Below are 56,113 nucleotides of genomic sequence, written 5' to 3'. Positions count from 1 at the left end.
GGCGGGCGAAATCGCCGCCCAAGCGACCGCCGTTACGGCTGATGGCGGTTCGATATGGTTGATCCCCGATGGAGCTGAGGATGTGCCGGAACAGCGGTTTGCCGTCGGTGGTGCGGACGCCGGCGTATTCGGCCCGGAGTTTTTCGGCTGCTTGTTCGATCTGTCGGACGGCGGCTTCGACGACCTCGGGGGCTGCGCCTTCGGGCATGGTGACAAAGGCGGCGATGTCATCTCCTTCCACCGGGGGAAAGAACTGGAACCGGACAATGCCGCCTGCGACCAGTCCTGCGGCCAGCATCAATGTGCTGGCGGCAATGGCCGCGACCACGTACCGATGCTGCAGGCACCACTCGAGAAAGGGGGTGTATCGCGTCCGGACAAAACGTTCCAGGCCACGGGCGAAGGCCTGTTGCAGACGCCGGAACGGGTGCCAGCCGGTTTGTCCGTCCGGACCGGGCCGGAAATGGCTCAGGTGGTTGGGGACGCACAACATGCATTCCAGGAGGGAGAAGGTCAGCGTGGGAATGACGATCAACGGGATGTTCCGCATGATCTTGCCGGTGTTGCCCTCCACGGCCAGCAACGGCACGAAGGCGGCAATGGTGGTGAGCACGGCGAAGATGACCGGCCGGCTGATTTCGCTGGCACCTTCGATGGCGGCGCGCAGGCCGGATTTGCCCCGTTGGTAATGGGTATAGATGTTTTCGCCCACCACGATGGCGTCGTCGACCACAATGCCGAGCACCAGCAGGAAGGCGAACAAGGTGATCATGCTGATGGAGACGTCGAGGGCGGGCATGAGCCAGAGGGTACCCAGGAAGGAGATGGGGATGCCCACCGCCACCCAGAAGGCCAGGCGCAACCGAAGGAACAGGGCGAGCAGGAGGAACACAAGGATGAAACCGGTCCGGGCGTTTCGGAGCAGGAGGTCCAGGCGGCTCTGGAGGTACTGGGCATAGTCCATGTAGGGGGTCAGTTGTACGCCGGCGGGCATGCGGAGTTGGGCTTTGGCGACGTACTCCTTGACCTTTCGGCTGATTTCGAGGGCGTTTTCGTCGCCGGTGCGGAACACCATGACCACCACGGCCGGTTTGCCGTTGAAGCGGGCGTGGCGGGCGGTATCTTCGAATCCATCCACCACGCGGGCCACGTCGCCGAGGAGCAGGCGCGATCCATCGGGCAGGGTCCGGAGCGGGAGCTTTTCGAACTCGGGTCCGCGATAGGCCTGTCCTTTGACCCGGAGTTGGAACTCACCCGCATCGGTTTTCAGGGAGCCGCCGGGCAGGTCCAGTGAGGACCGGCGCACGGCCTGGGCCACTTCGTCAAAGGTGAGGCCATGGCGTTGCAGGGCCTCCTCCGAGACCTCGATGGAGATTTCGTAGGGTCGGGCGACGGCCAGCTGGACCTGGGAGATGCCCGGCACGACCGAAAGCTCGTCCCGGACCTGTTCGGCCACGCGCTTGAGGGTGCGTTCGTCGGCGTCACCGGACACGGCGACGTTGATCACCTGGGTTCGGAGGATCAACTCCTGCACCACGGGCTTCTCGGTTTCGGCGGGGAAGGTGTCAATGGCGTCCACGCGTGCCTTGATGTCGTTGAGAAGGCGGCGTGTGTCGGCGCCCGGCAGGAGTTCCACCACCACGGTCCCGAGATTCTCATTGGCCACGGACCGGATCCGCTTGATGCCGTCGAGCCCTTGGAGGGCTTCCTCGATTCGGATGCACACGGCTTCCTCAACCTCTTCGGGAGACGCGCCGCGGTAGGCCACCGACACGGTGATCATGTCGGAGGAGAACTCCGGGAAAATCTCCTTCCGGATTCGGCCCAGGGAGAGCAGGCCGCCCACCACCACCACCAACAGGAGGAGATTGGCGGCGACGCCGTTGCGGGCAAACCAGGCAATGACACCGTTCGGTTTCATGGGTGGGTTGTCTGCGGGGTTGCCCCGGACGTTGGTGGCGTGTGGTCGACGGCCTCGTCCAACACCCGGACCTGCATGCCGTCGGTGACTGCTTCGAGCGGCGTCACACACACGCGGTCTCCCGGTGCCAGTGCGGCCCGAAACACCATCTGGTCGGGTTCCCGCCGGAGGATTTCGACCTGGCGCAGGCGCAGTCGGTTCTCCCTGTCCACCACCATGAGGTCGCGGTCGTATCGGAAGGCCTTGCGCGGGGCCAGATAGACAGGCTCAACTTCCCGGCCGTGGATGGTGGCCCGGACGAACAGGCCGACGGCCAGCGGGGGTTGACCCGGTGAAACGTCGTAGGGTCGGTCCACACGCGCCACGGCGTGGAGCATGCGGGTGCGTGTGTCCACCTCGCCCTCGGTCCGGACGATTCGTCCCTGCCAGGTATGGGTTTGGCCGCCAATCCGGGCCGAGAGGGTGACGGCCGGTCCGGACACCCGGTCATCCGGCTCTGTCACGGCCAGCGGGAGGTCCAGGAAGGCCAGGTCATCGAGGGCGAGCGGCAGCCGAACCTCCACGGAGTCGACCGAGTAGATGCGGCCAAGGGTTTGGCCACGCGTGACGAACTGGCCGACGTCGACGTGCTGGGTGCGGACGCGGCCGTCGAACGGTGCGGTCAGGCGGCAACGCTCCAGGTCGCGCAGGGCGGCTTGGAGCCCGGCGCGGGCTGATTCCACGGCGGCCCGGGCCTGGGCCAACTGGGGTTCGCGGAGCACGAGAGGGTTGGGTGAGCCCCGCCCGTTCAGTTCCCATTCCTCACGGGCGACGCGGGCTTCTGCCTCTTCCCGGACCAGTGCGCTTTCTGCTTGTGCGAGGGTGGCCCTGGCGTGGGTGACGGCCAGTTCGTAGTCGATGGGATCGATGGCGACCAAAAGTTCGTTCTTTTGGAAGAGCCCGCCGGAACGGAAGGACGGTGCCAGGTGAACGATCCGGCCGGCCACTTCCGCGACCAGGTCAATTTCGGTTCGGGGCGTTACGGTGCCCTGGCTGTGGACCAGGAACCGGTGACGGACGGGCGTCAGCGGGATTGCGCGAACGAGGGGCAGGGGCACTTCGGGTGCTGCCAGTTCCGGTCGAGGTCGGGTCCGGATCATCAGCCCTGTCAGCAGAGCGCCGGCCGTCAGGATGGCCAGCGGCAATCCGATTTTGTGCAACGCGCTCATGTTACGGGCGGGTCATGACGTTGGCTGTGGACCCGGGCGGGTCGGGTTCGAACCCGCCGCCCAGGGCCAGGTACAGATCAATGCGGTTGGCCCATCGCTGCCGTTGGACTTCGATCAGATCACTTTCCGCCAGGTAAAGGGCGCGCTGGGATTCCAGCAGGGTGAGATAATCCACGAGGCCCGTTTGGTAGCGCGTTTCGGCCAGGCGGAGGGCGGCCCGGGCTTGTTGCAGGGACTCTTCCAGCGCGGCCTGGCGTTGTCGGAGGTGTTGTTCTGCGACAAGGGCCGTCTCCACCTCGGCGAAGGCGCGGAGCATGACGGAGGCATAGTTTTCCAGGGCCTCGCGCGCCCTGGCTTCCGCAAGCCGCACGTTGGCCCGCAACCTGCCGCCCTGGAGGATTGGCTGTGCGATGTTGCCGGCCAGTGACCAGACATCGAACCGGCTGTCCAAGAGGTCTTGCAGTTCGTTGCTGATGCGGCCGCCGGCGGCGGTCAGGCTGATTCGCGGCCACAAGGCGGCCCTGGCTTCCCGGACGCGGGCCAGCTGGGCGGCCAGTTGGCGTTCGGCCACCACCAGATCCGGCCGTCGTTGCAGTAATTCCGAGGGCAATCCGGCGGGCACGTCGGGGGTGATGGGCGGCAGGGAGCCGGTGTTGGTGAATGTGCCGGCGGGGTAACGGCCCAGCAGGATTTCCAGTTGTCGAAGAGCGGCGTCGCGTTCGCCTTCCCGGGCTGCCAGCATGGCTTCGGCCGAGGCGAGGTTTTGCCGGGCCATTCGATCTTCCAGGGCCGTTCGGGTGCCTTCGCGGTAGCGGGCGGCGATGCGGTCGGCGGTTCGGGCCAGCGAATCACGGTTCGCACGGGCCAGCTCGCATTGTTGTTGGGCCGCCACCAGGGCCAACCATGCGCGAGCGGTTTGGGCTGCCAGGGATTGTTGGGCCGCTCGGTACATGGCCTCAGCGGCTTGCAGTTCAGCCAGGGCGGCTGTTTGTCCGGCGCGGATACGCCCCCACAGGTCCAGTTCCCAACTGACGTTGAGGGATACCCCGTAGGAGGTGGAACGTGAGGAGAGTGGGGTGTTTTCGCGGCCCGGGATGGGCAGGCCGACGAACACCTGCTGGCGGCGGGTGGCGTCCCCGTTGAGGGTCAGTTGCGGGGGAAGGGACGCACCGGCGATCCGTGCCTGGGCCACTGCGGCATCCACGCGTGCGGCGGCCTGACGAAGGTCGCGATTGTGCTCCAGCGCCTCGCGGATCAGGGCGGTGAGGGTCGGTCCGCCGAGGGACTCCCAACAGCGCCCTTCCACAAATGGTTCGTTTGGGGCGGGAGCCGCCCAATGCTCCGGGACGGGCAGGTCAGGCACGTGCGTCTGCTTGGGCGGGCTCGCGCACGAGACCAGGAGAAGCAGGGCGGGATACCATGGGACGCACCGGTTCATGCTCGGGCACCTTGCCTGCGTTTTCGTGGTTGGGTCGGGGCCGGATCTGCGCGAATGCCGGCTGCGGCGTAGCGGATCAGGTCTTCCAGGGCCGTTTCGGTGTCGATGCCGGTGAGAGGCAGGATCGGGTGGGCGAGAGCAGGGGGTTTGAGCAGGCAATGGACGGCCGCGCCCAGGCTGAAGAAAAGACGCCGGGCAAGGACCGGTTCCGGGACTTCCGGCACGGCCCGGGCCAGGGCAGCCGTGAACCGGTGGAGCACCGGGCCAAACTGGCGGGCCAGCAGATCCCCCCACGATGCGTCGGCCTCACTGATCAGGCGCCCGTAGAGACGTCGGAGTTGATCGACCTGCTCGGTGTCCGCTCCGGCCTCGTGGACGGGGCGGAGAAACGCTTCCAGAACCGGTTCCAGGGGCAGGCGTCCGCGCGGATGCGCCCGCTCCAGCGAGTCCAATAATTGGAGGCGTCGTTCGTTGACGGGGGCCACCCTGCGTTGGATGACCGCCTCGATCAGGCCGGCCTTGGATCCGAAGTGGTAGTGGATGGCGGCCAGGTTGACTCCGGCCTGTCGCACGATGCGGCGGATGGAGGCCCGGGCAAAACCCACTTCGGCGAACACGGCCTCGGCGGCATTGAGGATGGCCGTGCGGGTATCGGGTGCGGGCGCGGGTTCGGCCATGTTCAAACGCATGATTGAAACGAACGTTTGTTTGAATCTTGGCCGGACCCGTCGAGGGACGTCAACCGTTTTCCGGTGATGGCCTCGTACCTGGTGGTCGGAGGCATGGGGAGGGGAGCGGGGAAAGGACGGCGTCGGGCGGTCGTGGGGTCGGGTGGGTGTGCTGTCAGGCCGGGGACATGCCGGGCCTGGCCTGGAGGGCTTGTGGGTTCATGGAAACGAGCCCAGGATGGAGTGCTGTGAAGCAGGATCGGAAAGGTTGGGTGCCATTGCTGGCGGTGGGTTTCGGGGTGGTGTTGCTGGTCCTTTTGTGGCTGGGGGCCGAGGGGCTGGCTGGACGGGTTGCTCTGAGACGTTACGAGGCGGCATTGGAGCGGGCACGGTCAGCCCGGACCGAAGCCCGGGAGGGGCTGGCTACATCACCCGAAGAAGATGGTGCACCTGCAGCCTGGGAGGCGCTGGCGCAGTTGGGGGCACCTCCCTGGTCCGTGCGGAGAGCAAACCAACGGGCGCACTCGGGAGGTGTCCTGGTGACGTGGCGACTTTCGGAGTGGTATCGGCGCCGACCAGACCCACCCGAGGGGTGGGAACGGGTGGAGGCGTCGGAGTATTGGAAGGAGGTGGCTGCCAGTCTTGCGGAAAGGCGGGCAGCTTTGGAGGCGCTGGTGGCGGCCCTGCAGAAGCGCCGGTTCAGTTCCGACGTGGATCCTAAAAAAACGACTGAAGCACGGCGGTATTTCCAGACAGGATGCGCATCTCGCTGGCTGCGCGCAGCCACGTTACTGGCCCTCCGCGAGGGACGTCGGGAAGACGCTTCGAGGTTTCTCGAGGCCCTCATTCGGACACCCCTGCTCCTTGTGGAGGATGCGGTGTTAGGTAGCGATATTGTCAGGAGGATTGCTGGGGTGATCGCGTGGGAGACCACATGGGAGGCGCTTCAGTTGGATGGATGGTCGGACGATGACCTCGCGCGGTGGCAGAGGGCCTGGGAGAGCAACTGCTGGCTGGGCCCCATGATCGCAGCCATGGAGAACGAGAAGTTTCAAATCTTCGCCGAGTGGGACCGGATGCGCCACTCTGGTCCTTCCGACGTGATAGGTGCTATGGAGCCCTTGGTCGAGGACCCACCCGACTGGTTGGACCCCGTGGTATATCATCCCGCGGTTAAAGGGTTGGATGCTACGCTCTGGCTGTACGTGTGGTCGTATGGGGAGCAGTCGCGGCTGCTGCGGTTTTTAGAGGATTGCACGGCCCTGCTGCGTGATGCGGAAAAGCATCGGAACGGCCTTCGTTTGCGATCTGAGCTGGAGGCTGTGAGTGAGCGGTTCAATCCCCGCAGTCTTTACGAGCGGCTCCACAACCGGTTTAGTGACTACCGGTCAGGCTACCAAAGGGAGGCATTGGAGGCGATGGAGTGGGAGACGGACCGATCTCTGGTGTTGGCCGCACTGGCGTTGGAACGGTATCGGCTGCGGTACGGTGTGTATCCCGGGCGGCTGGAGGAGCTGGTGCCGGAGTTTTTACGGGAGGTGCCCACTGATTTTATGGATGGCAAGCCGATCAGGTACCACAGGCGGCCCGACGGTTCGTTTGTGCTGTATTCGGTGGGGTGGGACGGATTGGATGGCGGGGGTGACCCTTCCATTCCGCCCGGTTCCAAGCTGCCGCTTCGTTGGGAGTGGCCCGACGTGGACTGGCCACGGCCCGCCACCGAGGCTGAAGTGGAGGCGTATTGGCGGGAACTGTTGAAGCGGCCGTGAAAATGTCTTTTCGGGCGGGCAATGCAGGGCACGGCAGTTGGGTGGGGTTACCACGGCAAGGCTGCGGCCCGTCGTGTTGAGGACGCTCGAGTCTGGCGACGAGCCTGCGACGGATCTGCAAAAACCTCGTTCCTGGAATTCGGGGGGCGTTGGAGCCAATGTGTGGAGGGCGGGTAAGCATACCTCGTACGTTGGGTGGGGCGGACCGATGGGGGAGCCGGGGCAAGTTGTGGAGCGTTTTTGAGGCCGGCGATTCGTGGCCGGCTTGTTGGGGTTGCCGGGTGGCGTGGGCCGGATCTCCGGAAAGTGGCGGGCTTGTGACGGTGCCGGGTTCGCAAATGCTTGTTGACGGGTTGCGGGATTTTGCTACCGTGTGGGGCCTGTTTAGCGGGAGTTTTTGCATGAAGACGTATTTGCCAAAGGTGGATCCGGATACGCGGAAGTGGTACGTGGTGGACGCGGCCGGGCAGGTGTTGGGTCGGCTGGCCGCGCAGGTGGCGAACCTGTTGCGGGGCAAGAACAAGCCCATTTTCACCCCGCATCTGGACACGGGTGACTTTGTCATCGTGATCAACGCGGAGAAGGTGGTTCTGACGGGGAAGAAGGAAACCCAGAAGACGTACATGAGCTACTCCGGTTGGAAGGGCGGTGAGAAGTACCGGACGGTGGCCGAAATGCGGGCGCGGCATCCGGAGTTTTTGATTGAGCATGCTGTGAAAGGCATGTTGCCGAAGAACCGGTTGGGCCGTGCGATGTTCAAAAAATTGAAAGTTTACCGGGGCAGTGAGCATCCGCATGCGGCGCAGAAGCCGGAGGTGATCACGCTGTCGAGGTGACGGTGGATCCGGAGGTGGGGTTGGTAGATTCGATCCAATGTTGAGGAGACTATGAGCGAGACGGTTCAGGCGAACCAGCAGACGGGGCAACCGGTGGTGTATTGGGGGACGGGCCGGCGCAAGACGGCGGTGGCTCGTGTCCGGCTGTTGCCGGGTACGGGTCGGATTGTGGTCAACGGTCGTCCCTTTGAGAACTATTTTCCACTGGAAGCGTTGCGGGTGCACGCGTTGCAGGCCCTGGTGACCACGGGGTTGAAGGACAAGTTTGACGTGCGGGTGAATGTACAGGGTGGCGGGGTATCCGGCCAGGCCGGCGCGATTCGGCTGGGGATTGCCCGTGCGCTGCTCAAGATGGACCCGAACTTGCGGCCGGTCTTGCGCGCCGAGGGTCTGCTGACGCGGGATTCCCGGGAGAAGGAACGTAAGAAGTACGGTCAACCGGGCGCGCGCAAACGGTTCCAGTTCTCGAAGCGTTGACCTTTGGGTTGCTGCGAGGGTTTTTGCAGGGCCGTCCTATCGGACGGCCTTTTTTGTTTGGGCGGAGAGGGTGCATGGGACAGGTCGGCAGATGCGCGGATCTTGGTGCTGAGCTTTCCGGGCCTGCCCAGGTCTGGCCTGCTGGCACCGTACAGGAGGTGGAGGCCACGTTTCGATCCGAAGGGGTCGTGCCCTCGTGCGTGAAGGTCTGGGGCGGGCTTGGGTGGCAGGAAAGTAGCTCAACGGCCCTTCGGTGGCTGCGTGGGACGGCTTGCGGGATCAGGTGTTGTGGGGATTTCTCATGCAGCTTGCCTGCGCAGCTGGGGGGAGCGCGGATCTCTCGGGGCAGGAGGTTGTGGGCCGTCCGTGTGGGGATTGTTGGCGGCTACTTTCCGTTCGGTGATGTCGCGGGGGTGGAGCGGACTACTGCGGGGATGAAGAGGAGACGGCCGTGGTGCGAACCCTGCTGGCTGCGGGGCCGGGTCGTCCGCGGTTTGGCCGGTTTGGTCGTTTGGGGGCTGAGGGGACCTGCGGGCGCACCGAGGCGTTGGTTGTCTCCGAGACCCGGCGGGTGTGTCAGTCCGGTCGGCCGGGTTTCCGGGTAGCGGCAGGTTTGGGAAGGTCGGCGGTTGGGACGACGTATTTGAAGGAAGTACCGGGCCGGCTGCCGTGGGTTGGTTGCGGTGGTTGGGGTTTGTGGGATGGAACTTAAGCTGTAGCGGGTGCTGGGCTGCCGAGTCCGGGCAGGGTGGGGCTGGCGGGTTTGGGTGGGATTTCGGGCACGGGCGTGCCGGCGGGCGCGCCCATGGGGGGCTCGCCCTTGGGCGTGGGTGGTCGGACTGTGAGCCGACCAGTCTTGACGATTTCCTCGACCTGGCTGCCGTCGAGGGTCTCGTATTCCAGCAGTGCGTTGGCGAGGATTTCGAGTTTGTCCCGGTGGGTTTCGAGGAGTTTTTTGGCCACCTGGTATTGCTCGTCAATGATGCGTTTGACCTCCTGGTCGATTTCCTCGGCGGTTCGTTCGCTGTAGGGGCGGTGGCTGGCGATTTCGCGGCCAAGGAAAACGTATTCCTCGTCGCGGCCGTAGTGGACCATGCCGATGCGCTCGCTCATACCCCATTGGGTGACCATGGCGCGGACGATGTTGGTGGCCTGTTGGATGTCACCGGCGGCACCGGTGGAGATGTCGCCGGAGACCATTTCCTCGGCGATGCGTCCTGCCATCATGACGGCGACGGTGTCGAGCATTTCCTTGCGGCGTCGGTTGAGGACGTCGCCGCGTGGGAGGGACATGGTGGCGCCCAGGGCCTGGCCGCGGGGGATGATGGTGACCTTGTGCAGGGGTTGGGCGTTGGGGAGCAGGACGTTGACCAGTGCATGGCCGGCTTCGTGCCAGGCGGTGCATCGTTTTTCCTCGGGCGTCATGGCGAGGCTGCGCCGTTCGCGGCCCCAGCGCACTTTGTCCCTGGCTTCTTCGAGTTCTTCCATGCCGACGGCCTTTTTCCCGGCGCGGGCGGCCAGGAGGGCGGCTTCGTTCAGCAGGTTGGCCAGTTCGGCTCCGGAGAATCCCGGGGTGCTGCGCGCGATGACAGAGAGGTCCACGTCGGGGGCGAGTTTGATGTTGCGGGCGTGGACCTTGAGGATGGCTTCACGTCCGCGGACATCGGGGAGGTTGACGACCACTTGACGATCGAACCGGCCGGGTCGGAGCAGGGCGGGGTCGAGCACGTCGGGCCGGTTGGTGGCGGCGATGATGATGATGCCCTCGGTGGTGTCGAACCCGTCCATTTCGACCAGGAGGGCGTTGAGGGTTTGTTCGCGCTCGTCGTTGCCGCCGCCGAGGCCGTGTCCGCGGCTGCGGCCCACGGCATCAATTTCGTCAATGAAGATCAGGCACGGGGTATGTTTTCGGGCTTGTTCGAACATGTCGCGGACGCGACTGGCACCGACGCCGACGAACATCTCGACGAAATCGGATCCGCTGATACTGAAGAAGGCCGCGTCGGCCTCGCCTGCGATGGCCTTGGCCAGCAGGGTCTTGCCGGTGCCGGGAGGCCCCACCATGAGGACGCCCTTGGGGATGCGCCCGCCCAGGCGCTGGAATTTCTTGGGGTCCCGCAGGAACTCGACCAGCTCGGCCACCTCCTCGATGGCCTCGTCAATGCCGGCGACGTCTTTGAAGGTGGTTTTGTTGCGTTCCTTGGTGAGGAGCCGTGCCTTGCTTTTGCCGAAGGAGAGCGCGCCTTTACCTGCCATTTTGATCTGGCGGATGAAGAAGAACCAGATGAGGGCGGCGATGAGCAGGATGGGCAGGATGCTGAGCAGGACGTTCATGAGCACGACGTTCTGCTCCTGGGGTTCGAAGTTGGGCAGGCGCAGGAGGCGATCTTCCATGGCCTCGGTGAGCCGGGCCCGGGCGCGGAAGGGCACTTCCTTGTCCTGACCGTTTTCCTGGATGCGACGGCCCGAGGGGTCGGTGGCGTAGTAGGTGCCGACGATCTCGGTCAGGAACGGAGACTGCGCACTGTAGATTATGCGTGCCTTGGCGATCAGGTTGGATTCGACCAGTTGGAGGAATCGCGCCTGGGAGATTTGGACCGCCTCCTGTTGAGTTCGATTGCGCAGGGACATCAGCACGATGACCCCGGCGACAATCATGACCCACACCATCCAGGTGCGGGGCTGCATGCGGAACTCCGGAGGGCGGTGCGAACCGCCGGAATTACTCCGATTTGGATTGGATTCTGCCATGTTTGAGATCGTTAATCCCGTGCGAAGCTAACACGGCTGTGGAGGCGCTGCAACCAGGGTTTGCCCGGCGGGTGTTGTCGGGTTGGTGTGTGCGGGGTTGATGCAGGGCCGAATCGATGGCGCGGCCGTGGCTTGCAGTGCAGGGGAGAACACTCCCCAAGGGAACGACGGGCATCGTCATGCATGGTGGTTGAATCCCAAGGGCCGCAGGCCGCCCGGGGGGCGGTTCCGAGTTTGTCATCAAGTCCCGGTTCAGGCCATCCCATTGGGGTTGAACGTCACTGCTGGCGCCGAGCGGTTGGCGTTGGGGGGTGCGGCGGTTTGGGCGTGGCATGTCCGGGGTTCGGATCCTTGGCGGTGGCAGGTCCGGCCTGTCGCGGCGAGTTGCGGTTGAGCTGTTGCCCCTTTGGCTGCGGAGGTGCCCGTGCGGCCCAGGGCGGGCGTTGGGTCGCCAGGTTTCGGTTTTTGGGCGTACGCAGGCGGGCTGGCCATGGTTGGTTGGGACGCTGACGCGGGTTGAAGTTTCACGGTTCGGCCAGCTCCGGCGGAAGTTCTGGCGGACCGGCGGGTGTTTCTCTTGTCCATGCCCAGCGAAGGCGGTGTCGGGTGTTCGGAGTGAGCTTGAACGCCTCGCCGGGTCGGAGTCCTTCGACCCAGAAGATGGTTCCGTTGGAAGCGATGGCGAGGAGGCGTCGCCGGCGTTCGTCGGGTGGAACGCCGGCTTCCGTGAAGAGGTCCTGGAGTTTGGCGGGCCGTGGCAGTCCCAGGGGTTGGAAACGGTCGCCGGGTTGCCAGAAGCGGAGCAGGACGATGCGTCCGACGGCGTCGGCGTCGAAATACTCGACGCGCGGTTTGTGGGGTGGGCGCCGGTCCCCGCGTGTGGGGGTGATGCGCCAGGACAGGTGGACGCCTTCGAAGGTGGCGTGACCGGCCCGGGTGAGTTTCAGCGCGGCTTGACGGGGTTGGAAGGCGAGCTGTGTGGGTGGGGCGACCTGGACGCGTCCCTGGGGATTGCGCAGGAACCATGTGTGGGGGCCGGCGGTGACACGACGTCCGGGGTGGAGCCGGAGCTGTTCCACCAGCTCGAAGGTGGGTTCGTGGCCCAGCTGACGGAGTTGCAGGCGCAGGACGGCGCGTTGGACGGCCTCGGGTAGCTGGTCAAATGGCGTGTCCGGGGTGGCGAGCCATCGTTCGGCCCAGAGTCGGACGGCGGCGGCTTCGGCGCCGACGATTTCCATGAGCCTGGGGATGGTGTGTCGGAGGCCGGGTTGGTAGGCCGATTCCAGCAGGGGGAGCAGCTCGTGCCGGATACGGTTGCGGAGGATGTCGGTGGAGCGGTTGGAAGTATCTTCGCGGAACGGGACCTGGCGCAGGGCTGCGTAGGCGCGCAGGGTGGCGCGCGGGACGTCCAGGAGGGGCCGGACCAGGAGGGTTGTCGGCGAGGGTTCGGCCGGGGACATGGGCGTTTGTGGCGCGGGGGATTTCCAGCGCATGCCTTCGAGTCCCTCGCCGCCAGTGCCGCGGAGGATGCGGAGGAAAAACAGCTCCAGTTGATCGTCGGCGTGGTGGCCCAGGGCGATGACCGGGCTGCCCCAGTCGCGGGCGGTTCGAAGCAGGAAGTCCAGGCGCAAGGCCCGGGCGGCCATTTCGAGGGACCAACGGCGTTGTCGGGCCAGGGCGCGCACGTCGCCGCGGCCGGCAAAGAAGGGCAGTTGGAATCGCGTGGCTTGCTGGCGCACGAGGGCTTCATCGGCGTCGGCGGCTTCGCCGCGGAGCTGGTGATTGAAGTGGGCGACTGCGAGGGCCCATTCGAACCGCGGTGCCAGGCGGTGGAGCAGGTCCAGAAGGACCATGGAATCACATCCGCCGGAGACGGCGACCAGCACCTTTTGTCGGGGTTCGATGAGCCCGAGCGATCGAAGGTTGGCCGCCACGTGGTGGAGCAGTTGTTGGGCGGCGCGGGCGTTGGGGTCAGCGGCGGCCGTCATACCAGAGGAAACAGGCCTTGCGGTCGGTCACGGTTTGGCGGTGGTGGCAGGCGGCCCGGAGCCAGAAACGGAGCAGTTCGGCCGGGGTGTAGAGGTGAAGTTTGCGGGCGGAGGTGAGCAGGGGATGGCGATGCAGGATGACGATCCGCTGGTGGCGGGTGCGGGCCAGGGTGCGTAGGCGCCGGGTGAGATCGATTTCCTCGGCGGCGTAGAGGTCTTCGTTGAATCCGCCGACGGTGTGGAAGGCCTCGGCACGGACGAAGATGAAGGCGCCGGCGAGCCATTTGCCGCAGCGGCTGGCGAGGTTCCAGCAGGCAAGGGCGCATTGGCCGAGCCAGTGGTTTGTGTCCATTCGCAGGGTAGAACCGCCGGCGAGGACTCCGGGATCGTTCATGTGCCGGGCCACGTCTTCGAAAAGGGGCGTGTCGGGCTGGGAATCGGCGTCGAGGAACACCAGCCAATCGCCCGTGGCGGCCCGGGCGCCGCGGTTTCGGGCCCGGGCGATTTGTCGGACGGGCTCGTGGACCACGGTGGCACCTGCGGCGGCTGCAATGCCGGCGGTGGCGTCGGTGGAATTGTTGTCGCAGACGATCAATTCGGTTTGCCAGGAGCGTCGGGTGAACGCATGTGCGGCCTTCTGGACGGCCTCGAGGGTACCGCCAAGGAGTTGTTGCTCGTTGTAGGCCGGGATGACGATGGAGATCCGCACCGGTGGACAGTGTGGCGGGTGGTGGTGGGACCGGCAACCGGAAAACCGGGGGCCCGGTGCGTCCGGGGGCGGTTGACGGTCGGGGCCGGATGGGGAAGCTCATTGGAGAATGTTGTCCTTCGTTAACGCTCCGGCCCGGCCGGGGTCCGTTGAGGTTGGTGGTCGGTTTTCGAGGTTGGGGTTGTGGGGCGCGGTTGAAGAACTCGGAGGCGGTCCTTGGTGGTCGGTGGGAGGCACGGTGGCGAGTGGTGGCGTCGTTGTGGGCGGTTGCCGGGCACGGGCATGGGATCGGGTTGTGGTTGGCAGGGGTGGGGATGTGAATTTCGCGGAGGGTTGCAGAAATCCCTGTTATGCGGTTGACGGTATGTTTAGGATGCGCCGGGCTCTGAACCCCGGCCGGGCGAGGGTGCGGGGTGCCGGGCGGGTCGGGCAAGATTGGAAAGGCTGGCTGCGGATTGGGAAATTGGAGCTTCGAGAGCCATGAACGAGGCAGTGGGCAACGTGTGGGGGACGTTGGTGGTGTATTGTGGTTTGGTTGGGGCGGCCTCCCTGGCGGGGGGTGCCCTGCCCTGTTACCTGGCGCTGACGCACACGCGGTTGCAGGTGGCGGTGAGCCTGGTGGCGGGTTTGATGTTTGGGTTGGCGTTGGTGCAACTGCTGCCGCACGCGGCGGAGGCGGTGGGGTCGGTGTCCGTGGCTTCCGTGTGGGTGGTGGCGGGTTTTGTGGCGATGTTTGTGCTTCAGCGGTTTTTGCCGTTTCACGAGCATGATGTGATGGAGGGGCAACCGCGGGCGGCCTGTGGTCATGCGCATCCGCCGGCGTTGTTGCGGGGTGGGCCGCTAGGGTGGGTGGGTGTGGCGGCGGGGTTGTCTTTGCATTCGGTTTTGGACGGGCTTGCGCTGGCCAGTGCGGTGGCGGCGGTGGACCACGGGCACGGGCACGGGCTGGGGGTGGGGACGTCGTTGGCGGTGATCCTGCACAAACCGTTTTGTGCGTTGTCGGTGACGACGTTGATGGTGGCGTCGGGGACATCGCGGCGGTGGTATTTTCCGGTGAATCTGGCGTTTGCACTGGTGACGCCGGTGGCGGCGTTGATGTTTTTCTGGGGGGGCCGACCGGTCTGGGAGGCGCATCCGGTGTGGCTGGGTTATGCGCTGGCGTTTTGTGCCGGGACATTTTTGTGCATTGCTTGTGCGGATCTTTTGCCGGAGCTTCAGTTTCATGCCCACGACCGTGTGAAGCTTTCCCTGGCGTTGGTGGTGGGGGTGATCCTGGCTCTCTGGATCGGGGACCATGCGCACGGAGACGGGTCGCGGCACGACCACGACGCATCGCAGGGGCCTGCGGTGGAGGCGGGGTCGCCGGGCCGGACGCCCGGGGTCGGTGCGGGCGGTGAGGGCTCTGAGGGTCGGTGAAGCCCCGGCCGGCCTTTTCCCGGGAGGTGGCGGATTTGGCGGGCGGAAACCAGTGCGATCAGACGATTTTTGTCCGACCGCTGCCGCGCACGACCTCGCCAATGATCCAGGCGCGGTGGCCCTGGCGCCGGATGAATCTCAGCACGGCGTCTACCTGCTCGGGTGCAACCAGGATGACCATGCCGATGCCCATGTTGAAGACGTGGAACATCTCGGGTTCTTCCACGCGGCCGCGGTCTTGGAGGTAGGTGAAGATGGGCGGAATTTCCCAGGTGCCTTTGCGGACGAGCACGTCGCACCGGGGTGGGAGGACCCGCGGGATGTTGTCGAGGAATCCACCGCCGGTGATGTGTGCCAGGGCGTGGATGGGGCGGCCGGAGTTGCGGGGTTGGGTTGCTCCGGTTTTGAACGGCTGGAAGCGACGCAACAGGGCTTGCACGAGCGGACCGTAGCTGAGGTGCACTTTGAGGAGTTCCTCAGCGATGGTGGTGCCGAGCTCGGGGACACGGGTGGTGGGTTTGAGTTTCAGCTGTTCGAACAGGATACGTCTGGCCAGTGAATAGCCGTTGGTGTGGAGGCCACTGGAGGCCAGTCCAATGACGGCGTCTCCGGGTTGGACTTGTTTGGGGCCGTCAATGATGGCTGCTTTCTCGACGGCGCCGACGATGGTGCCGCAGAGGTCGTATTCGCCGGGGGCGTAAAAACCGGGCATTTGGGCGGTCTCGCCCCCGATCAGGGAGCATCGGTTTTCGGCGCAGGCTTTGGCCAGGCCGCGGATGAGCTGTTCGAAGACGCGGGGTTCCAGCTTGCTGGTGCCGATGTAATCGAGGAAGAAGAGCGGCTCGGCCCCCAGCACGGCGATGTCGTTGACGCAGTGGTTGACGAGGTCCTGGCCGACGGTGTCGTGGCGGTCCAGTGCGAAGGCCACCTTGAGTTTGGTGCCCACGCCGTCGATGGATGATACGAGGACGGGTTGCCGGTACTTTCGCAGGGGCAGGGCAAAAAGACCGCCGAAGCCACCCACTTTGCCCAGCACTTCCGGTCGTTGGGCCCGGGCGAGCCACCGGGGCAGGCCGGCCTTGAGGCGGTTGCCCAGATCAATGTCCACCCCTGCTCGGGCGTATACGCTCCGTTTCATGGCGCGGGAGGATATGGGGAGGGACGCGGATCGTGGCGAGCCGAAAAAGCGGTTACCTGCAGTTGTCCCCGGGGTTCACCGCGGGACGGGCCGGGGGTCAGGTTTTGTCCGGTCGCATGGGCAGCGCCAGCTTGCCGGAGGGTATGAGGTCTTCGGCGTCGGGGCCCTTTTGGATCTTTTCGTTCAGAAGGTAGAGGAACACGGCGAACAGGAGCAGGTAGACGACGGTGAAGAGGATCAGGGAGGCGAGCACGGTCTCGGCTTTCAGGTTGGGCGAGACGCCTTCCGCGGTGCGCATGATTCCGTAGACAATCCAGGGTTGGCGGCCGATTTCGGCCGCGAACCATCCGGCCTGGTTGGCGATTTGGGGCCCGAGCACCGACAGCACCAAAAGCCACAACAGCCAGCGCCGGTCCATTAGCGTGCCGCGCCATGCGTGCCACGAGCCGACGGCGGCAATTGCGATCATGGCGAAACCGATGGCCACCATGAGGTGGTAGAATTGGAAGGACCGATTCACGGGCGGCCAGTCCTCCTCCGGGAACTGATCCAGGCCGGTGACCGGTTGGTTGACATCGCCGTGTACGAGCCAGCTGAGCAGTCCCGGGATGGCGATGCCGTGAACCTTGCGTTGTTCCTCGTTGACCCAGCCGAGGAGGTAGAGGGGCGCACGCGGTCTGGTTTCGAACAACCCCTCGAACGCTGCCAGCTTGGCCGGCTGATTGCGGGCCACGCCTTCGGCGCTGATATGGCCGGTGACCAGTTGGAGAAGCGAAGCGACCAGGCCGAAGGTGAGGCCGTACTTGATGCAGGCCCTGGCGAAATCGAGGTGAACACGCTTCAGAAGGTACCAGGCCCCCACACTGACCACGAGGAACGCGCCGGCCTGCCAACAACCGCAAATCACGTGGGAGAGCCGGTGCAGGGAGGAGGGATTGAGCACCATGGCCCAGAAATCGGTGATCTCGGCGCGAGGTCCCATGGGCGTATCCACGATGTGGAACCCGGCCGGTGTTTGCATCCAGGAGTTGGCCACCACGATCCAGATGGCGCTGAAGTGGGCGCCCAGGCAGACCATGAGGGTGGCGAAGAAATGGGTGGAGCGTTTGACCTTGTCCCATCCGAACAACAGCACGGCCAGGAAGCCCGACTCGAGGAAGAAGGCGAAGATCCCCTCGGCAGCCAGGGCGCTGCCGAACACATCGCCGACGAACCGCGAGTAGTTGGCCCAGTTGGTGCCGAATTCGAACTCCATGACGATGCCGGTGGCCACGCCCAGGGCAAAGGTCAGCGCAAACACGCGGGTCCAGAATCGCGCCAATTGATGAAAGAGCGGGTTGTTGGTCCGGAGCCAAAGGGATTCAAAGATGACCAGCATGACCCCCAACCCGATGCTCAGCGGCGGGTATAGGTAATGAAAGGCCACCGTGGCGGCGAACTGGATTCGCGACAACGTAACGACGTCCCACTCCATGTGCGCGGAACAGTGTTTGCCAGGGGCACTGGAATGGCAAGTGAATCCGGTTCTTGCCGATCAGGTTCGACGGCGACCCCGGTGCGCTCCGGGCGTCGGGCGGATCGGATGTGCGATGTGCGATGGGACTGAGGACCTGGGAAGCCGGGTCCTGAGTGACCCGGCGGCGCAGATGGAGTCGTCTCGGTGGACTGTTTCGGCTTCGGACGGGTGATAACGGAGTTTTGTCTGGGTGCGGCTGGTGTGGGCCGGTCCGGGGTTTAGACGGATGTCTGTGGGGACGGGCTGGGTGGGGTTCGGGGGCATCGGTGGACAGGCGAGGTCCGGGAAGGGTAGGATCGGCCATGCTTTTGGGCGCTCATTGTTCGACGGCGGGTGGGGTGGCGTGTGCGTTGGAACGCGCGGTTCGGATTGGTGCGGAGTGCTGTCAGTTGTTCGTGAAGAACAACATGCAGTGGTTTGCGCGGCCGTTGCGGGAGGAGGAGTTGCGGGCTTATCGGGAGGCGCGGCACCAAGCCGGGCTGGGGTGCGTGTTCGGGCACGCGGGGTATTTGATCAACCTGGCTGCGCCGCCGTCACCCAACCGGGACAAGTCCCTCCGATCACTCGTGCAGGAGGTGGAGCGGGCCGAGGCACTGGACCTGCCATTTCTGGTGGTGCATCCGGGGGCGCACCTGGGTGCGGGGGTTGAAACTGGCCTGGCCCGCGTGGCTGAGGCTTTGGATGAGGTGATTGCGGCCACCCCGGGGTGTCGGGTGCGGTTGGCCCTTGAAAACACGGCAGGCCAGGGCACCTGCCTTGGGGCCGAGCTTTGGCATCTGACGGAGTTGTATCAGCGGGTGCGGCATCCCGAGCGGCTGGCGATATGCCTGGACACAGCCCATTTGTGGGGTGCGGGTTACGACATTCGGAGACCGGACGGTTGGGCACGTGTGTGGGAGGAGTTGGAGGGCGGGGTGGGATTGGATCAGTTGGTGGCGTTTCATCTGAATGATTCCAAGGCGTCGCTGGGGTCGCGGGTGGACCGGCATGAGCACATCGGGCGGGGACGACTCGGTCTGGAGGCTTTTCGGCTTCTGCTGGCGGATCCGCGGTTCGCCGCGCTGCCGGGCTGTCTGGAGACGCCCAAATCGGACGACCTTCACGAAGACCGTGAGAATCTTGCGGTATTGCGCGCCCTGAGTGCGCCGGAGCGGGGGGCCCGGGACCGGCGGACCGGCGGAGCCGTGCGGAAGAGGGAGAGCCGCGCCCGGCTGGAGCGCAGACGAGCACAATGAAAGTGGCGGAGAGAGGGGGATTCGAACCCCCGATACGGGTTTAAGCCCGTATAACGGTTTAGCAAACCGTCGCCTTCAGCCACTCGGCCATCTCTCCGCTTCTTTGGGGATTGGCGGGAAAGGCGGTTCTTGACGAGCCCTTGCCTTCTCCGGCCAACCAAGCTTCACCATACGAACGGATGGCTCTTGCAGCAAGCGCAAAGCTCCGGAGCGCCTTTGTTTGTTGGAATCCGGCTGGAATCCGGCCCGCGCGGGAGCCAGGCCCCGTGGGTTGAACCCGCGCCACTGGCCCCTGCGGGCTGGTTGGTGGGCCCAATCCCGGGATCGGAAAGATTCGGACCGGTGCCGGTGTGTCGGAGGGGGATCGGGCGGGCGAGCACCGGTTTGTCGAGGCTGATGGGTCCCTGGTCCCTCCAGATTGGCTTGCAACCTGCGGTTGGGGGGGGCCGGGCGAGGGGCAAATCAGCAGGGCAGGTTGGGAGAAACGGTACGACCCCAGATTGGCAGGGATTCTTGAGCGTGTTCGGAATTGTCTGCCCCGGTTAATGTTGGCCTGTCGACCGGGGCGCACCCGGTTTTTGCCCCCCGGGTTTGGGAGTCGAGTCGGCTTTGGGCCCGATACGGACGGAGCGGGCAATGTAACGGCCGTCCTCGGCGGGGACGTAGCTGATGCCCACTTCATCGCCGGGTTTGGCATCGGCCAGCACCGCCGGTTTGCCGTCCTTGGTGATGCGGGTTTCGGAAGTGATGTAGACGATGGTTTTCCCGACCGTGAGGGTCTTGTGGACCTGATCGACCTCGGCGATTCGGCCGCTCAAGGGCCGGGGTCGCGCGTTGGCCCTGGGTTTGGGCACTGCCGAATGTTCTGTCGTCGTATCCGCTGCCGGTTTTTGCGGTTCAGCCGCGGTACCGGTGTGGAGGACGAGCCCGGCGAGGGCGGCTGCCAACACGGTTGCGATCGTGCGTTTCATGGGACGGGTAGGATGTTGCTGTTTGACTTGCGCCCGGGCGGGTTGCGCTTTGCAGCCCGTTCCCTTTGGGCACTGCCTAGCATGTCGGCGTTGGGCGTCAAGGGCGAAATGGAGCCTTTGCCGGGCGTTGTGCTGGAAGGGGCGTTGCCCTGGTGGGGCCGGGTTGGAGCTGCCGCATGGGGGGTTGCAGGCGCCCGGCCGCTGTTGGCGGTGCGGAGGGGTTGGGTCGGCGGAGAACGGCCACGGGATGGCTGGCATGAGATATAGGTTGCCAGTCAGGTGGTGCGGTTTGTGGGGTGGAAGAGAAGGGCCCCGGGATTGACACGGCGTGAACGGTGCACAAATGTTGGGGCCGTTAAACGTGCTTTTGAGCAGAAACCAGAACTTCAGAAAGGGAGAAACGAACCATGGCATTGCCTGTTGGTAGCAAGGCACCGGATTTTACGTTGAAGACGAAGACCCCGGCGGGCCTGCAGGATGTGACGTTGAGCAACAATTTCGGGAAGCGCAACACCGTGCTTTTGTTCTTCCCACTGGCGTTTACCGGGGTTTGCACGAAGGAGATGTGCGATGTGACGGCGGGTCTGAACGCATACCGCGACCTGAACGCGGATGTGATCGGGATCAGCGTGGACAGTCCCTTCGCGCAAGAGGCGTGGGCACAGAAGGAAAAGATCGGCATCACCCTGGTCAGCGACCTGAACAAGACCGTGGCCAGGGCTTATGGGGTGCTGCTGGACGATTTGCTGGGGCTGGGATCGGTGAGTGCGCGGGCAGCGTTCGTGATTGATAAGCAGGGGATCATCCGCTACAGCGAGCAGACGCCGTCGCCGAAGGAATTGCCGAACTTCGAAGCAATCAAGAAGGTGTTGGCCGACCTGGGTTGATCCCGGGTGCCGGTGCTTCCGGCTGCTCAAGGAGCGGCGGGCACTCAACGAGGGCGAGCCCGTACTGCCACGGCCGATTTGTCGGGGGGCGGCGGAACGTCGGGCCGGTCCGGGCCCGGCGGTCTGTTGACGCCGTTCAGGGGTGGCGGGTTGGTGGCGGATGTTGTGGCCGGGGCCAGCGTGCACGGTGGGATTGACCGGTGTGGTTCGGATCGCCGGGCGCTGGTCGGCTCGCGGTTTTGAAACACCGGGCTGTTGGGTGGGGACCGGTTGTGCTAGGATTGGTCGGCCTGCAGGATGGCTCGTCCGTGAAAAAGACCAACACAGTCAAGCGCCGGATTCTCGTTGTAGACGACGAGCCTCTGGTGTGTGAAGCCATGGCCATGATGCTGTCCTTTGATGGGCATCAGGTCCAAACCGCACAGACCGGGGCCGAGGCGCTGGCGTTGCTGGAGCGGCAGACGTTTGATCTGGTGATCACGGACTATGCGATGCCGGAGATGCGCGGGGACGAGCTGGTTCGGCACATATCCGCCCGATGGCCCCATCTCCCGGTCCTGATGGTCACGGCTCATGCCGAAGTACTGGCGGCCGAGCGTGTTCCGTTGCCGGGCGTGTCCATGGTACTGAGCAAGCCTTTCATGTTGGACACGCTGAGGCAGGCGATTGAACAGGTGTGTCCGATGCCGGCTTCGCCTTCGCAAGCCTGAGTGCGGGCGCTGCTCCATGCCGCCCTTGGTCCGGCGGGACGGCAGGCTTTGTGCAGCCCTTGTAGGACCACGGATTGTCCGACCTGCTCCGAGCTTGAGAATCGGATCCGGATGGGCCAGCGTGGCTTCCATGGTCGATCGAACCGGTCTGACACGGCGGATGTTTCTGGCGCGGACTGCGGCCTTCGGCTTGTGGGCGTGTTGTCGGAGCGCCGAACAGGTCTTTGGCGCGGGCCGGGCGTCACCCGGGGTGTACCTGTTTGACAAGGTATGCGCCCAGGCAGGCCTCAGCCTGGAGGAGACGGTTGAATTGGTGGATTCGGTCGGACTGGAAGGTGTGGATTGTGCCGTGCGGGTCAAAGACCGGATTGAGCCGGCACAGGTGCGGCAGGATCTGCCGCGGTATGACCGGATGTTGCGGGCGCGGGGGCGGCGTGTGGGGCTGTTAACCACGGCGATTCTGAATCCCTCCACACCCGATGCACGCCCCGTGTTGGAAGTGGCCAGGGAACTGGGCGTAAGGATGTATCGGGTGGGATTCTTAAGGTTTCGACCCGAGACGCCTGTGGCGGATCAAATCCGGCAGGCCAGGGAAGGTCTGGCCCGGCTGGCCGAGTGGAACCGGCAGCTCGGGCTGTGTGCCCTGGTCCAGAACCATTCGCCCGCTGGCAACACCCGGTATCTCGGGGGCGACCTGTCGGAGATGGCAGCCCTGGTGGATGGGTTTTCTCCGGACGAGGTGGCCGTGGCATTCGATCCGGCGCATGCGCTGTTGGTGCATGGCGATGGATGGGCGGAGCATTTGGATCGGCTGAAAGGCCATCTGGGTGCGGTTTACGTGAAGGACGTGGACCGGCGGCGGCGGTTTGTTCCGTTTGGGGAGGGGGAGTTGGGCAGGATGGGATTCTTCGAGCGGCTGCGTCGCATGGGGTACGAGGGGCCGGTATCCCTGCACATCGAGTACGATTGGGGGCGGGAGGGGCGACGGGGACGGGCCGAGCTGGAGTTGGCCGTGCGGAATGCTCTGGGTCATTTCCGCCGGTGGTGGGCGGCCGCCGCAGTTGGATGATCCATCCCTGCTCCGGACTGCGGATTGGACGGCCCTGCTCAGGGGGTAGCCGGGCGGTCGGGCGGCACGAGTCCCCGGGCCATGGCGTAGCGTGTCAGGCCGGCGACGGTGTGAATGCCGAGCTTTTGCATGATGTGCTCGCGATGGGTTTCCACGGTACGGACGCTCACGCCCAGGCGTTCGGCGATTTCCTTGTTGGTGAGGCCCTCGGCGATGCCGACGAGCACCTGGCGTTCGCGCGGGGTCAATTCTGGGGTTTGTGGCGAGGGGGATTGCTCGTTGAGGACGAGCTGGTTCAGCACCGCCCGTGCGACGTCCGCGCTGAAGAAGGACTCGCCGCGGGCGACGGCTTCCACCGCCTGAATGATCATCCCGGGGTCCGCTTCTTTGGATACGTACCCATGAGCGCCGGCCTGGAGGATGCGGAGAATGTATTCGGTGTTGGCGTGCATGGAGAGGATGAGGACCCTGATGTTGGGGAGCTCACGCCGGACCGCCTCGGTGAAGGCCAGTCCGTCCATGCGGGGCATGTCCAGGTCGGTGAGCACGACGTCCGGTTGGAGGGACCGACAGAGGTCGAGGGCTTCCAAACCGTCCGCGGCTTCGCCGACCACCTCAATCTGTGGGTTCCGGCGAAGCCATGCGCGGATGCCCCGTCGGACGACGGGGTGATCATCCACGACCAGAACACGGATGGGTTTGGGCGTCATGCCGGGGTGTGTGGTGAGGGTGGCCGTGGTGGACGGTTGACCTGAACCAGCACGGTCGGCTGCGACCGGGTCGTGCGGATGGGGGATTGGGCTGGCGTGATAACCTGCCGGGGTATCATCGGTTCTCCCTGGGGTTAGGGTGTTGGTGAATCCCGTCATGGCCTTTTGGGTGGCCACGCCTGGTCCGTTGCCGGCTGTGCCGGTGCGCGGTTCGAGTACGGTTTCCAGCCGCCTCCGGTTGCTGGAGCCTGCTCGAGCCGAGGTTGATCATGCAGTCGTTCATGGTTCCCGGGTCCCGCCCGATTGCGCCGGAAGCTGCGAACCACACTACCGGATTTGGAGGAACAAACAATCAGGGGCGGGCCCTGTTGTGCTCCCGGAGAAAGTCCGTGGTGCATCCGTATTGCACCCGACAACTGATCCCGGGGCGTTGCCGGGTTTTTGTCCGGCCGGGGGACGGGGTGGCTCGGCGGTGAAGGGCCTGTGGGTGGCCTGTGGTGGGTGTTGGGGAAGGCGGCAGAAAAGAAGGCGCCCACCCGGCCATGCATTGGGTGGGAAACCGGGTGGGCGCCTGGTGTGGGTGGTGTGCGGATCAGGCAGGCATCAAACCGTGTAGGAGCCGCTGGCGACGCGGCCGCCGTGGCCGGTCCAGTTGGTGTGGAAGAACTGGCCCCGGGGACGGTCGACGCGTTCGTAGGTGTGGGCACCGAAGTAATCGCGTTGGGCCTGGATCAGGTTGGCCGGCAGTCGTTCGCTGCGGATGCCGTCGAAGAACGCCAGGGCCGTGCTGAAGGCCGGCACGGGGATGCCGTGGAGGGCTGCGGTGGCCACCACGCGACGCCATGACGGCACGGCCTCCCGGACGGCGTTGGCGAAGAAGGGGTCGAGCAACAGGTTTTCGAGGTTGGGGTTGTTGTCGAAGGCCTTCTTGATTTCGCCGAGGAAGACGCTCCGGATGATGCATCCGCCGCGCCAGAGCAGGGCGATGCTGCCGTAGTTGAGGTGCCAGCCGTACTGTTGGGCGGCGGCGCGCATCAGCATGAAGCCCTGGGCGTAACTGACGATTTTGGACGCGTAGAGGGCCCGGCGGAGGTCCTGCAGCCACTGGGCCCGGTCCCCTTCGAAACGCGGGTTGGGTGGCGGGAAGACCTTGGCGGCCTGCAGTCGCTGGTCTTTGAAGGCCGACACACAGCGGGCGTAGACGGCTTCGGCGATGAGGGTGACCGGGATGCCGAGTTCGGCCGAGGACATCACGGTCCACTTGCCGGTGCCTTTCTGGCCGGCGGTGTCGAGGATTTTGTCGACCAGGGGCTGACCGTCCTCGTCCTTGAAGGCGAGGATGTCGCGGGTGATTTCGATGAGGTAGGACTTGAGCTCGGCCTCGTTCCACTCGCCGAAGACGCGGCTCATTTCGTCGGGCGACATGCCGAGGCCGTCTTTCATCATGTGGTAGGCCTCGGCGATGAGTTGCATGTCGCCGTATTCGATGCCGTTGTGGACCATTTTGACGTAATGGCCGGCGCCGTTTTCGCCGACCCAATCGCAGCAGGGTTCGGTTTTGCCGGTGGTGGGGTCGGTGACCTTGGCGGCGATGGCCTGGAAGATGGGTTTGACGTGGGGCCAGGCGGCGGGGCTGCCGCCGGGCATGATGGAGGGTCCGTGGCGGGCACCCTCCTCGCCGCCGCTGACGCCGGTGCCGATGTAGAGGAGGCCCTTGCTTTCGACGTATCGGGTACGGCGGATGGTGTCTTCGAAATTGGAGTTGCCGCCGTCGATGATGATGTCGCCGGGTTCGAGCACGCCGAGGAGTTGTTCGATGAACTCGTCCACGGGCGGTCCGGCTTTGACCATGAGCATGACCCGGCGGGGTTTTTTGAGGAGGGCGGCCATTTCCTGGAGGGAATGGGCGCCCAGGACGCGGGTTCCTTTGGCTTCGTTGGCGAGGAATTCGTCCACCTTGGAGGTGGTGCGGTTGTAGGCCACGACGGTGAAGCCGTGGTCGTTCATGTTGAGGATGAGGTTCTGGCCCATGACGGCCAGGCCGATGACTGCGATGTCAGCTTTGGGTTCCATGGTGGTTTTGCAGGGGATTTCGGGATTTGGTTGGATGGCGCGGTTCAACGTTGGATTCGAGCCGAGCCGCCGCGGGCGAACGCCTCGACCTGTTCGAGGGTGACCATGGTGGTGTCGCCGGGCGTGGTGGTGAGGAGGGCGCCGTGGGCCCAACCCAGGCGCACGCATTCCTCGGGCGCGCGTCCGGTGAGCATGCCGTAGAACAGGCCGGCGGCGAAACCGTCGCCACCGCCGACGCGGTCGTATACATCCAACTCGCAGGTGGGCGCCTGGTAGACCTTGCCGTTGATCCATGCCACGGCGCTCCACCGATGGCGGTTGGTGGAGAGGACCTCGCGGAGGGTGGTGGCGACCACGCGGATTTGGGGGTAGGCCTTGACCACGGCATCCATCATGCCGACGAACACGGCCGGGTCGAGCTGGGAGGTGGCGTGCACGTCGGGGCCTTTCAGGCCGAGGCCCTTTTGGAGGTCCTCTTCATTGCCAACGAGGACGTCCACGTATTTGACGATTTCGCGGTTGACGGCCACGGCGCGGTCCTGGCCGCCCCAGACGTCCCAGAGTTTCTGGCGGAAATTCAGGTCGAAGGAGGTGACGGCGCCTGCGGCCTTGGCGGCCTGCATGGCTTCGATGATGAGCGGGCCGGTGGTTTCGGAGAGTGCGGCGAAGATGCCGCCGCTGTGGAACCACCGGACGCCCTGGGCAAAGATGGCTTTCCAGTCGAAATCACCCGGTTTGAGCAGGGCGCCCGCCTCGTTGCTGCGGTTGTAGAATACGACGGGCGGACGGACGCCGAAGCCGCGGTCGCTGTAGACGATGGCGTGATTGGGGCCGCGGACACCGTCGTGTTTGAAGCGTTTGTAGAACGGCCTGACGCCCATGGCCCGCACGCGTTCGGCGATGAGGTCGCCGATGGGGTACTCCACCAGGGCGGTGGCGATGCCGGTTTGGAGCCGGAAACAGTCGGCCAGGTTGGCCGCGACGTTGTATTCGCCGCCGCTGACGTGGATGCGGCATTCGGTGGCTTTGCGGAATGGCACCACGCCGGGGTCCAGCCGATGGACCAGCGCGCCCAGTGCCAGGAAGTCCAGGGAACCTTGGGATGGGATGTTGAGTCCGTAGTTGCTCATAAAGCCGGATCAGAATTTGCCGTTGCCCAGAAATATCGGGCGGAGGTGGCGTTCGTAAAGGTTGTGTGTGACCAGGGTTGCGATGTGGTCGTGGGCCTGCTCGAGCAGCCGGAGGAACTGCCGGCCGCGCCGGGCGGCCAGTTTGTAGCCGACATGGAACAACTGGCGGAGGTGGGGGTTGAACTGCGGGTGGTTGGGGTCATGGCGGAGGGCGGCGGCGAACCGTTCGGGGCTCCAGCGGCGGACCTCATCGGCCGGCGGCAACCGGCGGCGGTCGATGTCGATGACGGTGGCGTAGGGTGCGCAGAGTTCGTCGAGGTGCTCGAGAGCCTCGGTGTAGAGGTCGCGGGCCAGGTCGAGACCGGCCCCGCCGGATTCGATGAGGCCGAGCAGTTCTTCCAGCCATGTGGTGCCTGCGGTTTTGACGTGAAGGCCCTCGCCGGTGCGGCGGAGGGTGCGGTGCAGGATGGGGTAGAGGGAGAACTTGTCGCTGCCGGAGTGGACACTGAGTTTGAGGCTGGGCGGCAGGTTGTAGTGTTGGCGTGCGAAGCGGATGACGGCCAGGAAATCCAGCAATTGTTGCTCGAACGCCCGGAGATCGCCGACGTAATCCACGCCCTTGTTGAAGCGGCCGACGAACCGGGGCGCGATGGTTTGGACGGGCACACCCGCGTCGGCCAGGGCGGCGAGGATCACCAACAGTTCCAGGGGAGATTGTGGGTGATCCGTTTCGTCCATGGAAACCTCGGTGATGAAGGTGCCGGGGCCTTTTGCCGCGGCGATGGCCCGGTACGCCGCGGCGGCTTCGTCCACGGCTTTCAGGTAGTGTTGGGCGGCGCGGCCGAGGGTGGCGGCGTCGGTCTGGATGGGCTCAACCAGTTCGGGCAGGTCCAGCCGGCCGAGCAGTTCGGGATGGCGTTGCAGGAAGGCTTCCACGCGCGCGGGGGGTGCGGGCTGGCCGATGACCTCGGCGACGTCCAGGGTGAAGTAATCGCAACAGCCGAGGTAGGGGTCCAGGATTTCGCGGCGGACGTGGTCGGCGTCCACGTGCCAGGGTCGGTCCCAACCGGCGGCGCGGACGGCGGCCTGGGCGGCGGCGCGGACGCTGTCGGGTTGGGAACCGATGATTTGGTGTTCCCGATGGGATTTGTTCCAGACGGGGACGACTTCGACGCCGGCCTGCAAGGTTTTTTGGCAGGCGGCCAATTGCGCCGGCGCCTCGTGGGCGAACCGGTCACCCACGCCGATTGAGTATTTGGCCAGAGCGGTCCTGGTTTCCATGGCTTGTCGGTCAACCTCCCGCGGTGCCGGATTCGGAGCGGCACCATCTCAAGCCTATACAATCGGGGTCGGCCGGCGAGGTGCGAATTTTTGCATGATGGTCTGAGAAAATTGCACGGTTCAGCATGGCAGCCCGGGGCCGATGCCGAAATTTCAAACTGAAATGCAAAGCCGGGGGGGTGGGAGACCCTGCCGGAGGTGGTAAATTCCGGAGGTGCCGTGCTCCGGGTCGGGTGGACCCTGGCGGAGCCGGACTTCGGGGCCGCGGGTCGGGCGGCTCCGGCTGTGGAACATCAACCCGCGGATTGTGAGGAGTGAACGTGCAAGCGCGAGTGATCATTCGAGGGATGGGCCTCGGGATGGGGCTGGTTCTGGCCGGGGTATGGATGGGGTGTCAACAGCCTGGGGTGATGCCGTCGGGGACGGAATCGGCCCGGCCGTGGCGGGAGGCGGCGGCCATTGTGAGCCGTGTGCAGCCGCCGCGGTTTCCAAACCGCACGTTTTCGATCACGGATTACGGGGCGGTGGCGGATGGTCGGACGGACGCCACGGAGGCCATCCGGCGGGCCATTGAGGCGTGTGCGGCGGCGGGTGGCGGCCGGGTGTTGGTGCCGCCGGGCGAGTATTTGACGGGCCCGATTCACTTGCGCAGCGGGGTGAACCTGCATGTGGCGGAGGGGGCGGTATTGCGGTTCAAGACCGATCCGGATGCGTATTTACCGTTGGTGCTGACGCGGTGGGAGGGGATGGACTGCTACAATTACTCGCCGCTGATTTACGCCCACGGCCAGGTGAACGTGGCGGTGACGGGGCGCGGGGTTTTGGATGGTCAGGCCGGGGATGACAATTGGTGGGCCTGGAAGGGGCCGGGCCGGAATCGGCCGGCTCAGGGGCCCAATCAGGTGGCGGCCCGGAACCGGTTGGTGGCGCAGGTGGCTGCCGGGGTACCGGTGGAACAGCGTCGGTACGGTCCGGGGTGTTATTTGCGGCCCAATTTCATTCAGTTCTACCGGTGTCGGAACGTGTGGATTGAGGGGGTGCGGATCCGGCGGTCGCCCATGTGGAACATTCATCCGGTGTTGTGCACGAACGTGCTGGTGCGCGGAGTGGAGGTGATTTCGCACGGGCCGAACAACGACGGTTGCAATCCGGAGAGTTGCTGGGACGTGGTGATTGAGGACTGCGTGTTCGACACGGGCGACGACTGCATTGCGATCAAGTCGGGCCGGAACGAGGACGGCCGGCGGCTGGGCATTCCGTCCGGCAATATTGTGGTGCGGCGTTGTCTGATGCGGGACGGTCATGGCGGCGTGGTGATGGGGAGCGAGATCTCCGGGGGTTGCCGGAATGTGTTTGTGGAGGATTGCCGCATGGACAGCCCGAAGCTGGACCGGGTGTTGCGGTTTAAATCGAACGCGGTCCGCGGCGGGGTGATTGAAAATGTATGGATGCGCAACGTGCGCGTGGGTCGGGTGGCGGATGCGGTGTTGCAGATTGATTTCCTGTACGAGGAAGGCGCAAAGGGACCGTACCGACCCGCGGTGCGGCACGTACGCATGGAGAACGTGGAGGTGGAGCAGGCGGCGCGGGTTTTGGACATCCGGACCTTTGAGGGGGCGGAGATCCGGGACGTGCGGCTGGTGCGCTGTCGTGTGCGCGGGGTGACACGGCCGGACCGTGTGGATGGCGGGGACGTGCAGTTGGTGGATTGCGAAGTGGAGCGCGCGCGGTAGGTGGGATCGGCCGTTCGGAAAACGTGGCGAGGACGGTTGCCGGGCCCGTCCGGCCGCGGCGATGGGCCGGCCGGCGGCGGGTGGCTCCCGGACCGGTCGGTGGCGGGCCGGTCGGGCGGGTGTCGAGGGCGTTCGGGGGTGCCGGGGTTGTGGGGGGCGGGCGCCGGGCCCGCGAGAATGTGTTTGAGCCGGGCGACGGGATCGGGTAACGGGTGGATTTTGCTGCGGAGCGGATGAACGACGCCAAACAGCTGGGAATCCTGGAAGAGTTCCGGCTCGAATTCCAGGCGCTCTGGCCGCGGGTGCCGAACAAGGGGATGTTGTTCGGGCTCGGCGCGCTGTGGGTGTTGCTGTTTCATTTTCTGGGGAATTCCACCTTCGGCTATGTCAAGACGGCCTCGTTGCTGGAGTGGATGGTAAACGCCTACAGGGCGAATGATTGGGACGAAGGGCATGGGCTGATCGTGCCGTTGATTGTGCTGGGGCTGATGTGGTGGAAGCGGCGGGAGCTGTGGGGCGGACCGTTGGAATTGTGGCCCCCGGCCCTTGCCGTGGTGGGGGTGGCGTTGGGACTGCACGTGCTCGGCTATTTGATCCAGCAGCCGCGGATCTCGATCGTGGCGTTTTTTCTGGGGTTGTACGGGCTGATGGGGCTGGCCTGGGGACCGAGGTTTCTGCGGGCTTGTGTGTTTCCGTATGTGCTGCTTGTGTTTTGCATTCCGCTGGGGTCTTTGGCGGAGGTGGTGACGTTCCCGTTGCGGATGGTGGTAACCTACGTTTCGGTGGGGGTGGCGCAGGTGCTGGGCTTCGATGTGCTCAGGGAGGGGTCGCTGATCTACGATGCGCAACGGACGTACCGGTATGACGTGGCGCCGGCCTGCAGCGGGATTCGCAGCCTGATGAGTTTGCTGGCGCTGACGGTGATTTTCGGGATGACGGCCTTTCGTACGGCCTGGCGGCGCTGGGTGATGGTGTTGGCGGCGATCCCGCTGGCCGTGTTGGGCAACGTGGCCCGGATCACTTTTACGATTCTGGTGACGGAGGTGTTCGGGCAGTCCTACGGGGTGAGTGTGGAACAACGGTTTGGGTTTGTGACCTTTGCGGTGGCGATTGGCTGCCTGTTGTTGTTGGAGCAGTGGTTGCGGGAGCCGGAACCGGTGCGGCCGGCGGGTGAGGGGAAGGAGTCGGGCGCATGAACCGGCGGGTTTGGATCTGGACGGTGATGGCGGGGTTGTTGATGGCGGGCACGGCGCTGCTGTTGGGGGAGTTGAAGGCGCGGCAGCGGCTGGGCAATCCCGGTGTACGGACGCGGCCGATTCCCGGTGAACCGTTGCGGGTGGAGGTGGTTTTGCCGGAGACGGTGCCGGGGTATCGGTCGGAGCCGCTGGAGGTGCAAAAGGAGGTGGTGGAGGCATTGCCGCCGGACACGAGTTTTGGGCAGCGGGTTTACCGGGGCGACGACGGTTTTGAGCTGTTGTTGAACGTGGTGTTGATGGGCACGGACCGGACGAGCATTCACAAGCCGCAGTTTTGTCTGGTGGGTGCCGGGTGGCGGATTGACCGGACGGAGACGGATCGCGTACGAATTCCGCGGCCGCATCCGTATGACCTGCCGGTGGTGAAGCTTTTGACGAGCCGGGAGGTGACGGTGCGGGGTTCGGCCACGCCGGTGCGCGGGTTGTACGTGTACTGGTTTGTGTGTGAGGATGGTTTGAGCGGGGAACCCACCGGCTGGGAACGGATGAGCTGGATGGCGCGCCGGCTGGTGACGGGCGGGGTGTTGCAGCGATGGGCGTATGTGACCTGTTTTGCGGTTTGTGCGCCGGGGCAGGAAGAGAGGACCTACGAGCGCATGAAAGCCTTTCTGGCGGCATCGGTACCCGAATTTCAAACGGTGGCCGGCCCGGAGGTGCCGGGTCAGCACGCTACGGCGGGCGGGGCGCCATGAAGCGGCGGGCCAACGGGCTTCGGATCCGGTACGATTCCGGGCGCAGCCGGCGGTGATACCGGGCCTATGGCAACGCGCGAACGACAGATCCGTTTACTGCTGAACCAATGGGTGGACGCGTGCCTGTTCGGGCTGAGTTTCTGGCTGGCGTACGCGTTGCGGACCCATCCCACGGTGTGTGAATGGCTGGATCTGCCTCCGTTTCCCGTGCCGTTTGATGCGTTCCTGTGGGTTTATTTGTTGTTGATTCCGGCGGGACCGCTGACGTTGGAGGCGAGCGGGTTTTACCGGCGTCCCGTGTTGGGGCCGCGCTGGCAGAGTACGCTGTGTTTGTTGCGGGGGATTGCCCTGTTGTGCATGGGGCTGACGTTGCTGTTGTTCTTTACGCAGCTGGTGACGCCCCGGTGGATGGTGGTGTGGTTCGGGGTGATTGCCTTCGGGCTGGTGTATGCGCGGCAGGAGACGCTGCGGTGGCTGTACCGGCGGCGGTTGACGCAACCGCAGTTTCGGCACCGCGTGGCCCTGGTGGGGGTGCCGTCCGAGTTGCAACGTTTGCGGCAGCAGGTGGAGTCCCACCCGGACGAGGGCATGGACGTGGTGGCGGAGCTGGATCTGACACGGGAGGATCCCGGGAAGATCACCGACGTGCTGCATGAGCATTCGGTGAACGGGGTGCTGATCAGTGCCGAGCACACCCATTTTGAGCAGGTGCAGCGGGTGATCCGGGCTTGTGAGACCGAGGGGGTGGAGGCCTGGCTGCTGGCGGAGTTTTTCCGGACGGAGATTTCGCGGACGACGCTGGATGATTTTTACGGGCGACCGGTGCTGGTGTTCCGGGCCACGCCGGACAAGCCGGTGCAGTTGATGCTGAAACGGGTGGTGGACGTGGTGGGGTCGGTGGTGTTGCTTGTTGTACTGGCGATTCCGATGTTGGTGGTGGCCCTGTTGATCCGGCTGACCTCACCCGGGCCGGTGTTGTTCCGCCAGCAGCGGGCCGGTCTGAATGGTCGCCCGTTCACCATGTACAAGTTCCGCACCATGGTGACGAATGCCGAGCAGCTGAAGCACGAGCTGGAGCAGCTGAACGAGATGTCGGGGCCGGTGTTCAAGATCACCAATGATCCCCGGGTGACGCCGATCGGACGGTTTCTGCGCCGCTACAGCATTGACGAGCTGCCGCAGCTGATCAACGTGCTGCGGGGGGAGATGAGCCTGGTGGGGCCGCGTCCGTTGCCCGTGGATGAAGTGGCGCGGTTTGACGATGTTTCGCATCGGCGGCGGTTGAGTGTGAAGCCGGGGCTGACCTGTCTGTGGCAGATCAGCGGCCGGAGCGAGCTGCGGGATTTCAAGGAATGGGTGCGGCTGGATCTGGAGTACATTGACCACTGGTCGCTCTGGCTGGACTTCAAGATCCTATTGCGCACGATTCCGGTGGTCCTGACGGCCAAGGGGGCGAAATAGGGCCTCGGGGCGGGGTTTGACCGCAGGTGGGGTCGGGTCGGGAAGGGTGCCTTTTTCTGTTGCACGACGATGAACACGAAGCAGGCAGAACGAAAACGGCGCACCGGCCGGGCTGAATCGGTGAAACGGCGGGCCGGGCGGTCGGGACGGGAACCGGTGTCGGTGGTCACCGGCGCGGCGGGTTTCCTGGGGTCGCATCTGACGGACTATCTGTTGGCGCAAGGGCACCGGGTGATTGGGATTGACAATCTGATCACGGGCAACGTCGCCAACATCGAGCATCTGGCGGGCGAGCCACGGTTCCGGTTCATCTGCCAGGACGTCACGGAGTATCTGTTTCTGGCGGGGCCCGTGGATTATGTGTGGCACTTTGCGTCGCCGGCCAGCCCGGCGGATTACCTGAACTTCCCGATCCAGACGCTGAAGGTGGGATCGTTGGGCACGCACAAGGCGTTGGGGCTGGCCCGACACAAGGGGGCGCGATTTCTTCTGGCCTCCACGTCCGAGGTGTACGGGGATCCGGAGGTGCATCCGCAGTCGGAGGACTACTGGGGGCACGTCAACCCGATCGGGCCCCGCGGCTGTTATGACGAATCGAAGCGGTTCGCCGAGGCGCTGACCATGGCGTACCAGCGCGAGCACGGGCTGGAGACCCGCATTGTGCGGATCTTCAACACGTACGGGCCCCGGATGCGCCTGAATGACGGGCGGGTGGTGCCGAATTTCATCGTTCAGGCGCTGAAGGGGCGGCCGCTGACCGTGTACGGCGATGGTTCGCAGACGCGGAGTTTTTGTTATGTGTCCGATCTCATCGAAGGGGTGTACCGGCTGATGATGAGCGATTACGGCCTGCCGGTGAACCTGGGCAATCCCACGGAACTGACGGTCTTGCAGTTTGCCCGGGAAATCCTGCGGCTGACCGGGTCGAGGAGTCGCATCGTGTTCAAACCGCTGCCGCAGGATGACCCTCGCCAGCGGCGTCCCGACATCACGCGGGCCCGAAAACTGCTGGGTTGGGAGCCGCGGGTGCCTTTGGAGGAGGGGCTGGTTCGGACCATTGAAGATTTTCGGCGCCGATTGTGAGGGAGTGCAGGGCGCGGTCCGGGGCTGGATGACACTTTGGTGACGTCCGCCTGACGGTGGCGCAACATTGTGCGGGCGGCCCGTTGCGCGGCGCGGCGGGGTGGTTTAAGGTGCCGGCGGTCGCATGGAGCGAGGGACTTCCAGGTGGATCGAGGTGCATGGGGCGGGTGAGTCGCCCACCGACCGGCTGCGGCGTCAGCTGGCGGAAGCCCGTGCGGCCCGGACGTTGGCGGAGGCGGCCCGGGACGAACGGGCCTGGCTGGATCGGTTGCGGGATGAGTTTCACCGGGTGGTGGTCTATTTGAGGCGGTACAGGGGTTTGGAGTTTCGGGGTCGGATTTTGGAGATCGGCGCGGGCGCATGCGGGTTCAGCGCGGAGCTTTCCAAGCTGCCGCAGGTGGTGGAGGTGGTGGCCACGGACGTTTCGCGGCGGCTGTTGGAGGAACTGGCGCCCCGGGTGTTTGCGCACCTGGGCGCGCGAACGGACAAGATTGTACGGGTTCCGGCCGATTACCATCGGCTTGGCTTTCCGGATGAGGCCTTCGATTTTGTGGTTTGTTCGGCGACGCTCCATGAGGCTGTGGATGTGGTGGGTGTGCTGCGTGAGGTGCGTCGAGTGCTGAAGCCCGGGGGTCGGCTGGTGGCGGTTCGGGAACCGCGGCCCGGCTGGTGGGGACGCGGCGTGGTTGCCCGGGCGGAAGCCGGTGGGGCGGAACCCCGGGTGCGACCCTACAGCCGTGCCGAGTACGAGGCCTTTTTTGCTGCGGCGGGGCTTCGGCTGTTGGAGAACCGGCTGTGGCCCGACGGCGGTTTGCGTGGATACGTCAACGGTGTATGGGAGGGTGTGACGCGGGGCGCTTACCTGTTTGTGGCGGAGCGTTCGCCGGTGCGCTCGGCCCCCGGTGTGAGGCCTCGCCGCACGAGGGTCCTTCGGGCGGGTCCGGGTTGAGCGTTGCCGCCAACCGCACCGGGATGGTGTGCTTCCTGTGGTGCTTCCCGCGGGCCTGGCTGATGCGTTGAGGACTTCGGGTCGGGGTTGGGTTCAGGCTGGTGAGGGCCCCGGTTCGCCGAGCACGGTAACCACGATCCGGCGATGACGCGGTTTGATGTCGCATTCGAGGTGGAAGATCTGCTGCCAGGTTCCCAGGACCGGGCGTCCGCCGCGGACGGGTACGGTTAAGGATGGTCCGAGCAAAGTGGCCTGCAGGTGCGAATGTGCGTTGCCGTCGTGCCAGGTTTGTTCGTGGCCGTAATGTCGTCCGGGCGGCAGGAGACGGTTGAGTTCGCGGGGCAGGTCGGCCTGTAACCCGGGTTCAAACTCGATGCTCCCTACCGCGGCGGTGCTTCCGATGTTGAAGATGTGGACCACCCCGGTCTGAATGCCGGAACGGGCCACGATATCGCTGACCTGCGCGGTCAGGTCGTGCATTTGCCCGGCTCGTGTGGTGTGCAGTTGGATTTCCTCTTGGTGGACCATGGGCGTGAATTGTAGCGCGGGGTCTGTTTCGGGACGAGAGTCGGGCGCGGGGGTGAATGGCTATTGATTTTGGGACTGCGCTGCTGCGGCAGGTGCCAGCTGCGTGTATGCCTCGAAGAACCGACGCGCCATGGTGGCAGGGGAGAGATAGTCGCGCATGCGGCGGAGGGTGTCGGGGTCCACTTCACCCCGGCGGAATTGGGGATGTTGGAGTGCGTGCCGGAGGGCGTGGAGGAGTGAATCCACGTTGCCGGGCTCGAACAACACACCGTTTTTTTCGGGCAGGACATAGTCGGGAATCCCGCCCACGCGGGCGCCGACGACGGGGACACCGGCCACGACGGCTTCCTTCACGGAATTGGGGCTGACGTCCACGCGGGTGGGACTGATCAGGAGCGTGGCCCGGCTCAGCTCTTCTGCCACTTCATCCAGGGTGAGACCGGAGCGGAAACGGATTCGTTCCCAGAAGGTTTCGGGGAACCGGGTTTTCAGGGCTTGGGCCCAGGAGCCGGTGGCAGCGCCGATGTGGACCAGTTCCCAGGGCTGTTCCCCGGGCAGGCGGCTTAACGCGTCCAGCAGGAGGTCCGTCCCTTTGGCGAAGTGAAATCGGCCGTTGACCACGATCCGGATCCGATCGGCCGGTGGGCGTCGAACGACCTGGTGGAACACGGGGTCCGGTGCATGTTCGATTTGCAGGATCCGGCGCGGGGCGAAGTGGTCCCTGACGAACGCGACGGCGAAACGGGACTCCGTGGTGACGAGTGGGGCACGGGACAAACTGCGCCGTTCCAGCCAGGCGGCCATGCGATTGTAAACGGGTGCGTTGGGTACCACCTGGCAGTACCAGGTCATAAGTCCCTGGACGGTTACCAGGTAGGCATACGGCAGTCGGGCTGCAATCAACGCGGCTCCGTTTTCAGTTCCCCAGGCGTGGACAAGGTCCGGTTGCAACCTGCGGAGGCATCGGCGCACGAGCCAGGTGTCGTACCAGAAGAGTGTGGGGGCGCGCAGTCCCCCGATGGTTCGAATGCAATGGAACGTGGCCGGGGCGATCTGGAAGGTGCAGGAACGGGGGAATTGTTTGCGGAGCGCAAGGATGTGGAGTTCCACGCCCGGATTCTGGTCCTGCCAGGCGCGGAAGAGGACCCGTTGCCAGGAGGCGGGGTGATGTCGTGGCATGGCCCGAAAGTCCGGCGGCGCTTCGGGCAGCCATTCCACGGGAAAGTAGGAGATCCAGGCGACTTTCAACGGGCGACCGGGCATGGGCGATGGGGAGTTTCCGACGATGCTCCCTGAACAGGGTGCGACGGTTCGGCCGGGGCTGTTGTCCTTGCCGGGGTCAGGTCTGTGGGATAGAAGGTGCGCATGACATTGGCCGGCAAGAAAAACCCGGTGCGGCTGCTGGGTCAAGCGTTGCGATGCTGGTGGCGGTTGCGGGACACGGGGGCCTTTACCTGGGGGGATGCGTGGATGAACTGGCGTCAGTGGTTGTGGCCGGGCCGATGGATGATGCGCCGGGCGGCTGCGCGTCTGCCGCAGCTGGCTCGGGCCGAGCTGGCGGAGCCGGGGGTGTACCGCGTGACGGTCGACCCTTTGGGGGTGAGGGTGTACTGGGCCGGGCAATGGAACGCGAACGTGTACCATGCCATTGCGCAGGAGTGCGATCCGGGGCATCCGCACTGCTACACAACGCCGCCCATTGAATTGGACGGGCAGGGCGTGGTGGTGGACGTGGGGGCGTGCGAGGGTTTGTTTGCGTGCCGGGTGTTGCGGCAGGGTCTGGCGGCGCGGGTGATTGCGTTTGAACCCTCGGCGCGCACGGCGGGGTACCTGCGGCGTGCGGCGGAGGAAAACGGAGTGGCCGATCGCCTGGTGGTGGAGGTCAGGGCTGTTACGGCCCGCTCGGGGCGCGTCCCCTGGGTGGAGGGAGACGCGCCGGAGGCGAATCGGATTGGCGCGGATGCGGACGGGGCAAACGCAACCGAGGTGGAGGCGGTGAGTCTGGATGATTATTGTCGGGCGCGGGGGCTGCGGCTGGGGCCGTGGGACCTGATCAAGATCGATGCGGAGGGGGCGGACCTGGATGTGTTGCGCGGGGCGGAACGTTTGTTACGGGAGGGTGCGCCGCAGGTTGCGGTGACCACGTATCATGTGGAGTCGCATGCCCGGGAGATTTGGGAGTATTTGCGGCGTGTGCAGCCGGCGTATCGGTTTCGGATCAAGGGCCTGTGGCTGTTCGGCCCTGTGCGGTTCTGGGGTGGGGCACGGTTGCGACCGGTGTTGTTGCAGGCGGCGGTACCGGTGGAACGGCGCCCGCCGCGGGATGGGGCCGGTTCAGGGGCCGGGTCGGGGCACGCGCCGTGCGGTTCAGGGGTTGCCGAACAGGTCCAGTTGGGTTGAAGGGGGCATCTGCCGGAGTTTTTCGCGGTCCCGGCGCGCGGGGGTGCGGGTTTTGGGGGTGCCGTCCGGATTGAGCTCGGCTTCCTCGAGATTTGCCAGGATGACCCGGGCACGATCCAGCACGGGCTGGGGCACTCCGGCGAGCCGGGCGACGTGGATGCCGTAGCTTTTGTCGGTGGCGCCCTCGACGATTTTGTGGAGGAAGATGATTTGATCGCGCCATTCGCGGACGGCCACGTTGTAGTTTTTGAGCCGGGGCAGGCGTGCGGCCAGCTCGGTCAGTTCGTGGTAATGGGTGGCGAAGAGGGTCTTGGCGCCGATCTGGTTGTGGATGAACTCAACGATGCTCCAGGCGAGACTGAGGCCGTCGAAGGTGCTGGTGCCGCGACCGACTTCGTCGAGCACGATCAGGCTGCGGGCGGTGGCGTGATGGAGGATGTGGGCGGTTTCGGTCATCTCGACCATGAAGGTGCTCTGGCCGCGGGCGAGGTCGTCGGCTGCACCGATCCGGGTGAAGATCCGGTCCACGAGGTCGATGCGGGCGCTTCGGGCGGGGACGAACGAGCCCACGTGGGCCATCAGGACGAGGAGAGCGACCTGCCGGATGTAGGTGCTTTTGCCGGCCATGTTGGGCCCGGTGATGAGGGCGATTTGCGGGGGGCGTGGCTCGGCGGGGGCGGTGCTGGCGTGGGGTTCCGTCTCTGCGACGGAGCCGGATACGGCCGGCCCACTGGCCAACCAGGTGTCGTTGGGCACAAATCGCTCGTCCAGGAGGGTTTGTTCCAGGACGGGATGTCGGCCGTCGCGGATCTCGAGGAGACCCTCGTCCCGGACGACGGGTCGGCAGTATTGGTGGAGCCGTGCGGTTTCGGCCAGGCCGGCCAGGGCGTCTGCCCGGGCCAGGGCGGCGGCGGCCTCCTGGAGCGGGGCCAGCCGGGCCAGGACCCGTTCCCGGATTTGTTGGAATAGTTCGTATTCGAGTTTGGTGCTGCCCTCTTCGGCGCCGAGGATTTTGGTTTCGATTTCCTTGAGTTCCGGGGTGATGAAACGTTCGCCGTTGGCGATGGTTTGTTTGCGCTGGTAGTGGGGGGGCACGCGGTCGAGGTTGGCGCGGGTAACCTCGATATAGTAGCCGAACACGGAGTTGTAGCGCACTTTCAGCGACGCGATACCGGTGCGCTGGATTTCCTCGGCCTGGTAGCGTGCGATCCAGTCCTTGCCTTCGCGCATGGCGCGCCGGAGTTCATCGAGGGCGGGGTCGAACCCGTCGCGGATCAGGCCGCCCTCTTTGACCGACAGGGGCGGGTCGTCCACGATGGCACGCCTGATGAGGTCGGCCAGGTCGGGGAAGGTGTGAATCTGATCGGCCAGTTGCTGGAGGAGGACGGACCGCGGGCTGGAAGGCTCGGAAAGGGCGGGCAGGGGGGCATGGGGAGGGGGTGCCTCGGCCAGGGATTGGAGGAGCTGTTTGAGGCCGGGCATTTGTTCCAGGGCAAACCGCAACGCCACCAGGTCGCGGGCATTGGCGTTTCCGGTGCTGAGCCGGCCCAGGATGCGTTCGAGGTCGCGGACTTCGGCCAGCTGTTGTCGGAACCGTTCCAGCAGTTCCGGATTGTCGAGGAATGTCTGGATGGCGTCCTGGCGCTGGTGGATGGGTTCGAGGGTGGCCAGCGGTTGGGAGAGCCAGTCGCGAAGACGGCGCGCGCCCATGGGGGTGACGGTGCGGTTGAGGGCGCCGTAGAGGGAGGCGTTGCGGGGGGCATCGCGGTGCAGCGGTTCGAGGACTTCGAGGTGACGCAACGTGGCGGCGTCGAGGACCAGGTGGTCACCGCGGTGGTAGAAGGAGAGGTGGGTGAGGTTTCGGAGGTCGCGGCGGAGGTGTTGGGTGAGGTAGTGCACCACGGCGCCGGCGGCACCGATGGCTCGGGGCCGGCCCTTCAGTCCGAATCCGTCCAGCGTGGCAACGCGGAAATGCTCGCGGAGGGTGTATTGGGCCGTGTCCGGGCTGAAGGCCCAGTCCTCGTAGGGGTTGACCACCCAGCCGAACCGTGGGGAACGGCGGTGCTGGGGTTCGGCGGATCCGGACGGGTCGGCCGGCGGGTGATTCCCGGCGACACGCCCTTCGAGGAGCAGGGAGTGAAGGGTGGTGGCCCCGGCCGGGTGAATGATCTCCGCGGGTCGGAGTCGCTCGAGCTCGGTCTGCAGGGCCTGATCATCCTCGAGCTCGGTGGCACGGAATTCGCCGGTGCTCAGATCCACCACGGCCAGGCCGTAACCGCTGCTGCCCGGGTTGACCGCGGCCAGGAAGTTGTTCTGCTCCTGGGGCAACAGTCGTTCGTCCCAATGGGTCCCCGGGGTGAGAATGGCGGTGACTTCGCGTTTGACGAGTTTACCGGGTCTGGCTTCCTCGAGTTGGTCGCAGAGAGCGACCTTGTAGCCGGCACGCAACAGGCGGCCGACGTAGGCGGAGGCGGCGTGGTAAGGGAGGCCGCACATGGGGACGCCGTTGCGGCGGGTCAGGGCCAGGCCGAGGATGCGGGCCCCGACCTGGGCGTCTTCGAAGAACATCTCGTAGAAATCGCCCAACCGGAACAGGAGCAGTGCGTCCCGGGGCAGTTCGCCTTTGATCCGGCGATACTGCGCCATCATGGGCGTGAGTGTTTTGGTGTCCGACATCCCGGGCGATTGTCGAGGGGGGAAGGTTTTCGGGCAAGCCCCGGACCGGGTGGGTCTGCCGATGAAAGGGTCAGTGGGACTACCGGTGGGGCGGTGGGATCACCGGATAGCCGGTGGGCTAACGGCCGCCGGCTGGCGCGAGCCGGGGCGGTGGTAACAGTGCTGCGGAAGGGATTCAGCGGTTTTCGGTGCGTGGTGCGTTGGGGGTCTCGGGTTCCCACGGCACGACCCATTTGTAGATGGTGTGGGAGCCGTAGACGAAGCGGCTTTCGCGGTCGTTGACCTCCCGTCCGGTGGGCGGGTCGATGTTCATGCGGTAAACGAGGACCGGCTTGGCGCCGCGCATGTCGAAGTCGTGGGAGACGATGCGGGATCCGGGTTTCATTTTGGCCAGCTGGGGCATGAGTCGCACGTTGAGTTCGGGCAGCAGGTAAAGGGTCACGACCGTGGCTTCGCTCAGGTCCAGCGTGAAGATGTCGGCCTGTTTGATGGTAACGAGGTGTTCAACCTTGTTGGAGCGGACGTTTTCGCGGGCTTCCCGGACGCGCTGGGGATCGATGTCGAACCCGACGGCCCTGACCCCGTATTTTTTGGCGGCGGTGACCACGATGCGTCCATCGCCGCAGCCGAGGTCGTACACCACGTCGCCCGGTTTGATCTCCGCCAGTTCGAGCATTTTTTCCACGACCGGCATGGGTGTGGGCACGTAGATGACGTCGGGTTCGCGGGGCGGTTCGGTGAGGTCATTGGTCTGCGCGGGGAGTGGGAGAACGACCGCCAGGGTGAGAAGCAGGCAGAGCCAGAGCCGGGTCCACACGGTCCAACGCGTTTTCATACGGGGCATGTCCTACCCCCAATTGGAGCCGATGGCAACTCTGAAGCCGGTGATAGCGGATGGGGGCGGGCAAACGACCCCGCCCTTCCCGGTTCCGGCTCTGCGGTCCAGCGCGGGTTGATGATTCCGGACGAACGTCCGAGGTGAGGCGATGGCGGCTTTACGAGCGTTTCGGATCGTTGGGTGGGGGATCCATGGGTCCCGGGGCGTGCGAGGTTTGTCTCGTTTCGGGTCGTTGGGAAAACGATTTGACCTGTTGGAATCGCGGTTCGCACCATGGGGCATGCTGCGAAACTCAACCAGGGTGTTTTGGTGGGAGCGAGGCCTTGTCGGTGTTCCGGGTGCTTTTCGTGTCGGGCTGCGGCCGGGCTGGATGGGTGTTTGGGTGGGGTTGGCGTTGTGTTGTTCGGGTTTGGAACGGGGACAGGCGACGCAGCCGGGTGGTCGGGATGTGGAGTCGCGGGTGGAGGGGTTGCTGCGCCAGATGACGTTGGAGGAGAAGCTCGGGCAGATGACGCAGGTGGACCTCGGGGCGTTGAAGGAACGGGAGGATTTGTGGCGGCTGGGGTTGGGCTCGGTGTTGTGCGGGGGGAACACCGATCCCGAGGACAACACCCCGACCACGTGGCGGCGGACGGTGTTGGAGTGCCAGCGCCTTGCGTTGCAGAGTCGGCTGAAGATTCCGTTGTTGTTTGGCGTGGACGCCGTGCACGGCCACAACAATGTGCTGGGGGCGGTGATTTTTCCGCACCAGATTGGCCTGGGCGCCACACGGAATCCGGGATTGGTGGAATGGGCGGCGCGGGTCACGGCAGAGGAGATGTTGGCCACGGGCATCCATTGGGCGTTTGCGCCGTGCGTGGCGGTGGCGCGCGATCCGCGCTGGGGTCGCACTTATGAGAGCTACAGTGATGACCCGGCGTTGGTGGGTGAGTTGGGGGCGGCTGCCATTCGCGGGATCCAGGGCGGGGCGGTCCGGCGGGGTTACCGTGCCCTTGCGTGCGCGAAACATTATGCAGGGGACGGTGGCACCACCCAGGGGGTGGACCAGGGCAACACCGAATGCGATGAGGCGACCTTCCGGAGACTGCACCTGGCGCCGTATCGGGAGGCGGTGCGCGCCGGCGTGGGGTCGGTGATGGCCTCCTACAGCAGTTGGAACGGGGTTAAGCTGCATGGCCATCGGTACCTGTTGACGGAGGTTTTGCAGGGCGAGCTGGGCTTTGACGGTTTCGTGGTGTCGGATTGGGCGGCCATTGACCAGTTGCATCCGAACTACAAGGAGGCGATTGCGCTGGCGATCAACGCAGGGGTGGACATGGCCATGATCCCGAACGGTCCGGGGCAGGCCAACAACTATCGCGAGTTCGTCCGGTTCCTGGAAGAGCTGGTGCGGGAAGGGCGGGTACCGGAATCACGGATCGACGACGCGGTGCGGCGGATTTTGCGGGCGAAGGTCCGGCTGGGCCTGTTTGAACGGCCTTTTACGGATGAGGGTTTGTTGCAACGGCTCGGCAGTCCGGAACATCGTGCCGTGGCGCGGGTGTGTGTTCAGCAATCGCTGGTGCTCTTGAAGAACGAGAGGCGGGTTCTGCCATTGTCGTCGAAAGCGCGGCGGATTCATGTGGTTGGGCCGGGAGCTGACGATTTGGGGATGCAGTGCGGCGGGTGGACCATTTCGTGGCAGGGCAGTACCGGGGCGGTCACGCCCGGTGGCACCACCCTGTTGAGGGCGTTGCGTCGGGCGGTGCCGGCCGGGGTGGAGGTCTCTTACAGTGCCGACGGTGCGGACGACATGGCAGCCGCGGCGGCGGATGTAATTGTCGTGGTGGTGGCGGAGAAGCCTTACGCGGAGATGATGGGGGACCGGAAGGAATTGAGTGTGGCGGAGGAAGATCGGGCCCGGGTACACAAGGCGCGGGCGACCGGCAAACCGGTGGTGACGATTCTGTACTCGGGCCGGCCGTTGATTTTGGGGTCGGTGTGGGAGGATAGCGACGCGGTGGTGGCCGCCTGGCTGCCGGGCACGGAGGGGGACGGGATTGCCGATGTGTTGTTGGGGAAGGTGGAGCCCGTGGGTCGGTTGCCGCGGGTCTGGCCTCGGGACAACCAGCGGTTGAGCACCGACCAGGCCGAGGCGGACCCGCTGCTGCCACGGGGTTACGGACTGGGGTATTCCATGCGACGCCGCTGAGGCGGGCATGACGCGGCTCGGGTTCATGCCAGCCGGACTTGCCACCGTACCGACCGACCCCGCAGACTTGCAGATTATGAGGAGACTCAAAAGGGGGGTCACGGTGATGCTATGGTGTTGGGTGTGGCTGCTATGGGGACTGGTCGCACAGGCGGCCGAGTCCGCACCCGCCACGGGTTCCGACACCAATGCAGCCGCGCCTCCGCCGGCGCCACGGAAACCCAACATCCTGTTGATTGTTGCGGATGACCTGGGCTACGGCGACCTGGGCTGTTACGGTTCGACGAAGATCCAGACACCCAACCTCGACCGTCTGGCGGCAGAGGGGATTCGGTTTACGCAGTTTTATGCGGGGAGCACCGTTTGCGCGCCGGCCCGGGCGGCCATCATGTTGGGGCAGCACACGGGTCATTTGCGCATCCGTGGGAACCGACGTGGCGTGACGCTGTCGCCGGGGGATGTGACGCTGGCGGAGGTGCTGCGGTCGGCCGGTTATCACACCGGTTTGATCGGCAAGTGGGGGTTGGCGGAGGAGAACACGCCCGGCGTACCGTGGAAGAAGGGGTTTGACGAGTTTGTCGGATACCTCGACAACCGTCACGCACACGACTATTACACGACGTACCTCTGGCGCTACGATCCCCGGGCCGGCTACGAGGGCCGGGTGACCCTGATGGAAAACTTCGCCGGGGCGCGCCGTCTTTACATTCCGGATCTTTGCACCAAGGCGGCCACGAACTTCATCCGCATCAACAAGCCGGAATGGTACAAGGGCTACCGACCTTTCTTCCTGATGCTCTGCTACACCATTCCGCACGCCAACAATGAGGAAGGGGCCCGGACGGGCAACGGGATGCAGGTCCCCAGTGACGCTCCGTATTCGGATCGGCCCTGGCCGCAGCCGGAGAAGAACAAGGCCGCCATGATCACGCGCATGGATGCCGACATCGGGCGCATTTTGGATCTCTTGAAGGCGACCGGGCAGGAGGAGAACACCATTGTGATCTTCACCAGTGACAACGGGCCGCATCGGGAGGGCGGGGTGGACCCGGCGTTTTTGGGCAGTTCGGGTCCGTTCCGGGGGATCAAGCGGGACCTGTACGAGGGCGGGATTCGCGTTCCGATGATTGTGCGTTGGCCGTTGCGGATCCGTCCGGGCCAGGTCAGCGATTTTGTGTGGGCACACTGGGATTTGTTGCCGACGCTGGCGGAGGCTGCGGGGACCAACGCCCCGCCGGGCCTGGACGGCATTTCCGTGTTCCCTTTGTGGGTGGGTGCGGAGCAGACCAACCGGCACGAGTATCTGTACTGGGAATTCCACGAGCGGGGTTTTCAGCAGGCCCTGCGGTGGGGGGATTGGAAGGCGGTGAGGCCCGGGTACGGGCAAGCCCTGGAGTTGTATGATCTGAGCGCCGATCCGGGCGAGAAGCGCAACGTGGCGAACGAGCACCCGGAGGTGGTGGCGCAGATCGAAAAGTTCCTGGCCGAGGCCCGGGTGGATTCTCCGGAATGGCCGGTGTCCACGTCGGCGCCGCCGGCCCGGATACAGTCGGGCGAACGTCCCGAACAGCCTTCGAGGTCCGGGCCGGGGTCCTGACGTGGCCGTGCGGCGAGGTGCACCATGGATGCGCAGCAGCAAGGTATGCACGGGGTCCGGCGGGCCAGTCCGGGCCGGCAGAGAACGGTGGTACGGTGGTACGGATGGCTTGGCGGGTGGGTGGTGGGCCTGGCTGTGTCGGTGCAAGGCCAGGTGTTGACTCCCTTGATGTTAAACGGGCCGTTGTCGAACCGGGTGAACCTGGTTGTGTTGGCCGAGGGTTACACGGCTGCGCAGGCAGGCCAGTTTTTGCAGGATGCCACGAACCTGGTGGAGACATTCTTCGGGTCCGAACCGTACCGGACCTATCGGGGGCACTTTAATGCCTCGGCCATTTTTGTGGCTTCGGCGGAATCGGGCTCGGATCATCCCACCACCGGGGGACCTTACCGCAACACGTATTTCAACAGCGCATACGAGTTCTACGACTATGTGATCACCATTCCGCCCAACGGACTGGATCCGGACCCGGCGCATGGGGTGGGGAAGGTGGAGGCCCTGCTCAGTGCCCTGATGCCCGAGGCGGACATCGTGATCCTGCTGGTGAACGACATCCAGCCGGGCGGTTCTTCGGGTGTGGGCGGCCCGGCGGGTCGGAGCAATCGTCTGCCGATCATCACGGCGCTGAACCCTTTCCCGCCCTATTCGGACATTGTGGTGCACGAGTCGGGTCATTTCTTCGCCGGGCTGGTGGACGAATACACGAACCCTTATCCCGGCTATACGCCGGTGGAAGCGCCCAATGCAACGCGCGAGACCGACCGGGACCGGATCCCATGGAAGGCGTGGATTGATCCCGCCACTCCGGTTCCGACGCCGAATGACTGGATCTGGTGGGACGTGGTGGGATTGTTCGAGGGCGCGCAGTACCAGGCCACCGGGTGGTACCGTCCGAAATATGACTGCAAGATGCGCACCTTGGGGGTGCCGTTTTGCGAGGTGTGCCGCGAACAGATCATTCGCAGCATTTACGAGAAGGTACGCCCCTGGGACGAGGCGCGGCCGGCGGCGGACACGGTGGTTTGGGATGCCGCAAGGCCGTTGTTGTTTGAGGTGGACCTAGTCCGGCCGCTGGAAGAGACGTTGATCGTGGAGTGGTTCACCAACGGGGTTGCCGTGGCGGGTGTCGACGAACCGCGACTGGAAATTGCGCCGGGTGGGTTGGGGAATGGCCGGAACAACGTTACGGTCACGGTGACGGATGCCACGCCCTGGGTGCGGACGGAGCCGCGAGGGCGGTTGCGGGCCTTGCGGACCTGGCAGGTGGATGTGGCGCCGCCCGTGGTCCGGATTACGGGCGTGACCAAAACCGCCGGGGGCAACCTCCGTTTTACCGTTGAGGGGCCGGGCGCTGGCCGGGTGGTGCTCGAGCAGTCGGGCGACTTGATCCAGTGGCAGCCGGTGTGGACCAACACGGCATGGACCGGTCGTTGGGACGTGACCAACCGTCCGCCATCGGGTGAGCGGGCTTTCTATCGTGCGGTGTGGTCGCCGTAGGGTGTGCCGGTGCGGCGGCAGGCTTCAGAATTCGAACGGTGGGTTGAATTTTCCGCACTGGGAGCAGCGGGACAGGTCCACATCGGGGTCGTCCGTGTAGACGTAACCACAGTTTTGGCAGCGGAAAATCCGGTCCCGGGCTGCGGGAGGTTCAAATCGCCGCCGTCGCATCTCCGTGTAGACGGTGAGGATGAGCAGACCTCCCAGCAGGAGCAGCACGTAGGCGAGGATGAGTTCGTGTGCGAGCATGGCGGGTTCCTGCATCAGCCCGGACCCTCCGGCTGTTGGGGTGGCGGCAGCGTTTGCCACTGGAAGATCAGGATCCCTCGAATCGGTTCGGCGGGAGATGGTGTCTGCGTGGTGGGTCGGTTGGGAAAGTCGAACTCGAGCTGTTGAGCGGTGGCGAGGGCGTACTGGTCGGCGGGCTCCCATCCGGAGGAGGTGACCAGCACGGCACTGAGGACGCGACCGGAAGGCTCCACCAGCACGCGGACGACGGTGTTGGTCAACAGGTCGGGGGCTGCCCAACCGGGCAATGAGGGTGGTGGGGTCCGCGGCCGGACTGGCTCATCCCAGTCTGTCAGGCTGAGCCGTGAGGGGCGGTCGGTCAGGGGCGAGCGCGGGACGAGGCCACCGGTTTGGGGTGGCGGCTGGACTCGGATGGCCATGGGCGAGGGGTTCCAACCCCGGGGGACCCAGGTGTTTTGAAAGGACTGTGCCACGCGGGCTGCCGTGGGGACCAGGAACCTCGGTGGTTCCAAGGGAATGGTGGGCTGGTAGGTGACCTCCGGCAACCGCATCCAAGCCGGTCCGGAAAAACTTTGGGGATGCCCCTGAACAAACAGTGTGGGATCCAACAACGGCCAGAGCGCCGTGATCTGTGGATCGGCCAGGGTCCATTCCGGTACACGATCCGGCTGGCGTGTCGGCAGACGTTGGTGTGCGCCGAACCACCAGAGCCCGGCCGCGTGCGCCGCAAGCAGGCTCACCAAGACGGCTGTCCAACGCCGGGTCGACCAACCCGAAGGAATCGAGCCAGCCATGTTCATGACCGGGGCGAAACGGTGGAGGTGAACGGTTCCGGCGACCGGGAATCCGCCGGTTGCGTGGCCAGTAGGGCCCGGCTCAGCCCCGCTTGTCGGGCCAGCAAGGCCAGGCGGACCAGGGTTTCGTAGGGCGTGCGACGGTCGGCGTGGATGAGCAGGGCGGGGGGCCGGGCGTACTGGCGCGCCTCGGTCTGCAATTGATGGAGCAATGCGGATTCGTCCACGACCTGGTTGCGGAAATAAAACCGGCTTTCACGGTCCACGGCCACCGGTAGCACGGGCTCATCCAAACCGGGCAGGTCGGCGGCTGCCGGCAACTCCAACCGGACTCCCGGCGTCGGGACCAGGGGCAGCAACAGGATGAAGAGCAAAACCAGCATCAGCGTGCCGGTCCAGGCCGCCACATCCCACTGTCCGGTAAACGGCTTGACGGTGACAGGGAACCTCATGACGGATCGGTCTTCCCGTTGGCTTCGGTGACGATGTGGACGATTTCGGCCGCGGCGCGTTCCATGTCCACCACCAGGGCGTGCACGCGACTGACCAGGTAGTTGTAGGCGGCATAGGCAGGGATGGAAATGCCCACGCCCAGGCCCATGCAGATGAGGGCGCGCCAGACGCCGCCTGCCACCTGGGTGACATGCGCGTACAACCCCTGCTGTTCCAGCTGGGCAAACACGTCCATCAAACCGAGGATCGTCCCGAACAGCCCCAACAACGGCGCCAGGTGACAGAGCGTGGCCAGCAGGTTCAGTCGACGTTCCAGGGGCGGAACCTCCGCCAGGCCGGCCTCCTCCACGGCTTCCCGCACACGGTCGCGGCCCTGGTCCCGGCTCAGGATGGCTGCCTTGACCACCCGCGGTACCGGTCCCGGGGTGGCGTCGCAGATGGCGATGGCTTCCATGACATTGGCCCGTTTGAGCACGGTGCGGATGCCGTTCAGGAACTCCGCCACGTTGATCTGGGCCCGGTGCAAATGCAATGCCCGCTCCAGAAACACCGTTAGAGCCACCACGGCCAGCAGGAGCAGCAGCACCGCCACGGGGCCGCCCTGTTTGAGGATCATCGGTACCACGGCGTCCTTATACGGCGCGGGCCCGCCGGTTCAAAGCCGAAACTCCGGGCGGTCCCGAGGCCAGATCGGGGACCCTGCCGCGGACCGGCTCGGCACCGGAGCGGCATGGGCGACGGCGAACGGCGTTGCGCCCGCCCGCTGCCGGACTACATTCGTGACGTGACTGAGGTAATGCCCCTGGATGACCTGTTGCAGAAGGTGTGGGATGGCGGGCGGATCACGCCGGAAGAGGCTCGTCAGCTTTATCAGCTGCCGCTTCATGAGCTGGGTGCCCTGGCCGACCGCCGGCGTCAACTGGCCAAGGCCCGGGCCTACGGCGGGCGGGGCGCCGAGATCGTCACCTACATTATCGACCGCAACATCAATTACACCAACGTTTGCAACGTGTATTGCAAGTTTTGCGCCTTTTACCGAACCGAAAAGGCGCCGGACGCCTACGTCCTCTCGATGGAGGAGCTGGATCGCAAAATCGAGGAAACCCTGGCCCTGGGCGGCACCCAGATCCTCCTGCAGGGCGGGCATCACCCCGGGCTGCCCAAACAGTGGTACCTGGACATGCTCCACCACATCCACAGCCGGTTCCCGCAAATCAACATCCACGGGTTCAGCCCGCCGGAATTCATTCATTTCCAGAAGGTCTTCGACGAGCCGGTGGAACAGATTCTGAAGGACTTTCGCGCCGCCGGGCTGGGTTCAATCCCCGGCGGGGGGGCGGAAATCCTAGTGGATCGGGTGCGGCGGCGCATCGCCCCGTTGAAGGCCACCGCCGACGAATGGTTGCATGTGATGGAAACGGCGCATCAACTGGGGCTCTGTTCCACCGCCACCATGATGTTCGGCCATGTGGAAACGCTGGAGGATCGAATTGAACACTGGGAACGACTCCGACAGCTGCAGGATCGTTCCCTGGCCAGGGCCGGAACCCGGCGTGCCACGGGGCCGGACGCCACCAGCGGAGGATATTTCACCGCGTTCATTGGCTGGACGTTTCAGCCCGACAATACCCGGCTGCGGTTGCCACGGGTCGGCGGCGTTGAATACCTGCGCACGCAGGCCCTGGCCCGGATTTACCTCGACAATTTCGAAAACGTGCAGAGCTCCTGGGTGACCCAGGGACCCGAAGTGGGCCAGATGGCCCTGCAATTTGGTGCCAATGACCTGGGCAGCATCATGATCGAGGAAAACGTCGTCCGGCAGGCGGGCGCCTCCTTCCGCATGACGGTGGCGGAAATGCATCGGTTGATTCGCGATCTCGGTTACGAGCCCCGCCAGCGCGACAACTGGTATCGCCTGGTCAACTGAGCCGGCTCTGGCGCGGATGCCTCCCCGGGGAGCGGTCCCGGAATTACGGCATGAGTACGATCGAGTACCCGGACCGTCATCGGTTGCTGGCCGCCCTTGGCTGGATGGAGCTGGGTCGGCCGGATGAGGCGGAGCGCGAACTGGAACCTTTGTTGCGGCGCCCACAGCCGCATCCGGACGTATTGGAACTGCAGTGGTCCATCCTCGCCGCCCAACAGCGGTGGGCCGAGGCTGTGACGGTGGCGGAAGCACTGGTGCGGCTGGTGCCCGATCGCGCCAGTGGGTGGTTGCATCGGGCGTACGCGTTGCGTCGGGCGCCGCAGGGAGGCCTAGAAAAGGCGTGGGCGGCTCTTCTGCCGGCTGCAGCTCATTTTCCGCGCGAACTGCTGGTGGCGTACAACCTCTCCTGTTACGCCTGCCAGATGGGGCGTTTGGACGAGGCCCGCCAATGGTTGCGCCGCGCCTTCGAACTGGGCGACCGGGACGAGGTCAAGCAGATGGCCCTTCAGGATCCCGATCTGGAGCCGCTCCGTTCGGAGGTGGAGCAGTGGTAGGGCCGGTGCGGTCGGTGGCGGCGGGATAACCGGCGTGAAAGGCGCAGACCGTCACGACGGCAAACGGGGCCAGCAACAGTGCCAGCGTTGCCTCCTCCACGTGCCCCACGCAGGCCAGCAAAAGCAGACCGTTCCAGACCACCCAGAGCAAAAACGCGCGCAGTGGCGGCAGGCGCGGGTGGGGGTGCTTGTCGAGTAGGGCGGGCAGGGCGGCCGCCAGCGCGATGAGATGCCCCACCCACCAGCCCGGCAACGGGTCCAGGACAAGTCCCTGCAGGCGCCAGCGCGGCTCCACCCACGTGTACCATCCCAGGTGGCCACGGGCGACCGTGTCGGCCAGCCATTGCGGCCACAGGGCCAATGTGGCGGTCAAGACGAGATTGCGGATCCCCGGGGCACGGCCGGGCCGCGCCCGCGCCATCCACCACAGGGTGGCCACCCGGGCGCTCAAGAGGCTCAACGGCCAAACCAGGGCCAGGAGTGCCAATCGGACGGGTTCGGAAATCATGGGGTGGGGCGTGAATGCCTTTCGGCCCAAGGGCCAGCCGGTCTGCAGATTCCACTGTTCGATGACCGCCCCGACCACCGCCATCACGGTGGCTGCCAGCATCAGGTTCTGCCAGGGCAACCAGGGACGGTTGCGAGGCGGCGGCGGACTGGTTTCTGGCTTCGATTCGGGCATGGCCGTTGTGTTCTCTTCTTCCGTGGATGGACCGGTCGGACGAGTTTTGCGAGCTCCGGCCCACTCGCGGTTCCCTTTGAACCGGCGGCCGAGATTGTCTCGGCGACGGGCTGACGACTACACTGCGGTTCGTGATCCGCAACATTATTCTGGACTGGTCGGGGACCCTGGTGGACGACCTGCCGGCGGTGTGGGAGGCCACGAACCGGGTGCTGGAACGCGCCGGACGACCCACGCTGACCCTGGACCGGTTCCGGGCCGAATTCTGTCTACCGTTCGTCCGGTTCTATGAACGGCACACACCGGAGATCCCCTTGTCCACGCTGGAACAATGGTTTCACGAGCATTTCGGGCCGGCGCAGGATTCGGTGGTGGCGCTGCCTCATGCCCGCGCGTTTTTGGAGTTTTGTCGCACGCACGGCGTGCGGACCTTCGTCCTGAGCACGGTGAAACGGGAATACTACGAGCAGCAGGCGGCGCGAACCGGGCTGGGCCCTCTGCTGGGGCCGGCGTATGTGGAGGCCCGGGACAAGCGCGAATGGATCGGGCGGCTTCTGCGGGAGCAGGGTCTGGACCCCCGGGAGACGATTTTCGTGGGCGACATGGAACATGATGTGGAGACTGCGCGGCACGGCGGGGTTGGTTCCTGCGCGGTTTTGACCGGTTACAATACCCTGGCACAATTGCGGGCGGCGCGACCGGACTGGATCGCCGAGCACCTCGGGGAACTGCAGGCGCTGTTGCACGTGGGGCGATTTGCATGGCCACCTGAACCCGGGACCGGTCAGGGGCCGGTTGTCACGGTGGGCGGACTGGTCCTGAATGATCGGGACGAGGTGTTGCTGGTGCGCACCCCCAAGTGGTCGCATCGTTGGGGGATGCCGGGGGGCAAGGTGCGTCAGGGCGAAAGCTGCGAGGCCGCCCTGCGCCGTGAACTGTTGGAGGAAACGGGCCTGAATGTGGTCGAGGTCCGTTGGGTGGAGATGCAGGAGTGCGTGAACCCGCCGGAGTTTTACCGGCCCGCACATTTTTTGTTGCTGACCTATGTCTGCCGTGTGCACGGGCCGGCCGAGGTGCGGCTCAACGAGGAGGGTTGCGCGTGGCGGTGGGTGCCGTTGACCTCGGCGCTGGCCGAGGACCTGAACGAGCCGACCCGGCGACTGATCCAGCGCGTGCTGCAGGGGGTGTTGCCCGGGTTGGGAAGGGTTCCAGCAGGTGAGCCCTCGGCCATTCGAGACTGAAAGGGTTCAACATGCTCAGCGTTTCGATCGTGGATCTGGAGGTTTTTTACCGGGTGGGCGTGAGCGAGGCGGAGCGGGCCCATCCCCAGCGGTTGCTGGTGAGTTTGGAGATGGAGCCCGCCGACCTGCGGGCCACGGTGACCGATGACCTCGCTCACACGATCGATTACCACGCGGTGTCGCGGGATCTGCTCGGGTTTGGTGAGGGCAGGAGCTGGGCCCTGCTGGAGAAACTGGCGGCGGACCTGGCCGGCCATGTGTTGCAACGCTATCGTCCGGCCGCGGTCACCGTGGAAATCAAAAAGTTCGTGTTGCCCGAGGCCCGCCACGTAGCCGTGCGGCTGCGGCGGACCCTGCCCGAGATCGGCGCACCTCAGCCCGGGTAACCGCCGGTGATGTAGGTCTCCAAGTGTCGGATGGTGGCGCTTTGCTGGTTGATGACCCAGTTCACCAGGTCGCCGATCGATACGATCCCCACCACCTTTTGATTCTCCACCACCGGCAGATGGCGGATGCGGTGTTCGGTCATCAGCCGCAGCCCGTCCTCCACGGAATGCTCCGGCGTCACGCAAATCACCCGGTCCGACAGGATCTCTCGCACGCGGGTGTCCTTGGAGGATCGACCCCGCAGGGCCACCTTCCGCGTGTAATCCCGCTCCGAAAAAATGCCGACCAATCGGTCCCCGTCCATGACCAGCAAGGCGCCCACGTTCTTTTCAGCCAGTTTTTCGATGGCTTCAAACACGGTGGCGTCCGGGGCGATGGTCCACACCTGGTGACCCTTGTGCTTCAGAACGTCGCGGATGGTTCCGGTGCATTGGATCATGGCTTGTCCTCGTGAGCATGAGTGACGCTTTTGGTGTCCGGCCGGACCGACCCCCGGCCCGGTGCCGAGCTTTGAGTTCAATCTAATGCCGATCGAGCCGGCTGCCTACAGAAAACTCCGTGTCGGCCGTGAAAAAGTCGAACGCCCGGGGCCGGGGCCCGACCCCTCTTCATCCCTGCGTCACAAGCAGAAACCGGTGACCGGCCCTGGATTCCGGGAGGGCCGGAGTCGCATCGGGTTGCGGGTCCGGGCCCCGCGTCCCCTGCGCCGGGGTTCACCGGAGGTGGGTGCGCCGGGCCTGTGGACCGGCCGGCCCGTCGGGGCTGCAAGCGCCATTCCACTTGTCAGTCGGCGTGTGAGGGCTTGATATGCGCCAGTTCCTCATTGGTGAGGGCGTTGAACACCCGGAACTCCTCGATGTGCAGGCTCGGGTCGGCGCGGAAGGTCAGCTTGCCGAAATACCGTTTCTCCAGCTCAATGAGCAGTTTTTCGTCCTCCGTGCGCAGCCGTTCGAAGACCTGGGGGTGGACGAGGATACGCAGTTGAAAGTCGGACTCGTCCCGCGGGCGGCGTCGGAGGATCTCGGTGATCTTGCGCTGGATTTCCACGCTCATGCTCAATGGGGTCTTGACCTTGCCGCGTCCGCGGCAGTAGGGGCAATCATCGTAGATGGCCGCCTGGACGCTCTCCGTATGTCGCTGGCGGGTCATTTCCATCAGGCCGAGCTGGGAGATGGGCAGCACATGGGTCTTGGCCCGGTCGCGTTTGAGCCCCTCCTTGATTCGTTGGTAGACGGCCTGCTGATCCCGCCGGGATTTCATGTCGATGAAGTCCAGCACGATGATCCCGCCCATGTTGCGGAGCCGCAGTTGGCGCACGATTTCGTCGGCCGCCTCGAGGTTGGTGCGGAGGATGGTGGATTCCTGGTCCTTGCCCCCGAGCTTGTGCCGGCCGGTGTTGACGTCGATGGCCACCAGCGCCTCGGTTTCGTCCACCACGATGTAGCCGCCGCTTTTGAGATGGACCACGCGGGCGAAGGCGGTTTCCAGTTGTTTGGTGATGCCGAACCGGTCGAAGATGGGCACCGGATCGGTGTAGAGCTTGACCTTGTTGACCGAACGGCGCGAGATCCGGCCGATCAGTTCCCGGATGCGCTGTTCGGCCTTGGCGTCATCGACCACGATGCGTTCCACGTCGTCGGTGAGAAAGTCCCGCACGGTTCGTTCAATCAGGTCGGGTTCCTGGAACACGCAGGCGGGTGTGGGCAGGGTGCGGCATCGTTCTTCGATCTGCCGCCACTCCTCCAGCAGCCAGGCCAGATCCCGGACGAAATACCGCTTTTGCTGACCCTCGCCCGCGGTCCGCATGATCACGCCCATGCCCTCCGGGATGTTGAGCTCCCGCAGGATCTTCTTGAGTCGCTGTCGTTCCTGGGGGTTCTCGATCTTGCGCGAGATGCCGCATTGGTCGTTGTAGGGCAACAGCACCAGGAACCGGCCCGGCAGGACCAGGTTTGTGGTCACACGCGGCCCCTTGTTGCCGATCGGCCCCTTTGTGACCTGGACAATGATTTCGCTGCCGGGCGGGTAGAGTCGTGGCACGTCCTTTTGCGTGATGCGCGGGCGCTCCCGTTTCCGGCCCTCCCGTTCCACGATCTCCACCCCGCTGTCGAGGGGGTTGGGCACGATGTCCCAGTAATGGAGGAAGGCATTTTTTTCGAAGCCGATGTCCACGAAGGCGGCCTTCAACCCGTCCTCCAGGTTGCGGACCCGGCCCTTGAAGATGCTGCCGACCAACCGTTCCTCGGAGGTGCGCTCGATGTTGAATTCCTCCAGCTGGCCGTTTTCCAGGAGGGCCACCCGCGTTTCCAGGGCTTCCACGTTGATGATGATTTCCTTGTGGACCTTGGGCGCCGGTTTGAGGAGTCGCTGGACCTTTTGGACGATCTTGTCCGCCATGGCCCGGAGCGATTCCACAAAGCCCTGCGGCGGTGGCTCCACCGGGATCGGTTCGTACTCCTTTTCCTCCTCCACCCGTTCGGGCACCTCCGGATGGGGCTCGCGAAACTCGCCGCCGGGTGCCGTGGGGGTTGCTTCTGCGGGTTCGCCCTCCGGGGGCAGGCCATAGGCCACGTTTTGCGCCTGTTCAATCTCCTGTTCATGCCGTTTGTCGAACAGGCGCTCGGGTTCGACCGAGGGCGAGGTGGCGGCAGCCCGGGCGTCCCGGGCCTCCGCCTGTGCCTTCGGCGAGACCGCTCCCAAACCTCCAGCCGGCCGGAATCGCAGGCTCCGGCGCCGACGCGAAAAGCTACGCTCGCTCATGTTGGATATCCTCGACCGTGTGAGTGCACGTTTTGCATCAAGCCCGCCGCGATCAACGAGACGACCACCGAAGACCCGCCGTACGACAGCAGCGGCAGCGGTACGCCCGTCACGGGCATGAGCCTTATGTTCATGCCGATATTGATGAAGACCTGGCTGAACAGGAGCGTTACCACGCCCACCACGATCAGCCGACCCAGGCGATCGCGTGCCTGGCGGGCGATGTGCAGACCGCGCAGCAACATCACCCCGTACAGCGTGAGA

Annotated in this window: 48 protein-coding genes and 1 tRNA gene (2 of these 49 only partly in view); 22 read left to right on the top strand and 27 right to left on the bottom strand. The window is 65.0% G+C overall.

What is annotated here, in order from left to right; translation table 11 throughout:
• The 4 genes in view from G4L39_RS02925 to G4L39_RS02910 are tightly spaced (at most 1 nt apart) and all read right to left on the bottom strand, a layout consistent with a single transcriptional unit that may run on beyond the window.
• A protein-coding gene (locus G4L39_RS02925) for an efflux RND transporter permease subunit (RefSeq protein WP_165105767.1) crosses the window boundary here: on the bottom strand, window positions 1-1,921 show its 5' portion. The gene continues 1,307 nt to the left of window position 1, outside the view; the window shows 1,921 of its 3,228 coding nt (coding positions 1-1,921); its start codon is at window positions 1,919-1,921; its stop codon lies off the left edge, out of view.
• Window positions 1,918-3,129, bottom strand: a complete 1,212-nt coding sequence (locus G4L39_RS02920) for an efflux RND transporter periplasmic adaptor subunit (RefSeq protein ID WP_165105765.1) — start codon at window positions 3,127-3,129, stop codon at window positions 1,918-1,920. Before G4L39_RS02920 ends, G4L39_RS02925 begins: the two co-directional genes overlap by 4 nt.
• Before the next feature lies 1 nt (window position 3,130).
• Window positions 3,131-4,567, bottom strand: coding sequence for an efflux transporter outer membrane subunit (locus G4L39_RS02915; protein ID WP_165105763.1), 1,437 nt, complete (start codon window positions 4,565-4,567; stop codon window positions 3,131-3,133).
• On the bottom strand, window positions 4,564-5,256 hold the full coding sequence (locus G4L39_RS02910) for a TetR/AcrR family transcriptional regulator (RefSeq protein WP_165105762.1): 693 nt from the start codon (window positions 5,254-5,256) through the stop codon (window positions 4,564-4,566). The genes G4L39_RS02915 and G4L39_RS02910 overlap by 4 nt, the downstream gene beginning before the upstream one ends.
• 227 nt (window positions 5,257-5,483) lie before the next feature.
• Between G4L39_RS02910 and G4L39_RS02905 the strand changes: the two genes are divergently transcribed.
• The 3 genes from G4L39_RS02905 to rpsI all read left to right on the top strand — a co-directional run bounded on the left by G4L39_RS02905 (window position 5,484) and on the right by rpsI (window position 8,317).
• On the top strand, window positions 5,484-7,004 hold the full coding sequence (locus G4L39_RS02905; protein ID WP_205880737.1) for a hypothetical protein: 1,521 nt from the start codon (window positions 5,484-5,486) through the stop codon (window positions 7,002-7,004).
• 401 nt (window positions 7,005-7,405) lie between these two features.
• A complete protein-coding gene (gene rplM, locus G4L39_RS02900) occupies window positions 7,406-7,840 on the top strand; it encodes a 50S ribosomal protein L13 (protein WP_165105759.1) in 435 nt (144 codons plus the stop codon).
• A gap of 51 nt (window positions 7,841-7,891) precedes the next feature.
• Window positions 7,892-8,317: a 30S ribosomal protein S9 gene (gene rpsI, locus G4L39_RS02895; protein ID WP_165105757.1), complete on the top strand. Its 426-nt coding sequence runs from the start codon at window positions 7,892-7,894 to the stop codon at window positions 8,315-8,317.
• A 708-nt stretch (window positions 8,318-9,025) separates the two neighbouring features.
• On the opposite strand, the gene ftsH is transcribed toward rpsI, so the two are convergent.
• The 3 genes from ftsH to G4L39_RS02880 form a co-directional block, all read right to left on the bottom strand.
• Window positions 9,026-11,005 (bottom strand): ATP-dependent zinc metalloprotease FtsH, encoded by a 1,980-nt coding sequence (gene ftsH / locus G4L39_RS02890; RefSeq protein ID WP_205880743.1) that lies wholly within the window; start codon window positions 11,003-11,005, stop codon window positions 9,026-9,028.
• Between the two features lie 587 nt (window positions 11,006-11,592).
• Window positions 11,593-13,056, bottom strand: a complete 1,464-nt coding sequence (gene tilS, locus G4L39_RS02885; RefSeq protein WP_165105755.1) for a tRNA lysidine(34) synthetase TilS — start codon at window positions 13,054-13,056, stop codon at window positions 11,593-11,595.
• A complete protein-coding gene (locus tag G4L39_RS02880; protein WP_165105753.1) occupies window positions 13,040-13,765 on the bottom strand; it encodes a glycosyltransferase in 726 nt (241 codons plus the stop codon). The genes tilS and G4L39_RS02880 overlap by 17 nt, the downstream gene beginning before the upstream one ends.
• Window positions 13,766-14,245: 480 nt before the next feature.
• Between G4L39_RS02880 and G4L39_RS02875 the strand changes: the two genes are divergently transcribed.
• Window positions 14,246-15,181, top strand: a complete 936-nt coding sequence (locus tag G4L39_RS02875) for a ZIP family metal transporter (RefSeq protein WP_165105751.1) — start codon at window positions 14,246-14,248, stop codon at window positions 15,179-15,181.
• 58 nt (window positions 15,182-15,239) lie between these two features.
• On the opposite strand, the gene purM is transcribed toward G4L39_RS02875, so the two are convergent.
• Both purM and G4L39_RS02865 read right to left on the bottom strand, forming a co-directional pair.
• A complete protein-coding gene (purM, locus tag G4L39_RS02870) occupies window positions 15,240-16,319 on the bottom strand; it encodes a phosphoribosylformylglycinamidine cyclo-ligase (RefSeq protein WP_165105750.1) in 1,080 nt (359 codons plus the stop codon).
• A 97-nt stretch (window positions 16,320-16,416) separates the two neighbouring features.
• Entirely contained in the window at window positions 16,417-17,793 is a 1,377-nt protein-coding gene (locus G4L39_RS02865; protein ID WP_165105748.1) for a cytochrome ubiquinol oxidase subunit I, read from the bottom strand.
• A 344-nt stretch (window positions 17,794-18,137) separates the two neighbouring features.
• Between G4L39_RS02865 and G4L39_RS02860 the strand changes: the two genes are divergently transcribed.
• Window positions 18,138-19,070 (top strand): deoxyribonuclease IV, encoded by a 933-nt coding sequence (locus tag G4L39_RS02860; protein WP_165105747.1) that lies wholly within the window; start codon window positions 18,138-18,140, stop codon window positions 19,068-19,070.
• Between the two features lie 3 nt (window positions 19,071-19,073).
• On the opposite strand, the gene G4L39_RS02855 is transcribed toward G4L39_RS02860, so the two are convergent.
• Together G4L39_RS02855 and G4L39_RS02850 are read right to left on the bottom strand one after the other, a co-directional pair.
• Window positions 19,074-19,167: transfer RNA gene (locus G4L39_RS02855), tRNA-Ser, on the bottom strand.
• A gap of 445 nt (window positions 19,168-19,612) precedes the next feature.
• Entirely contained in the window at window positions 19,613-20,041 is a 429-nt protein-coding gene (locus G4L39_RS02850; protein ID WP_165105745.1) for a DUF5666 domain-containing protein, read from the bottom strand.
• A 407-nt stretch (window positions 20,042-20,448) separates the two neighbouring features.
• On the opposite strand from G4L39_RS02850, the gene G4L39_RS02845 reads away from it, so the two are divergent.
• The 3 genes from G4L39_RS02845 to G4L39_RS02835 all read left to right on the top strand — a co-directional run bounded on the left by G4L39_RS02845 (window position 20,449) and on the right by G4L39_RS02835 (window position 22,707).
• Entirely contained in the window at window positions 20,449-20,928 is a 480-nt protein-coding gene (locus tag G4L39_RS02845) for a redoxin domain-containing protein (protein ID WP_165105744.1), read from the top strand.
• A gap of 308 nt (window positions 20,929-21,236) precedes the next feature.
• Window positions 21,237-21,638 (top strand): response regulator, encoded by a 402-nt coding sequence (locus G4L39_RS02840; RefSeq protein WP_165105743.1) that lies wholly within the window; start codon window positions 21,237-21,239, stop codon window positions 21,636-21,638.
• 130 nt (window positions 21,639-21,768) lie between these two features.
• Complete coding sequence (locus G4L39_RS02835; RefSeq protein ID WP_165105742.1) at window positions 21,769-22,707, top strand: sugar phosphate isomerase/epimerase family protein; 939 nt, start codon at window positions 21,769-21,771, stop codon at window positions 22,705-22,707.
• 38 nt (window positions 22,708-22,745) lie between these two features.
• On the opposite strand, the gene G4L39_RS02830 is transcribed toward G4L39_RS02835, so the two are convergent.
• From G4L39_RS02830 to G4L39_RS02815, 4 genes are all read right to left on the bottom strand, one after another.
• Window positions 22,746-23,417, bottom strand: coding sequence for a response regulator (locus tag G4L39_RS02830; protein WP_165105741.1), 672 nt, complete (start codon window positions 23,415-23,417; stop codon window positions 22,746-22,748).
• A 603-nt stretch (window positions 23,418-24,020) separates the two neighbouring features.
• The gene (gnd, locus tag G4L39_RS02825; protein WP_165105740.1) at window positions 24,021-25,490 is read right to left on the bottom strand and encodes a decarboxylating NADP(+)-dependent phosphogluconate dehydrogenase; all 1,470 of its coding nucleotides are present in this window, start codon (window positions 25,488-25,490) and stop codon (window positions 24,021-24,023) included.
• A 44-nt stretch (window positions 25,491-25,534) separates the two neighbouring features.
• On the bottom strand, window positions 25,535-26,620 hold the full coding sequence (locus G4L39_RS02820; RefSeq protein ID WP_165105739.1) for a sugar kinase: 1,086 nt from the start codon (window positions 26,618-26,620) through the stop codon (window positions 25,535-25,537).
• Between the two features lie 9 nt (window positions 26,621-26,629).
• Window positions 26,630-27,901, bottom strand: a complete 1,272-nt coding sequence (locus tag G4L39_RS02815) for a tagaturonate epimerase family protein (protein ID WP_165105738.1) — start codon at window positions 27,899-27,901, stop codon at window positions 26,630-26,632.
• A gap of 320 nt (window positions 27,902-28,221) precedes the next feature.
• Between G4L39_RS02815 and G4L39_RS02810 the strand changes: the two genes are divergently transcribed.
• The 6 genes from G4L39_RS02810 to G4L39_RS02785 all read left to right on the top strand — a co-directional run bounded on the left by G4L39_RS02810 (window position 28,222) and on the right by G4L39_RS02785 (window position 35,075).
• On the top strand, window positions 28,222-29,634 hold the full coding sequence (locus G4L39_RS02810) for a glycosyl hydrolase family 28 protein (RefSeq protein ID WP_205880736.1): 1,413 nt from the start codon (window positions 28,222-28,224) through the stop codon (window positions 29,632-29,634).
• Between the two features lie 233 nt (window positions 29,635-29,867).
• Window positions 29,868-30,830, top strand: a complete 963-nt coding sequence (locus G4L39_RS02805; RefSeq protein WP_165105737.1) for an exosortase/archaeosortase family protein — start codon at window positions 29,868-29,870, stop codon at window positions 30,828-30,830.
• Window positions 30,827-31,582, top strand: a complete 756-nt coding sequence (locus G4L39_RS02800; protein WP_165105736.1) for an exosortase-associated EpsI family protein — start codon at window positions 30,827-30,829, stop codon at window positions 31,580-31,582. The genes G4L39_RS02805 and G4L39_RS02800 overlap by 4 nt, the downstream gene beginning before the upstream one ends.
• Before the next feature lie 66 nt (window positions 31,583-31,648).
• Window positions 31,649-33,043 (top strand): sugar transferase, encoded by a 1,395-nt coding sequence (locus G4L39_RS02795; RefSeq protein ID WP_165105735.1) that lies wholly within the window; start codon window positions 31,649-31,651, stop codon window positions 33,041-33,043.
• 69 nt (window positions 33,044-33,112) lie between these two features.
• Window positions 33,113-34,126 carry a UDP-glucuronic acid decarboxylase family protein gene (locus tag G4L39_RS02790; RefSeq protein ID WP_165105733.1) on the top strand — a complete coding sequence of 338 codons (1,014 nt, stop codon included), beginning with the start codon at window positions 33,113-33,115 and terminating at the stop codon, window positions 34,124-34,126.
• 124 nt (window positions 34,127-34,250) lie between these two features.
• Window positions 34,251-35,075, top strand: a complete 825-nt coding sequence (locus G4L39_RS02785) for a class I SAM-dependent methyltransferase (RefSeq protein WP_165105732.1) — start codon at window positions 34,251-34,253, stop codon at window positions 35,073-35,075.
• A gap of 93 nt (window positions 35,076-35,168) precedes the next feature.
• Here G4L39_RS02785 and G4L39_RS02780 read toward each other — a convergent pair whose 3' ends face one another.
• Both G4L39_RS02780 and G4L39_RS02775 read right to left on the bottom strand, forming a co-directional pair.
• Window positions 35,169-35,603 (bottom strand): secondary thiamine-phosphate synthase enzyme YjbQ, encoded by a 435-nt coding sequence (locus tag G4L39_RS02780; RefSeq protein WP_165105730.1) that lies wholly within the window; start codon window positions 35,601-35,603, stop codon window positions 35,169-35,171.
• Window positions 35,604-35,663: 60 nt separating this feature from the next.
• A complete protein-coding gene (locus tag G4L39_RS02775) occupies window positions 35,664-36,866 on the bottom strand; it encodes a glycosyltransferase family 4 protein (RefSeq protein ID WP_165105729.1) in 1,203 nt (400 codons plus the stop codon).
• A 102-nt stretch (window positions 36,867-36,968) separates the two neighbouring features.
• On the opposite strand from G4L39_RS02775, the gene G4L39_RS02770 reads away from it, so the two are divergent.
• Window positions 36,969-38,003, top strand: coding sequence for an FkbM family methyltransferase (locus tag G4L39_RS02770; protein WP_165105727.1), 1,035 nt, complete (start codon window positions 36,969-36,971; stop codon window positions 38,001-38,003).
• Here G4L39_RS02770 and mutS read toward each other — a convergent pair.
• A complete protein-coding gene (gene mutS, locus G4L39_RS02765; RefSeq protein ID WP_205880735.1) occupies window positions 37,971-40,679 on the bottom strand; it encodes a DNA mismatch repair protein MutS in 2,709 nt (902 codons plus the stop codon). The genes G4L39_RS02770 and mutS overlap by 33 nt on opposite strands.
• Window positions 40,680-40,854: 175 nt before the next feature.
• Window positions 40,855-41,514: an SAM-dependent methyltransferase gene (locus tag G4L39_RS02760; protein ID WP_205880734.1), complete on the bottom strand. Its 660-nt coding sequence runs from the start codon at window positions 41,512-41,514 to the stop codon at window positions 40,855-40,857.
• Between the two features lie 373 nt (window positions 41,515-41,887).
• Between G4L39_RS02760 and G4L39_RS02755 the strand changes: the two genes are divergently transcribed.
• The 3 genes from G4L39_RS02755 to G4L39_RS02745 all read left to right on the top strand — a co-directional run bounded on the left by G4L39_RS02755 (window position 41,888) and on the right by G4L39_RS02745 (window position 46,802).
• Window positions 41,888-43,708, top strand: coding sequence for a glycoside hydrolase family 3 protein (locus G4L39_RS02755; RefSeq protein WP_165105724.1), 1,821 nt, complete (start codon window positions 41,888-41,890; stop codon window positions 43,706-43,708).
• A 106-nt stretch (window positions 43,709-43,814) separates the two neighbouring features.
• A complete protein-coding gene (locus G4L39_RS02750) occupies window positions 43,815-45,305 on the top strand; it encodes an arylsulfatase (RefSeq protein ID WP_165105723.1) in 1,491 nt (496 codons plus the stop codon).
• Window positions 45,306-45,329: 24 nt separating this feature from the next.
• Complete coding sequence (locus tag G4L39_RS02745; protein ID WP_205880733.1) at window positions 45,330-46,802, top strand: M64 family metallopeptidase; 1,473 nt, start codon at window positions 45,330-45,332, stop codon at window positions 46,800-46,802.
• Between the two features lie 24 nt (window positions 46,803-46,826).
• On the opposite strand, the gene G4L39_RS02740 is transcribed toward G4L39_RS02745, so the two are convergent.
• The 4 genes from G4L39_RS02740 to G4L39_RS02725 are packed head-to-tail and all read right to left on the bottom strand — an operon-like array spanning window position 46,827 to window position 48,914.
• A complete protein-coding gene (locus tag G4L39_RS02740; protein ID WP_165105719.1) occupies window positions 46,827-47,051 on the bottom strand; it encodes a hypothetical protein in 225 nt (74 codons plus the stop codon).
• A gap of 14 nt (window positions 47,052-47,065) precedes the next feature.
• Window positions 47,066-47,851, bottom strand: a complete 786-nt coding sequence (locus tag G4L39_RS02735) for an energy transducer TonB family protein (protein WP_165105718.1) — start codon at window positions 47,849-47,851, stop codon at window positions 47,066-47,068.
• Window positions 47,848-48,297: an ExbD/TolR family protein gene (locus tag G4L39_RS02730; protein ID WP_165105716.1), complete on the bottom strand. Its 450-nt coding sequence runs from the start codon at window positions 48,295-48,297 to the stop codon at window positions 47,848-47,850. Before G4L39_RS02730 ends, G4L39_RS02735 begins: the two co-directional genes overlap by 4 nt.
• The gene (locus G4L39_RS02725) at window positions 48,294-48,914 is read right to left on the bottom strand and encodes a MotA/TolQ/ExbB proton channel family protein (protein ID WP_205880742.1); all 621 of its coding nucleotides are present in this window, start codon (window positions 48,912-48,914) and stop codon (window positions 48,294-48,296) included. Before G4L39_RS02725 ends, G4L39_RS02730 begins: the two co-directional genes overlap by 4 nt.
• 180 nt (window positions 48,915-49,094) lie before the next feature.
• On the opposite strand from G4L39_RS02725, the gene mqnC reads away from it, so the two are divergent.
• Together mqnC and G4L39_RS02715 are read left to right on the top strand one after the other, a co-directional pair.
• Complete coding sequence (gene mqnC, locus G4L39_RS02720) at window positions 49,095-50,225, top strand: cyclic dehypoxanthinyl futalosine synthase (protein WP_165105804.1); 1,131 nt, start codon at window positions 49,095-49,097, stop codon at window positions 50,223-50,225.
• Window positions 50,226-50,275: 50 nt separating this feature from the next.
• Complete coding sequence (locus tag G4L39_RS02715; RefSeq protein ID WP_165105713.1) at window positions 50,276-50,779, top strand: TPR end-of-group domain-containing protein; 504 nt, start codon at window positions 50,276-50,278, stop codon at window positions 50,777-50,779.
• On the opposite strand, the gene G4L39_RS02710 is transcribed toward G4L39_RS02715, so the two are convergent.
• Window positions 50,715-51,461: a hypothetical protein gene (locus tag G4L39_RS02710; RefSeq protein WP_165105711.1), complete on the bottom strand. Its 747-nt coding sequence runs from the start codon at window positions 51,459-51,461 to the stop codon at window positions 50,715-50,717. The genes G4L39_RS02715 and G4L39_RS02710 overlap by 65 nt on opposite strands.
• Window positions 51,462-51,592: 131 nt before the next feature.
• On the opposite strand from G4L39_RS02710, the gene G4L39_RS02705 reads away from it, so the two are divergent.
• Window positions 51,593-52,702, top strand: coding sequence for an NUDIX domain-containing protein (locus G4L39_RS02705; protein ID WP_165105709.1), 1,110 nt, complete (start codon window positions 51,593-51,595; stop codon window positions 52,700-52,702).
• 11 nt (window positions 52,703-52,713) lie between these two features.
• Window positions 52,714-53,088: a dihydroneopterin aldolase gene (locus G4L39_RS02700; protein ID WP_165105708.1), complete on the top strand. Its 375-nt coding sequence runs from the start codon at window positions 52,714-52,716 to the stop codon at window positions 53,086-53,088.
• Here the strand turns inward: G4L39_RS02700 and G4L39_RS02695 are convergent.
• The 3 genes from G4L39_RS02695 to rodA form a co-directional block, all read right to left on the bottom strand.
• A complete protein-coding gene (locus G4L39_RS02695) occupies window positions 53,076-53,528 on the bottom strand; it encodes a CBS domain-containing protein (RefSeq protein ID WP_165105706.1) in 453 nt (150 codons plus the stop codon). The genes G4L39_RS02700 and G4L39_RS02695 overlap by 13 nt on opposite strands.
• Before the next feature lie 344 nt (window positions 53,529-53,872).
• Complete coding sequence (locus G4L39_RS02690) at window positions 53,873-55,849, bottom strand: Rne/Rng family ribonuclease (RefSeq protein WP_165105705.1); 1,977 nt, start codon at window positions 55,847-55,849, stop codon at window positions 53,873-53,875.
• On the bottom strand, window positions 55,846-56,113 hold the 3' end of the coding sequence (gene rodA, locus G4L39_RS02685; protein WP_165105703.1) for a rod shape-determining protein RodA. Its footprint extends 947 nt past the window's final position; 268 of the gene's 1,215 nt are visible here — the last part of the coding sequence; its start codon lies off the right edge, out of view; it ends in the stop codon at window positions 55,846-55,848. The genes G4L39_RS02690 and rodA overlap by 4 nt, the downstream gene beginning before the upstream one ends.

The organism is Limisphaera ngatamarikiensis, from assembly GCF_011044775.1.
In the GTDB taxonomy this organism is placed as follows: Bacteria; Verrucomicrobiota; Verrucomicrobiia; order Limisphaerales; family Limisphaeraceae; genus Limisphaera; species Limisphaera ngatamarikiensis.
Note: the sequence above shows the minus strand (reverse complement) of the source record. Positions and strands in the feature narration are given on the sequence as shown.

What these genes read in the sequence shown, in the direction of transcription:
- G4L39_RS02770 (WP_165105727.1), top strand. Translation starts at nt 36,969, where the DNA reads ATGACATTGGCCGGCAAGAAAAACCCGGTGCGGCTGCTGGGTCAAGCG.
- G4L39_RS02830 (WP_165105741.1), bottom strand. Translation starts at nt 23,417, where the DNA reads ATGACGCCCAAACCCATCCGTGTTCTGGTCGTGGATGATCACCCCGTC.
- G4L39_RS02915 (WP_165105763.1), bottom strand. Translation starts at nt 4,567, where the DNA reads ATGAACCGGTGCGTCCCATGGTATCCCGCCCTGCTTCTCCTGGTCTCG.
- G4L39_RS02760 (WP_205880734.1), bottom strand. Translation starts at nt 41,514, where the DNA reads ATGAAAACGCGTTGGACCGTGTGGACCCGGCTCTGGCTCTGCCTGCTT.
- G4L39_RS02715 (WP_165105713.1), top strand. Translation starts at nt 50,276, where the DNA reads ATGAGTACGATCGAGTACCCGGACCGTCATCGGTTGCTGGCCGCCCTT.
- G4L39_RS02815 (WP_165105738.1), bottom strand. Translation starts at nt 27,901, where the DNA reads ATGGAAACCAGGACCGCTCTGGCCAAATACTCAATCGGCGTGGGTGAC.
- G4L39_RS02795 (WP_165105735.1), top strand. Translation starts at nt 31,649, where the DNA reads ATGGCAACGCGCGAACGACAGATCCGTTTACTGCTGAACCAATGGGTG.
- G4L39_RS02835 (WP_165105742.1), top strand. Translation starts at nt 21,769, where the DNA reads ATGGTCGATCGAACCGGTCTGACACGGCGGATGTTTCTGGCGCGGACT.
- G4L39_RS02695 (WP_165105706.1), bottom strand. Translation starts at nt 53,528, where the DNA reads ATGATCCAATGCACCGGAACCATCCGCGACGTTCTGAAGCACAAGGGT.
- G4L39_RS02805 (WP_165105737.1), top strand. Translation starts at nt 29,868, where the DNA reads ATGAACGACGCCAAACAGCTGGGAATCCTGGAAGAGTTCCGGCTCGAA.
- G4L39_RS02785 (WP_165105732.1), top strand. Translation starts at nt 34,251, where the DNA reads ATGGAGCGAGGGACTTCCAGGTGGATCGAGGTGCATGGGGCGGGTGAG.
- ftsH (WP_205880743.1), bottom strand. Translation starts at nt 11,005, where the DNA reads ATGCAGCCCCGCACCTGGATGGTGTGGGTCATGATTGTCGCCGGGGTC.
- G4L39_RS02820 (WP_165105739.1), bottom strand. Translation starts at nt 26,620, where the DNA reads ATGAGCAACTACGGACTCAACATCCCATCCCAAGGTTCCCTGGACTTC.
- G4L39_RS02775 (WP_165105729.1), bottom strand. Translation starts at nt 36,866, where the DNA reads ATGCCCGGTCGCCCGTTGAAAGTCGCCTGGATCTCCTACTTTCCCGTG.
- G4L39_RS02850 (WP_165105745.1), bottom strand. Translation starts at nt 20,041, where the DNA reads ATGAAACGCACGATCGCAACCGTGTTGGCAGCCGCCCTCGCCGGGCTC.
- purM (WP_165105750.1), bottom strand. Translation starts at nt 16,319, where the DNA reads ATGAAACGGAGCGTATACGCCCGAGCAGGGGTGGACATTGATCTGGGC.
- rpsI (WP_165105757.1), top strand. Translation starts at nt 7,892, where the DNA reads ATGAGCGAGACGGTTCAGGCGAACCAGCAGACGGGGCAACCGGTGGTG.
- G4L39_RS02875 (WP_165105751.1), top strand. Translation starts at nt 14,246, where the DNA reads ATGAACGAGGCAGTGGGCAACGTGTGGGGGACGTTGGTGGTGTATTGT.
- G4L39_RS02735 (WP_165105718.1), bottom strand. Translation starts at nt 47,851, where the DNA reads ATGAACATGGCTGGCTCGATTCCTTCGGGTTGGTCGACCCGGCGTTGG.
- G4L39_RS02780 (WP_165105730.1), bottom strand. Translation starts at nt 35,603, where the DNA reads ATGGTCCACCAAGAGGAAATCCAACTGCACACCACACGAGCCGGGCAA.
- G4L39_RS02800 (WP_165105736.1), top strand. Translation starts at nt 30,827, where the DNA reads ATGAACCGGCGGGTTTGGATCTGGACGGTGATGGCGGGGTTGTTGATG.
- mqnC (WP_165105804.1), top strand. Translation starts at nt 49,095, where the DNA reads ATGCCCCTGGATGACCTGTTGCAGAAGGTGTGGGATGGCGGGCGGATC.
- G4L39_RS02865 (WP_165105748.1), bottom strand. Translation starts at nt 17,793, where the DNA reads ATGGAGTGGGACGTCGTTACGTTGTCGCGAATCCAGTTCGCCGCCACG.
- G4L39_RS02845 (WP_165105744.1), top strand. Translation starts at nt 20,449, where the DNA reads ATGGCATTGCCTGTTGGTAGCAAGGCACCGGATTTTACGTTGAAGACG.
- G4L39_RS02730 (WP_165105716.1), bottom strand. Translation starts at nt 48,297, where the DNA reads ATGAGGTTCCCTGTCACCGTCAAGCCGTTTACCGGACAGTGGGATGTG.
- G4L39_RS02860 (WP_165105747.1), top strand. Translation starts at nt 18,138, where the DNA reads ATGCTTTTGGGCGCTCATTGTTCGACGGCGGGTGGGGTGGCGTGTGCG.
- G4L39_RS02910 (WP_165105762.1), bottom strand. Translation starts at nt 5,256, where the DNA reads ATGCGTTTGAACATGGCCGAACCCGCGCCCGCACCCGATACCCGCACG.
- mutS (WP_205880735.1), bottom strand. Translation starts at nt 40,679, where the DNA reads ATGTCGGACACCAAAACACTCACGCCCATGATGGCGCAGTATCGCCGG.
- G4L39_RS02710 (WP_165105711.1), bottom strand. Translation starts at nt 51,461, where the DNA reads ATGCCCGAATCGAAGCCAGAAACCAGTCCGCCGCCGCCTCGCAACCGT.
- G4L39_RS02740 (WP_165105719.1), bottom strand. Translation starts at nt 47,051, where the DNA reads ATGCTCGCACACGAACTCATCCTCGCCTACGTGCTGCTCCTGCTGGGA.
- G4L39_RS02725 (WP_205880742.1), bottom strand. Translation starts at nt 48,914, where the DNA reads ATGATCCTCAAACAGGGCGGCCCCGTGGCGGTGCTGCTGCTCCTGCTG.
- rplM (WP_165105759.1), top strand. Translation starts at nt 7,406, where the DNA reads ATGAAGACGTATTTGCCAAAGGTGGATCCGGATACGCGGAAGTGGTAC.
- G4L39_RS02745 (WP_205880733.1), top strand. Translation starts at nt 45,330, where the DNA reads ATGGATGCGCAGCAGCAAGGTATGCACGGGGTCCGGCGGGCCAGTCCG.
- G4L39_RS02920 (WP_165105765.1), bottom strand. Translation starts at nt 3,129, where the DNA reads ATGAGCGCGTTGCACAAAATCGGATTGCCGCTGGCCATCCTGACGGCC.
- G4L39_RS02755 (WP_165105724.1), top strand. Translation starts at nt 41,888, where the DNA reads ATGGGTGTTTGGGTGGGGTTGGCGTTGTGTTGTTCGGGTTTGGAACGG.
- G4L39_RS02700 (WP_165105708.1), top strand. Translation starts at nt 52,714, where the DNA reads ATGCTCAGCGTTTCGATCGTGGATCTGGAGGTTTTTTACCGGGTGGGC.
- G4L39_RS02790 (WP_165105733.1), top strand. Translation starts at nt 33,113, where the DNA reads ATGAACACGAAGCAGGCAGAACGAAAACGGCGCACCGGCCGGGCTGAA.
- gnd (WP_165105740.1), bottom strand. Translation starts at nt 25,490, where the DNA reads ATGGAACCCAAAGCTGACATCGCAGTCATCGGCCTGGCCGTCATGGGC.
- tilS (WP_165105755.1), bottom strand. Translation starts at nt 13,056, where the DNA reads ATGACGGCCGCCGCTGACCCCAACGCCCGCGCCGCCCAACAACTGCTC.
- G4L39_RS02750 (WP_165105723.1), top strand. Translation starts at nt 43,815, where the DNA reads ATGCTATGGTGTTGGGTGTGGCTGCTATGGGGACTGGTCGCACAGGCG.
- G4L39_RS02690 (WP_165105705.1), bottom strand. Translation starts at nt 55,849, where the DNA reads ATGAGCGAGCGTAGCTTTTCGCGTCGGCGCCGGAGCCTGCGATTCCGG.